A 57,671-nucleotide genomic window follows, 5' to 3' on the forward strand; every position below is an offset into this window, starting at 1 on the left:
AACTCAACACCCGTGACGCCCAGATCCTCTGGGAGCGGGACACCCCCGACACCCGGCTCACCGTGCTGGATGCCCCCGGCCTTCACGGCGCGCCGGGGATGAGTATCGCCTCAACCGCGGACGCCCCGCCCCAGGCGCGACTGTTTTTCGACGGCGACAATGGCACGCCCTTGCTGGACGTGGCGACACCGCCACCGCTGATGCAGTCGGTCATATCCAGTGCAGCCTTTCATCTGGCACCGCCACAGCCTACGGTGCTGCTGCATTCGCTTGGGGGTGGCTGGCAAGCCTGGGTCGCCGCATCCCATGACCCGGAACGCATCCAGGCCAGCGAGGAAAACGCCGCCCTGCGTCGTCTGCTCGCCGGTGACGCCGCCACGGGCCTGGCACGCCCCTACCTGCCCAGCGGGGTAGAGTTGGTGCCAATGACCGCGCGACGATTCCATGCCGCTCATCCAGGCCTATTCGATGTCGTCATGCTGACCCTCTCCGCGCCGGAAGCCGGGCTTGCGGCGGGTGCCGTCCGCTACGACACCACGGTGGAAGCGTTCCGGGAAGTACTGGCCAATGTGAGCGAGACCGGTGTCTATGCCATCGTGACCGACATCAAGGCCATGCCCCAACACAGCCTGCGGCTGGCCGCCACCGCAACACGCGCACTACGCCAGTCGGGCAAGACGCCCTCCGGGCACATCGCGGCGATTCGGGACTGGCGCAACCTCGTATTGCTTGTCACCCAGGCCCCCATTGACGACGACCGGCAACGGGCATTGCGCGCCTTCGCCGAGCGGTGGCGGTTCGACCTGGTGGCGCTGCCAGGGCTCCAGGAAGCGGACACCAATCGCTTTCATCACCGGCGAAACGGCGGTCTCTATGGTCCCTTCAAGGCATTCACTGAGGGCGAGGCAACGACCTTCCACGAGAGCTATGCCTTCGACGTCCAGCCCACCACCGACGACAGCCCCTTCTTCGACAAATTTTTCCGCCACCAGGGCCTGGCCACGTTACGCGACACCTTCGGGCCAACCTGGCGAGCGCACTTGAGTTGGGGCTACCTGCTGCACTGGGCCGCCCTGCTGGTCGGGGCCGTGCTGGCCCTGGTGGCCATTATTGCGCCCCTGGCATTCATCCGCCGGAACCGCGGTCCAGCGCGCGAAAACCGGGTACGGCAGCTCCCCACCGGCCTTTATTTCAGCGCCCTGGGCTTGGGTTTCATGTTCGTGGAAATCGGCCTGCTGCAAAAGAGCACTTTGTTGCTCGATGCCACCAGCAGCGCCTTCAGCATTGTGGTCGCCGCCATGCTGGTTGGTGCCGGTATGGGCAGTTATTGGTTGGGCCGGCGGCGGCTGACAAACCGTGCGTTGGTCGGCTGGCTCCTCCTGCCTGCTGGCCTCGCGCCCCTGTTCATGGGCCTGTTCGCCTATGGCTTCCAGTTTGCCGCGGACTGGTCGTTTGCGGCCCGCGCCGGCTTTATCTCCGCCACTGTCTTCGCCATTGCCTTTCCCATGGGCTGCGCCTTGCCCCAGGGTATGCTCCGCGTTCGCGCCGCCGGCGCGTCCACCATCGCCTGGGCCTGGGGCATCAACGGCTTTACGAGTGTTATCGGGTCACTGGCGGCGGTGTTGATCGCCATGCATTGGGGATTCACGGTGCTGATGGGGTGTGCAAGCATCTGCTATCTGGCAGCCGCCATTCTGGGGAGCCGGCTCGCAGGTTCACCCACTTGAGAGAACCGCCGCTATGGAATCTCTTCCGCTACGGCGACAGACTTTCGAGCCATTGCGCCATACCTTTCATATACACCGGACGGCTGAGGATAAAACCGGAATTGTGGTCGCCCCGAATCTGCAGGAACTGCTTTGGCTCCGGCGCCGCGTGGTAAACCGCTTCCCCATGGGGGAGGGGAATGAGCTCATCCTCTTTGCTGTGGATGACCAAGACGGGTGCCCTGACCTGCTTGACCCATTCGGCTGTGGGGTAGTAAATACGGGCCAGCAGCCGAATGGGAAAGATTGAGTAGAGTTCCGCTCCGCGATCCGGTACCGACGTGAAGGCGGATTCCAGGATCAGGCCGCCCACCGGTCGCTCAGCCGCCAGATGCGCGGCCACCGCCGCTCCCAGGGAACGGCCGAAAACAATCACCTGCTGCGGCGGGACCTTACGACTCTCCACCAGGTACTGCCAGGCCGCATCCGCATCACGATACAGCCCAGCCTCCGATGGCTTGCCCTCGCTACGACCATAACCGCGATAGTCAATAATCAGTGTTGCCAGGCCCAGCTCATGAAAGATCTCCAGACTTTCAAGACGATGGCTGATATTGCCGGCGTTGCCGTGGAGGAACAGCAAAGTACGATCGAAAGTACGGTGGATAGTACGGTGGCCGGCCTGCGGCGCCGGCAGGTACCAGCCATGCAGCTTGACGCCATCGGCGGCACTCAGCGTGACCTCCTCCCAATCCAGGCCGATTGCCGCCGGAGTGGCTTCCAACTCCCGCCCCTGCACGCCAGGGAGGTGGATGAGGCGTGACTGCATCAGGAAAAGCAGCAGCAATAGTGCCAGATAGACACCCACAGCTATCAGCACAAAGCTCGCCAGCATTTCCATGAATCCCCTCCGAGGTGCGTTTTGCCCCATCCTTTGTCCGCCCTGACGTCAGGTTTCTTTACAGATTTTGGCGACGGAATAGCATGACTTGTCGCTGGTTCGTTCTCTCGGAAGGGCTGGTCCATTAATTGCTATATTTAAAGTATGGAACTCAGCATCAATTCCTGCACCTTATAGTATGGAACTCAGCATCACATCGAGAGGGATTACCATGAAAGGGCTCATGCTGCTTGCGGCCCTGTTTCTATCCATGTCAGCCAATGCCACGCTGATTAGCTATTCATACGATAACACTATTGCAAATCCGCATGGTTCCCACAGCGCGGTTGGGATATTTACAGTAGACGACCAGATGCGCGGTCTGGTCTCGGCCACGTTTGAGAGTGAACCGGTATCCTTCGAGTGGGAAGGATTTGCGCCGCTGCTGCACGACCAACCCGTTTCGGACGAAGACGGCTTGTTTGAGAACGGCTTTGAGCCATTTGTTTCCGGTGACTTTGAGTTCTTCCTGTTTTTGGACCTCTTTTTCCTGGAAGCCGGCCAGGATATCTTCCACAACCTTGATAAAACAGCTCCTTTTGAGGGAGCCAGTGTCACAGTTCTAAGCACCGGTGAGACCTACTTTCTGACCGATGGCCTCACCAAGCTCCAAACGATAGGCATTCCCGAACCCTCAACCCTGGCCTTGCTGGGCCCTGTACTGATTGGCCTTGTGCTTTCAGGCCTTTTCAGCCGCTTGCGGAGGCTTTCTCCACGTAGACCAGGCAGTGACAGGCCACTAGTCTTTTAAAGAGTGATGTTCAACAGGATGAAGGAACATGGGGTATATCAAGTGCAGACATTGCGGCGCCGAAATTGAACCGGGGCTGCACAAGTGCCCCAGATGTGGCACAAACCCGGCTTCCAAAAGATCAATGACGCTGGGTGCAACGGCGGCTATTATTGGCGCGATTCTCATTGCTGTGGTTGCAGTTGTTGTCATCATAAAAGACGATCCCGCCATTCCGAGCGGAAGTACCACAACCGTGCAGCCGCCTGGTGTGGAGAACGAATAACGTCATCCCGAATCAGTGGGTAGCTGTGTTTTCATGGCCTCGACCACTGCTTCGCACACCTCATCCTGATCCCGCCCGACACCGGAAATTGTGATATCCGCGTGACGGCTATAAAGTTCATAACGTTCCTCAAACAGCTCTTCCAGCGACTGGTCCGGTCGACGTGAGATGCCGCGCAGGCTGAAATCTCCCAGGCGCTTGGTGACCAGATCCAGCGGAATATCCAGGAATACCACCACGCCATTGTTCTTGAGATGTTTCATCGCCTTCGAGCTATAGACGGCGCTGCCCCCCGTGGAAACCACGTGCCGCTCCACGTCCAGCCGGAGCAACACGTCTTCCTCAACCGCCCGCAACGCCTGATAGCCCTCGTTGTCCACTATGTCCTGCAGCGTGCAACCGGCGTGTTGCTGGATAAGCAGGTCGGTGTCCACGAAACCGAGTCCGAGGCGCTTGGCCAGCAGAACGCCTACGGTGCTTTTACCGCTACCCGGCATGCCGGTCATGATGATATTTGTGGCGGGTATTCTGTTACTCATTATCGTCCTCCTGAAACTTCCACACAGCCCCCGGGTCAATAGCGCTAGAGACACCCGAGGCAGCCTGACAAATGCTCAAACTCTGTAGGCCGCACCAGGCATTCAACTGCAACCGACTGACCCTGATACTTATAGCCTGGGTGCTTGGCGGCTGTGCCGGCCAACCAGCAACGCCACCGGTGATGTCCCTGACCAGCGAAGCCTGCACCACAGCCTGGCAGGATGTTGAGCGGCAACTGCAACAAGCCGGTATTCAGGATGCCCAGGGAAACCAGATCCCCGGCTATCCTTACCTGCGGGTCAATCGGACGCTGGCCGATTTTGATCTGGCTGCACTCACGCCCGCGGAACGCCATGACTGGTTATATCATGCACTATACAACGGGGAGCGGGCGTTGCGTGTCCGACTCACCCGGCTAAAAAAACGTCATATGCTCGACCCCGGCTGGCTGATGCACTGCGCCAAACAACAGGTGGCGGCGCTGGGGACCGATTCGCGCCAGTGGGCAGACCTTGTTTCCAATGTGGAGGTGCCGGATGCCTATCTGGACTGGCGCCGCACCATTGGCGCCTACCCTCTGATGCGGCCCATACTGGCTTATCAGGTCCGCGGACTCCAGGCATCACAGGTGAAACAGTTCGGCACTCAGACTGACAACGCCGTGGCCCGTCAGTTCGCGCCAGAGTTACCGATACCAGATCCGGCGCAAGTAGCATCCATTCTACGCCACGAGCCTTCCCGAGACCTTCTTGGGCTGCCAGTGTTTTCGCAGGAAGGGACCGAAACGCTGCTGGCGTATCACGCTCCCCATCTGATCATGGCAAGCGACAAATCCTATGACCGACCGGGAACACCCCGGTGGCAAGACAGCCAGTGGGTGGTCGGGCCACCCGCCCTGGCGTATACGCTGATCACTGAGGTTCGCTGGCAGAACCGGTGGCTGCCGCAACTGGTCTATGTGTTCTGGTTCGATGAACGACCCAAGCCCCACGCCCTGGATATCTACGGCGGTCGGCTGGACGGGCTTATCTGGCGCGTCACTCTGGATGAAAACGGGCAGGTCCTGATGTATGACAGCGTCCACCCCTGTGGCTGCTATCACCAATGGTATCCGCTGGCGGACCGCCTCCGGCTCAACCCCGGCGCCGTGGGGGACGAGATCATGACGGTATTGCCGCTCGAAGCGCCAGCCAACCACCGGACTATGTCCCGCCCCGTTGTACACCTGGCCAGCGGCACCCATTACGTCACCAATGTGAGCTTTGCGGCTCCACCGGAGTCAATAACAGAATCAACACCCTACCAACTGGTCCACTATGACCGGCTCAGGGCGTTACCGGACAATACGGGCATGCACCGCAGCCTGTTCCTGCCCAACGGCCTGGTGGCCGGCACAGAGCGCCTGGAGCGATTCCTGCTCTGGAGCACCGGAGTTCTTTCACCCGGAGCCATGCGCCAATGGGGCCACCACGCCACTGCGTTTATCGGCAAGCGCCATTTCGATGATCCGGACCTGCTCAACCGCTACTTCCAGCCGGCACTGGAATAAGTTGCCCACAGAATCTGTGGATAACTGTGTTAGCAACGTAAGGATAGGTACCCAAAAGCGTGCTGGAACGGGCGTTTCAGTAATATGACCGTAAATTGACCGCCCGCCACTTCTGGGCTTTCTAGCCACCCTCCGGAGCACCCTGAGCTTTTCGATAGAGCCAGGCCAATCCCAACAACGCAAGTCCCAATCCCATAAAGGCTGCCACCCGCCACAGGCCCTGCAGACCTGCCATGTCGATCAGGAAGATCTTGGCAATCACCAGCCCCAGCAGGGCCATGCCGGCCTTATACAGCACCGCATTATTGCGGCCAGTGGCATAGATGATTGCAGCGATGGCGTACAGCATCCCCACAACGGAGTAGCTGTATAGCTCGCCCTCGGTAATGCCGAAGGACAGCCCCATATCACTGCCCTGCCACAGCTGCCGGATTTCCAGGACTGTGAATAACATAAAGCTCCCAGCCGCCACGCACAGCGACCAGAATCTGGGCGCAAGCTCCGGGAACCGGCTGGCAACCAGCGCCAGCAGCACCGGCCCACCGTAGGCAGGCAGCAGGATATTGAAGATCGCTGTATCGCCAATGGCGCTGCCGCCCCACCAGGGATTGTGCACAGTGATCAGCGTGAGATAGCTCAAACCGGAAAGGCCGAGCAGAATCCATGAGAACAGCCGGTAGAGCCAGGCCAGGGATTCACTGGCTTTGGCGCGAACGGTATAGGTCAGGCTGAGCGCACCCCAGAGCAGCGTGTTGATCGTTGCCTCGGTGAAGCTGTACTCATGGGCAAAGATGTCGCCATCGTAAAGCCAGTAACGCATTTCCGAGCCCAGGAACAACACCAACAGGTGTAGTGTCGCCCCTTCCAGCCAGGGGCGGATACTGTGATTCCGGTTCGCTATCCAGGTGGCCACCGCCGCGCACAGTGTTGCGCCACCATAGGTCCACAGTGACCAATGCAGACCGGCATCGTAACTTTGCAGCCACGGATTGAAGGTCAGCCGCGCGACCACCAGTGCCAGCGCTATCTTGAGCAGCAGGTACAGCTCCGGCATCTCATAGCGGCGCGCCAGCCAGGTAAGACTGATGAACTGAACGGACAGGGCCAGTGTGAGTGAGGCTTCACGGAATACCATCACCGCCGCCAGGGAATAACTGACATGGGCCGCCAGGATGGCCCATACCACCCCGCTGCGATAGCGTTCACGGTTTTCCATCTGCCAGGCCAGAACACCGTACAAACCGCCAAGCAACAGCGTGACAACCGCCCAGACAGAGGACTTCCCGTAGCCATGCAGCAGCAACCAGCCCAGAACCAGCCACACCAGCGGTGACAACAGCGTGAGCGACGCCCACCGACGACGATCAGGATCACGTACCCAGTGCCACAAGCCGAGCCCCAGGGTCAGTATCGCGGCGACAATCAGGTAGGAGAGAAATCCGCCCTGATGCTCCACGGGCATCTGCTCCAGATACACTCGATCTGCCACCTCACGAACCATATAAGCCAGCCAACCGGCGGCGCTGACCGCAACCGCCGACCAGGGCAGATACCAGAATGTCCCCCGGCTCTGGGGTACCAAGGCGGCTGCCGGCAGGATAAGCAGCCAACTCCAGAACAATGGGCTGTCAGCGGGTTGATCAACGATCGACAAGCCCCAGATGGCCAACAGTGTGAGCAGCGTTTCCCACAGGCGCGGCACCCCTGCCTTCAGATGTCCCGGCATGACAGCAAAGATCACGAACAGTCCCGCGAGATACCAGGCGGTCGGCGCTCCGACCGGGGCGGAGGACAGGGTTACCAGCCACCACAACAGCGCACCGGCCAACGTGGCAAACCACAGCCAGTCACGAAAGACATAGCGCATTAGTAGCAGCGAACTGAGGGTGATCAGGAAACTGTAAGACAGCACAAAGGCCACACTGCCGTCCTCTCCCCCGATCAGCAGGGGCACCAGATAGGCACCGCTCAGCCCCATGATGGCCAGCAGCGGGCCATGAACCAGGGCCAGCACCATGGTGCCGAGGGAGACCGCCGCAAGCCCCACCAACCCGATCAACGGACTGATCAACTCATAATGGTGGACACCGGCAAGCAACGCGGCATACAGGGTGATACTGCCGCCCCCCGCCAATGCGGCAAATACCTGGTCCGCGCCGCGGTTGCGGCGACGCAGGAACTCCGCACCGGCATGCAGGGCAAGACCAGTGACCAGGGCGAGCAACAGTTGCTGCACCGGGCCGATAAGCCCGGCATTGATGGAATGACTGACCATGAAGATCCCGGCCAGCCCCACACTCAGGCCACCAAGCCAGACCATCCAGTTTTCTTTCAGGGCTGCGGTAATGCGGGAGGCACGATCCGGTTCCGGCCGTTCACTGCGCACCACCGGCTGTGCTTGCTCGGTCCAATCACTGGATGCGGAGTCGGATGCTGCGAAATCTTGCACCGGCGGAGCCTGTTCAGCGGGGACAGGCTCTTCCGGGGCATCCTGATGCGACGCGGGCACGTCATCCTCACGGGCCATCTGGCGCTTCAGATGGGCCACTTCCTCCCGCAACCCGGAGACCTCCCGCCCCAGGGATTCAATGCGGGCAGATTGCGAATTACGTTGTCGAAAGGCCAAAAATCCGAGAACTGAGCCGACAGGAACAAGCAAAACAATGCCGGCAACCAGAATGATGAATAATGCTTCCAAGCCTTTCTCCCTGTCTCTCAACCATAACCAATCCTCAGACCGCCACTATATCAGCCGTTTGTCCTCTCGCCTGACGCTGGCTTTCCTCAAGCCGATTCTCATCCAGGCGGCGGAATGCCTTGGGCAGTACCCGCCGGGCAACACTGTTCACCGGTCGCTCCAGCCAGCCGGGCAGGTTCATACCCAAAGGATTCGACTCAGCGATATCAGGATCCCCAATAATACGCGTTCCCATAATGTAGTCGAACCAGGGGCGGGTAACGCACCAATTGGCGTTCTGATTGGAATTCATGTGATGGTCGTAATGCCAGGGCAGGTTCTTCTTCGCCCATTCCGAATCCAGGTGCGCCTTACTGTGTTTGGACCAATACTGCCAGGCACTGTAATAGGCACCCAGGGTGAAAAACGGCGCTACGGGCAACACGGTGGTAGAGGCAACACACAAACCTATCAGTGCAACTTTCTCGTTGAACATCTCCTGATCCCGCCACATGGACTCGCGATAGCCCTCATCCTCAAACTGGTTCAGCCGTGCCCGTTTGTGGTGGCGAATATGGGTGAAAAACGGTGCATTACGGTGCTTTGATGGGTACTCGTGCAGCCAGACCTTGTGTGCGTACCACTCAAATGCGTTGGCGCCCAGAATCGCAATCGGAAAACCCAGCATGATCAATCCTCATTTGTTGCTTCGTTGGATCAATCGTGCCGCAGGTTGCCCCAATCTCTTTGATCCTGCGTAGCCTGCGACGCGTCACCTCGATCAAATGTCAGGATTCTGTTGCTGCTTGCGGCTGCGATAGGCCGTTGGGGTTTCGCCTGTCCAGCGTTTGAATGCCCGGGAAAACGCAGCGGGCTCAGAGAAACCGGTAAGGTAGATAATCTGATCGATGGGTTCCTGTGTTCTGGCCAGTAACCGCCGGGCAAGCTTCTCCCGGAATCCCGCCAGCACCTCCTTGTAACTGGTGCCCGCTTTGCTGAACTCCGAACGCAGGCGTCTGGAGGACATGCCCATCTGCTTCGCGAGGGTATCCAGGGACACCGTGCCCAGCTCCAGCAAGCCGCCAAGCTCATTCTCGATCCGGAAGAAAAAGTCCCGCCGGGAAAGATCCGCCATCTTGGCACTCGCCAGATCTTCATGGATCGCCAGAAGTTCCGGTTCGGCGGTCAGGGAGCTTCTGGACAGCACTTCAGGATCAAAGCGAATCACACCCTCTGGCATACCGAGCCGCACGGGGCATCGATAAACCTGCTCATAGACCTCTGCTACAGCGCCATCCTGGTGGGTGAACCAGATTTCCCGGGGCTGGAAATGCCCTTCTGAGACGTGCCGCAGGAAGCGCAGCATCACGCTGGTGGCGCATTCCAGGTAGTGACGCACCGGGTGTTCCAGGCCAGCGAGTATGGCGGTATCGTCCTCTAGCCGCAGACTGAACTGCAGGGCGTCTGTCAGCAAACGGTGATAGCGAATGCAGCGCTCAAGGCCATCGCCAAAGGTAGGGCTACTCAGGAACAGGTACTCAATCACCTGACCACGGAACGGCGGCATCAAATCGCCTATTCGCAGACCGATATCCGGGTCGCCACTGACCTTCTCGGCGGCGGACCAGAACTGATGCTGGGGCGAGTTCTTCCGTCGCAACTGCTGGTCAGGTGGCTCGTCGGGCATGCCGACACTGGCGAAAATAGCAGCACAATCCAGCCCGGCCCGGTTCATCGCCTGGTAGGTCATCAGGAGAAAAATGCCGTTATCGCTTTTCTCAGCCATTAAAAACTCGACAGCTCATCCTGTATGTCGCGCTTCAGTTCTTCCGGCTCCGTTATCCACAGGGTTCCGTCCAGGCCAGGAAACACCCCAACATCCAGGCCGTCTTTCGTTAAACCCGGCACCCATTTACGGAAGAAATCCGGCACGGAAATGCTTTTCGGAGCGAGATCCTCAGAACCTTTACCATACTCTGCCGCAAACGCCTCGCTGGGCCAGACGGGCAAGTGCTCCACCTCGCCATCTTCCGACACGATTTTCAGGAAGCGATTCTCCGCATTCACCAGAATCCAGATCTCACGTTCTTCGATCACCTGACTCAGGAAGTAGTCGTATCGCTCTTCACCGTCTAGTTCGAGAACACTCTTTAATTCATCGTTATTCATAGACTCACTCACTTGAATATTTATGCCTTTACAGGCCTTAGGTTTTACCACGCGCCCGCAAGGCGGCCTCATACGAACGACGGGCCCAGATGGCCGCCTGTTCCGGGTCTTCCAGGACGTCGTCCGGGGCAAGGTAGTAGGACATTTTGACCACCTTGCCGCCCTTGTCGTACTCGAAGGGCCCCAGGCCCTCGCGCTCGAAGTCGCCCACGTTCTCCCCATCGGCTTTCAGGTATAGGGCATCATCGGCCACCAAAGCGAACATCAGGCCCTCATGGTAGATGCCATAACCACCGAACATCTTGCGGATGGTGATGGGGCCGAAGTGCCGGAAGACTTCGTGGAGGTGATCGGTGTATTCGCTCATCAGTTTTTCCGGTTCTGCATCCTGATAATCCGGAACAGCGCATTCGGTGAGATCCGCTTGATCCAGAGCGCAGCCATTTCTTTGCCCTTGCCTACCGGAATCTCCCTTCTCTTCGCTTTAAGGCCCTTGAAGATCACATCGGCGCATTCGTTCACATCCATGCCGCCGGCGATATCGTCATCTTCCTGACCAAAGGCCTTGCCGTCGCCGGCCAGGGCATTACGGGAGATGTCCGTCCGGATGAAGCCCGGGGTGATGGTTGAAACGTGAATGCCCTGCTCTTCCACTTCCGCCCGCAAGGCGTCAAAGAAGCCCATGACGGCGTGTTTGGCGGCACAATACCCCGTGCGCTGAGGCACACCCACCTTGCCAGCCACGCTGGCCGTCACTGCCAGGTGGCCGCCACCACGCTCCAGCATGTGTGGCAATACCGCTTTGGTGAGAGCGATCTGGCCCATCACGTCCACATCCATCAGTTTCTGATAGACCGACATATCGGTATCTTTGCATAACGAACGCTGGGACACCCCGGCATTATTGACCAGCAGATCAATGCCACCAAAGGTATCGAGCACGCACTGAACCGCAGCCGGCAAGCCTTCCCAATCTGTCACATCCAGCGGCAACACCAGTACCTGGTCAGCGCCAAGCCCCGCTTCACGGCAACGCGCGGCAACCCGCTCCAGTTCACTTTCCCGACGGGCAGAGAGTACAAGGCGGGCACCGTCCCGGGCGAACCGGACTGCCAATGCCTCACCAATGCCCGAGGACGCTCCGGTGATCCAGATGGTTTGAGTCGGCATGACTAATCCTCTTTGATTGTTATTGCTACGGATCGATTAACCCGGACTGCGGCACCAGGCAACTCATCATGGTGATGGACACATCCCGAAACACCGTGTCAGAGGCGACGATGGCCGGAAACGCATCGTAGATCTCGCGTCGGCAGACAGAGGTTCGGGACTCGCCACGCTCAACACATTCCGAATACGCTTTGTTCCCTTTTTCTCCGTCAGATGCCTCTTCGCAAAGCGCGGGGATCTGGGTGACCACCCAGTCCACAACCTCACTGCGTTCCACCGGATCGGAAGCAAGGTTATCGAAACGACTGACATCGCCGGGGTCCGGCTTGTCCCGGGTTTGATCCCAGACGACAAATATCAGCGCCGCTGACACCAGTGTGATCGTAGCTATGGGGAATTTCATTAAGGACTTCCACTTTGAATACAACAGGCCACTATCATATATCATCAACGCCCTGATAGACTCCGAAGCCACCACAAAGACTTGCCGCACACCCTTCGAGCTGGCCATGACACAACCTTACTTCCTCGGCTGCCCGCAATGGCAACACCCTGCCTGGAGCTCGCAACTGCCACCCGGCCAAAGCCCGCTCGAGCGCTACAGCAAGGTGTTCAGCTGCGTCGAGGGCAACACCACCTTTTACGCCACCCCCAGCCAGGAACAATGCCGGCAATGGCGGGCTCAGGTGCCCGGAGACTTCCGCTTCCTGTTCAAGTTTCCACGTCGGATCACCCACGACCGGCTGCTCGCTGGGCCCGGCTCTGAGGTACGGGACTTTCTGGATATCCTCGCGCCACTCAACGACGTACTTGGCCCCTTTCTCGTTCAGCTTCCGGCATCGTTTGGTCCCGAACACCTGGACAATCTGTGGAGATTCACAGACGCCTTGCCCACGCCGCTCACCTGCACGGTTGAAGTTCGCCACCACGCCTTCTTCAGCAAGGGAGAAGCCGAGAAGACACTCAATCGCGGCCTGCGCGAGCGCAACATCGCCCGTGTAAATTTTGACAGCCGCGCGCTCTTTGCAGCGGCGCCGGACAATGAGGCTATCCGGGATGCCCAGCGGAAAAAGCCCAGAGTCCCGGTTCACCTTCTCCCTGTCGAGGCGCCCCCGGTAGTCCGCTATATAGGCCATCCGGACCTTCAGGCCAACCGCCCCTTCCTGGCGCCCTGGGTAGAGCGAGTGAGCACCTGGATTGAAGAAGGGAAGCAACCGTTTGTCTTTATGCACATGCCGGACAATGGCGATGCCCTGCCCCTGGCCCAGCTTTGGAATGAACTGTTAAGCAAACGGATGCCGGGGCTGGAGGCCCTGCGACTTGGCGAAGAGCTGCCGCAGCTGGGACTCTGGAGCACACCGCCCCACCCTTAGCGGCGCTACCGCCGGCAAGCCGAACTCAAAAGTTCTGACCCTGATCAGCAACGCCTGGGGCAGTCGTCAGCCGGTAAGCGTGAACTTCCAGATCTCCTGGTCCCCACGTCAGACCGCTTTCACTTAACCACGCATCAACCTCTGCCTGTAGCATGGCGGCGATGTTACTGCTGCCCGGCGCTCCATACACAATGGCCAGGGTTTTCACGCATGAGTAATCCGCCCAGTCGCCATACTCGCTGCGTTGGTAGCCAGACGGCGCGTCAGCGGAAAACCACTTCCAGTGTGCATTTTTGGCCACCGCATGGCTCCACTTTGCCTGCTCTGCCACTGTGAGAGTCTTCACCACCCCATCCAGGGTGGTGAGCTTTTCCTCCAGATCCGGTGTCCGGGCTGCCACTTCCTGTTCCTCGCAGCCGTAGGCCTGATCACCTCGGGTAACGGTGTAGAGGAAGTCCTCTCGTCCACGGAACTCATTGGCTTCAGAGTCCGAGGCATCAGCACTGTCCTCCTCGGAGCTCGCATCAACCACCTGCTCCAGACGCTGCCTCCATAGCCCCTGCACACTGAAGCTACGGTCCTCCCCGGGCTGTGCAAACAAGTCAGTCGCCAGCTGAGGCAGGGCGCTTGAACTCTCGTCCTCCCCGCTCTGCGGCAGGGTCACGAAGAACGATGTCGTGGCCAGGCCCGGGCCCACCAGTCCACCGTCAAGACCAGCCTGTTTTACTCGACGGACCAGGGCAATCCGCTCCGCGTCGTCGTATTCATCGCCGGTCATGTCCACCGGGAATCTCAGCGCTCTGCGGGACCCGCCGTGCATCTTTTGGATGTAGACTCCCTGTGACCACAGAGAATACACCTCAAGCCCGGCTTCCCCTTCCTCCAGGCGCTTGATCACCGTGCGGATGTCTTGATAGACCCCGGTGGTGAAAACCCCATGGGAGACCTCGCGATGCTCAGCCGGGGCCAGAGTCGCTTTCACCCATTGTTTGATACGTGGCTCGTTATCGGCATAGTAGGAACGCCGCTCATTATTCCATGCCAACAGCTGTCGGGTGAGCCAGCCGTCCAGCCTCTGCTGTACCCTCATTCGGCCCGTGGCGCCGTACTCGTCGCCCACAAACCGGTAATCCATGCCGTCGGACCAGCCAAGCCCCTGTTCACCGGCAACCACCAGGTTGCCATCGGCTCGTTCGTGAACCGCCAGAATGGTTCCGTGGGCCTGGGCTGTGTCAAGGTGGAATTGCTCCCCTGCCGGCGTCCGCTTCACCACAACGCCACTGCCGCCGCCCAGCACCACGCTTCCATCAGTCAGCACCCGACCGGCAAAATACGGCGCTTTACTGACCGACTCGACCTGCTGCCAGTTGGCCCCGGCATCGGCGCTCTCATAGATTTCTCCGCCCTCACCATAAACCAGCCATTTGTCGCCGCCAGAGAGCATCAGGATACCGTTCAAGGATCTGTAGCTGACCTGACCCAACGCCTCCCAATCATCTCCGTCATCGCCCTGCCGATAGACATTGCCTTCAGAGGACACCACCAGCGCCCGGCCTGCGGGTGTTACCGCCACTGCGTTCAGGTCCGACGGACGATAACGGTTGGGCAGATTCTGCCGGGACCAGGTCTCGCCTCCATCGCTGGTAACGATCAGAAAACCGTCCGCTCCCACAATGTAACCACGGCCTTCGGAACCAAATGCGATATCCAGCGCGACAAAATCCGGACTCTCCAGGCCTGCCGGAGGCCGTTGCTGCCAGCTGAGGCCGGCATCGTCACTGAACAGTACAGTACCGCGATGGCCCACTGCCCAGAGTTCTTTCTCCGAAGCAGAAGTGACCGCCGTCAGCAACCCGCTTATCCCGCTGTCAACGCTCTGCCAGCTGTCACCGGCATCCTTGGAACGCCATACCTGGCCAGCCTCGCCCACCGCTACCAGGGCGTCGCCAACATCGGCAATATCCAGAAAGATCTGTCGCTGGCCACTCTCTGCCGGCCATCCCGCTGCCTCATCCGTGATCACCGGGGCGGCATCACTCAGAAAGCCGTGCGCTTTTACCCACCACATGCCCGCCGCCAGCAGGAGGACGACAAGGGCTACAGTCAATATCCGAAAAACAGTCATTAAGTCCTTCCCTGAACGATAAATTAACGCAGGAACGAGGGCTGCTGTCCCCCGCCCGCTGATTCCAGACTGATGTTCGCTTCCTCTTCGCCGTGGCGGTAGGTCACCTTGCGGACAACCTGGCCGTCGTAGCCGGTTTCGATCCATTCCCCGTGACGCTCACCGGCCTGATAGGATTCCTTCGCAGTCATTCTGCCGTCTTTCGTGAAGCGATAGTGAAGGCCTTCGGGTTTGCCATTGATGTACTGGCCCCGGTGAAGTACCCGCCCATCGTCCGTGGTTTTGAGATAATCCCCGTGGGGTTCTCCATGACGGTACTCAGTGACTTCCCGATGGCCGAGGTAATCCCGTATGTTGGCGGGGCCATGGAGCTTGCCGTCCCGGTAGTTGGAGAACTCAATGCGCTCACCGGAGGCATCATAACTCTCCTGAAGACCATGCAACTCACCAGCCTTGTACCGCCGGGTAACGCGAGCCCCATCCGCAGCGGTTTCCTCCCAAAGGCCCGTTTTCAGACCGTTCTCGTAGGTGCCTTCCTTGCGAGCGCCATTGTCGGAGACTGTCAGGTGGGGGCCGTGTTTCTTGCCGTTCAGGTAATGCTCACGAATCGTACCGCTCCATCCGGATGTCAGCGCCAGGCCCTGCTTGCCGAACTCGTCAGTTTCCAAACGCTCGGTGAGCTCACCGTCAGCGTTGTAGACTTCCCGAAGCCGATAGTCGCCCCGCTTCTGTTCCCGGAAAGCGAGTTCCCCATTGTCATGAAAACGCTTTTCCGTACGCTCGGTTACCTTTCCGGAATCATCCAGAACCCGGTGGATATGACGTTTTTTGCCGCCATCTTCCCGGTAATACACATCGTCGCCCTCCGGTTTTCCCCGGTGATTACTGGCCACATAGGTACGTCGCACCTGACCATTGCTGTGGTAGTCAGTTTGCGGCCCGCGCTGGTATCCCTGGTCGTAGCGGTGATCGGTCAGTTGTACACCGTCCCGGAACGTACGCATGACTCCGTGTCGCTTTCCTTCCTCGTAGTGTTCCAGTCTCGTCAGCCGGCCCTGGGCATCAAACCAGCTCTGTTCCCCATGCCGCTGACCGTGCTTATAGTTGCGCAGGGACACTAGCTCACCGTCTTCGTACTCCGAAAAGGTGTCGTGATACTTGAAGTGATGAATGGTGAATTCCTTCACCAGGCGGCCTTCGGCATCGAAGTCCCGATAAGTGCCGTCGGCCAGCCCCCCGCCGATATACTCGCGCTGGCTTTTCAGTTGGCCGTTAGGGTGGTATTCCGTAAAGGTGCCGTGCTTGACCGGGTACAGGTTTCCGCAGTCACAGACTTCGTCACGCATGACGTAGTGGCCACTGGCTTTTTCCGACCCATCCTCGAACCACTCCCGGAAGTCGCCAAGCAGCTCCTGCTGGTACCACTCAGGGTGAGGAGTGGTACCCTCAAGCTTCATAGCGCCGGAGGCATAGTATATTTTGAGCCGGAAGCGCTCTCCGTCCGACTCCAGGGGCAGGTCGTAATACGCACTCTTCCGGTGTGAGAGGTTGTCCGGGTCGTAATAGGCGCCGTCACTGTTCAGCCATACCCGCAGGGCGGACTGGACCGAAGTGGCGACAAACAGAAGCAGAAATAGCAGTACAACGTGTTTCATGGTCTCATCCTGGACGTTCGGCCCGTATCCTTACGGCAGTGGCGGAAACTCGACATCAATCTGGCGGGACTCCTTCCCGGCCAGAACCGGAAAGGTCACTTCCTCAACTTCTCCCCAGAACCGGATCCGGCGGGAATCCGGCGCTGCCTCTTCCCCCTGGTACTGGTCCATCCGCGACAGGATCACCAGCGGTTGCTGGTCACCATTGCGGCCAATCAGCGGGTATTGTTCACCAAAGTACGAACCGGATCGCAACGCCTGTACCCGATCTATATCGTTGTACAGCTGCTCACTGATTTCGATGGTGAATGGATCCACTCTTTGCAGGAACTCGCTGTCATCTACCGGCTCGGTACGCACGTCAATCCGCGTCAGGCACTGGGCCTGCAGTGACACCTGCATGTCGTAGAAGAATCGGACGCCGTGTTCGGTAGCCAGAACCTGCTCGCTGTGGCCAAAACCTCCTGCGGATTTCAGGGAAAGGGGGCTGCCCTGGTGCTCAAGCGGCGAAAGCAACCTGACACTGCAGCGATTGCCCCCCTGGTCCGGCACCTGCACGCTCAGGCGGTTGTTCCCGGTGCCCTCGGCTGAAACGCTGCCCATGTCTATTTCGGCGAACTCGAAGGTAGGCACCTTGTATTCATCCAGCACCCGGGTACCCACTACCGGCCCGCCCTTCAGGGTCTTCCCCGCGCTTTGCACCGAGAACACCTCCCGGTGAGGCTCCATTGGCAGAACATGGATCATAAGAGAGCTGATCGGTTCGCGCGTTCTCACTTCAATAATGCGGTCGCTCCCCACCCACTCGTCGCCAAGCGGGTGCAGCTCAGGCCGAATAAAGCGGGTAAACGCCATGAAATCGGAATCACGGTCGGTTGCTTCAAGAAAATCGGAGCGCAACGGCTCCAGCACCGAGATGCTTCGGCGATAACCGAAATGGGTGATGGGCTCTCCATCGCTCCCCTGGGGCAATGCCGAGATTTGACTCCAGCGATCAAACGTTCCGTCGTCGGCGTGCGTCAGCTTTACCCTGGCCTGCTCGTTAGTCCAGTCCAGCACCTCCACCTGATATACGCCTGCATCACCAGCAATCACGCCCCCTGACCGATCGATCTCAAACGACACCAGTTCCCCGGGCACCGATAGGGCCAGATCGAGCTCAAGGCGATCGATAGCCTCCAGCTCCTGTGCGGACAACTGGCCCACCTGAAACGGATTCCGATCCCGGATCTCCTCCGTACCCAGCCCAGCCAGGGCCCCCGGGCGGAATCGCGGATTGACTTCGATGTCGGGTTTTATCGGGTTGTCGTCCTGATCCCACAAACTCACTCCGTGCAATGACCTAAGCTCCACAAAGCTGTCCATCATCACCTCATGAGCCAACTGCAGGCCGCTGTCCCGGCCGCCTGGACCCGGCGAAAACCAAAGCATGGTGTCTTGCAATCGCGCCAGTCGCTCATCCAGGGCATCAGTAACAAATGGCGGCACCATATAACGACGCATGTCGGGGTCATCCAGATTGACCGGAAGTCCATTCAGAGCATTGATGGCCCAGCCTTCCAGTACCTGATCAGTCACCTTCATCGGGTGGCCCTGCTGGTACATACTCAGATAGGAGGTAACCTCATAGGTTTGGTCTCCGTGGGACTGGCTCTGCCTGACCAATAGCCGGCCCTGCAAAGGCCAACCGGTGGCCCGCTCGAACACCAGGAAGCCGAGGCTACCGGGCTCGTCGTCGGCAACACCAGACTCCCTGAGGGTTACGGTTATCCGCTCCGGTGACAGCGCCACCACCTCATATTGCATGGCAGGCAGTTCTACAGCGCCACCTTCCAGCGGCTCTGACTGCCAGCTTAATCCCTTGCGCAAGGTTCCGGTCGGGAACTCCGGCTGGTACAGGCCCGCCAGCCCCATGGCTTTCCCCAGCTCACCGATGGCTTCGGGGGCGGAATCGGAGAGCTCCGAAAATGCGTCCATATCAGCGAACGAAAATTCCTGTAACTGGCCACGTTCGTCCACCACCTCATTGAGACCGGCACGCATCAATCGGGCGATCAGGTTCTCCCGTTCATCGTCGGGATTGATATCGTCGGTATCAAAAAGCACGCGTCGCCCATTGCCCATCAGCGCATGCACAACCGACGTGTTCAGAGACGCAGCACCATCATCCACTTTTTCTACGCGTGTATTAAGCACGTTTGAAATGGTCAGGGTCTCGGCACGGGCGTACCGGCCGCCTTTCTGGGGCTCAAGGTGAGTTTCGGAGGAAATAACGAAAGTGCGGGAGGTGCCCGGCTCCGGACTGAAGCTCAGGCGCTCCTGGGAGAGCCAGACCAATACCCCTGCAGACACTGCAGCAAAAACAATACAACCAAAGCCAATCGCAACCTTGCGAGACATGCTAATCGCCCCTCCGTGGACAAACTGCCAGATTCTTGAGAGCTGCATTGTAGCGTCTGCGCCCTGCTTTTCAATGACCCGACTGAATGTCACTGTGTTGTGAAAATGTAAAGAAGAGGATTCCGGCATGTCATGTTGGGTCCGCGTTCAATATCATACCGCGCTCCCAAAATACCGTAACCAGACAAGTGGAGTGGGTTCATGAAAGGAAAATTCGGGCTTGTAATGGCCCTGTTGATGATGGCCGGTTGTGCTACTGCCACCGAAGAACTGCGGATCTACACTGAACAGTATCCTCCTTACAACATGACCACCAACGGCCAGCCGTTTGCCCACTCGGAAAAAGACATTACCGGCCTCTGTACGGACGTGCTGAAGGCATTGGTGGAACAGGCCAACCTGGAATACAGCATCAAGCTCCGGGATCTCAGTTATGGTCTTAACCGCACCGAACGCCACCCGGACCACGGCATCTATTGCGTATCCAAAACAGAAGATCGTGAGCCGTCATTCAACTGGGTGGGGCCGCTGTCGTCCATCAAGTGGACGCTGTTCGCCAAGCCTGGATCGTCGATCGAGCTGAAAAATCTGGAAGACGCCCGGGAGTACCGGATCGGTGGCTATAAAGGCGATGTCATGACCGGCTACCTGGCTGACAAGGGCTTCAACGTGTCTGCCATCAGTAATAATGGCCTCAATGCCCGCCGCCTGGTTCAGGATCAGATTGATCTGTGGGTAGCGGACGGTCTGGCAGGCCCATACCTGGCCGCCGATTCTTCAGACGTGACCGATCTGGAACAAGTCCTGGTATTCCGTGAGACCCCCATGTACCTGGCGGTTCACAAAGATACGGACCCGGAGATTCTGCGTGCTTTGCAGGAAAGCTATCAGAAACTGGTTGAATCCGGGGAAAAGGATACTATTTCGCGGTCTTACGGTTTGTGACAGATGTGGGCGACGACAAATAGGCTGCATGCAGCTGATTGTCCTGCTCAGCCAATACGGTAGCCATGTTGATGATTGCCCGCGCCATGCCACGACCCAGATTTAACAGGATAACGCCGAAAGCTTCCGGGTCGCGCTGGTGCAGCTCTATGAACTGAGCGCAGCTGATCTCAAGCACGACCGAGTCCACATCCGCCGTCGTGCTGGCAGGGCGGTCCCTGAGGGCGATCATTGGCACGAAGCCCATGTCGTCGCCCGTTTCATGGCTGCGTGCGAGCGTCCACCCGCCATCACGCCTCGGCATGAAAGTATTCACCGTGCCGCTCAAGACAATATAGAAGGATTCGCTACGCTCACCGGCGCTATAAAGACGTTCTCCAGCGTCGAGCGCAATCACCCGCCCGCCTTGCATCAGACGCAGTATCACCTGGTCAGGAAGAGCGCCGAAGGTGGAGAGCTCACGAAAATAAGCGGGGCCCTGCGCCTGCCAGAACTCCAGGGCATCGATCTCGCGCATACGACTGCCACTCGGTTGGTTGGCCGCTCAATTCAGTATAGACCCACCCCGAGTGGGGCTCCAGCGCCGTGTAGCGGGTCAGCTCATCCGAAGTAATCCTGCATCCAGTCAAACAGGGTGTCTACATCCACATCGGACAATAGCATCTGTTTAAAGTCATTACCCACTTCATTATCCATCGTCACAAACTGGTAGAGCACCATCCCCGGTTGCCCATCATGCAGGATGAGCGTGATGCGGCGGCGGGTGCGCAGGCAGTCGATGGTCATGACATCGGCAGGGATACCGGAATCCCGCATGCCGCGGCGCACTTCCACCACCGGGTTAATATGCTGATGGACAGCCTGGATGCGGGCATGGGCATCACTGGCCATGTCGGACAGGGTTTTCAGTGGTTCTTCTGACATTGGCCGTGATTCTCCTCTCACTTGCAGGCTGGCAGCATGAAAGGCGTATTCTGCTAGAAGCGTGCCCTGCCCCGCAACAGTACCTGCATGTCATCAATGCTGTCATCCCCATCCAGCGGGAAAGCAAAATCCAGGTGCAGCATCCTATGGACCTCAATCCGGCTTGATGCCAGCCGCAGCCCAAAGCCCACGTCTTTCAGCACACCTTCATCCGGACCATTGTTCCGGCCATCATCGAACCAGGCTCGCCCCACGTCCGTGAACAGCACGCCGCCCAGGCGGAACAGCTTGAAGGGGTGCCAATCCGGGAAATAGCGCCGCTCGATTGTCCAGAGCGCCCGCCGGTTGCCCTGCTGATACTCGCTTGGGTAGCCGCGCAGGCCGTTATCACCGCCGATCAGGAGCTGCTGGTCCACGGTCAGGTTGTGGGCCGCTGTAAAAGACAGGTTGGTGTACCAACTGTTCCAGCGTACCGAACCGCCATGGAAGTACTCCACACTGAGCGTTCCCAACAGGTTCTCGACACGGCTCTCATCGAACCGCCAGGTGCCACTCTGGATGAACTCGTAGCTGGCGTAATTGTTTGCTGTGGCCAGCAGTGCGTCACGGAAATCCATGTTCAGCACAACGCGGTCCTCGGTGGCCCCGAGTCCGGGGGAGGAGTAGCCCAGCTCCGTGCGCCACACGAACCCGTCCCGAACGTCCTCCACCCGCTGCAGACGGGTCAGGTTTGTCATCTCCTGGAACCGGTTCTCGCGGTAGTCAAAGCCGATCCACGGGTAGCTCAGGGTCCGGTCTTCCGGTAGCACATCCAGTGCGGGCTCGTCCGGCAAGCGTTCAAAACCCAGGGCGTCATAGCGGTAACCGGCCAGCAGTCTCAGCTGTCGATTCTTGCGCTCCGCCAGCCGCCACCCCACATCAATACTGGCGTATTCACGGCTGCGACGGTAATCGGCGATGTCCTCCGCACCCACAAAACGGGACTCCTCGCGCACATCGTCCAAGCCGCTCAGCCCGACGCGCCAATCCGCCTGCTCGCTGTAGAACGGACGTTCCAGGTAGGCACTGCGACCCCGGCCATCGCTGCGCTTATCGTAGGCAAACCCACTCTGCCAGTGGGAGCCGAAAACATTCGGATCATCGAAATACACACTGGTTTCGGTGCGGTCGGTATCCCTCGTGTAGGACACCCCCACACTTTTTCCGGACCCCAGAAAATTCGGGTCCGACAGCCCCGTGTTGGTCGTGTTATCGCCGCCCGACCGCGAAGCCCCAACGGTGGGCAGCAGCGTCCAGGTATCCCGGACCAGAACACTCACTTCTACCTCATTGCCGCACACATGGGTCACACCGACCCAGGCGGCCGTCAGGTACTCCCGCTGACGGAGGAGACGTTCGGACTCGGCAATCAGGCCCGGTTGGTAGACATCACCCTCTTCAAATACCAACTGGGCGCGTAAAGCCGACTCCCACGTGGGCGTATTGAGCGCGTTCAGCATCCGGTAGAAAAAGTTGTCCTGTTCCGGATCACTGACATCGAAAATCGGTCGGCGAACAACACGAATCCGACCAATGCGGGCCCCCTCCGGAATCACCAGGTCACCCTGGCGCGCCAGCTGGTCCCGGGGCTGATCAAGATCAATCGCCTCCGGCTGAACTTCGCTGGCAATACAATTTTCTGTATGGGGCTGGGCCCAGGCTGACAGGCTGAGAAGAGATATCCAACAAACCAGCAGGGGGCGACACGTTCTATGCATCATCCAACTATAGCGCCTGTTCCTGCCTGCGTCAGTGAGAAGACATGTCTCGGGCCTATAGACATCGGCGTTATCAACCGTTCCGGGTATGTTAGGGTAAACGCTTTGATTTCTGGAACGTCCGGCCCATGCGCATCCGAATTACCCACCAAAGAATCACCATTGCATTGCAGCTGATTCTGCTGGCAGAGACAGTCTTCGCCATATGGGGTCAACGCTGGTTTACCGCGTTCCTGACCGCCATGATCATCGCGATCACTTTTTTCCCGGTGCTGTTTGAACGCAGGTTCCGCATTCACATCCCACCAGAACTGCAACTCGCGGCTATAGCGTTCGTGTTCGCATCCCTGTTCCTGGGCGAGATACGCGATTACTACACCCGATTCTGGTGGTGGGATATGGCATTACACACCCTGTCCGGCTTTTTGCTTGGCATTCTCGGCTTTCTGCTTGTACACATAATGAACGAGACTGAGAAAATTCAGGTCCACATGAAGCCGGGCTTTGTGGCCTTCTTCGCTTTCATGTTCGCTTTGGGCGTGGGTGCGCTGTGGGAAATAATCGAATTCACCATGGATTCCATGTTCGGCATGAACATGCAAAAGCCCATGCTGGGCGACCCATCCGGGCTGACGGATACCATGTGGGACCTGATCGTCGATGCCCTGGGCGCCCTGGTCATTTCGGTACTGGGCTGGCGCTATCTCAAGAATCCCGGTGCGCGATCATTCCTGGAACGCTGGATCGACGCCTTCATTGAGCGCAATCCCCGGTTTTTCAGGCCGTGAAGGCACAACGGCCCCGGTCAATAAAACAACAAGGAGCTATAGAAAATGACCACACTGATCGTAGGTTTGGTTCTGTTTCTCGGTCTGCACTCGCTGTCCATCGTCAACGAGCCGCTGCGTAATCGCCTGCAGGCCTCCCTGGGCGAGGCCGCGTTCAAGGGGCTCTTCTCGCTGGCCTCCCTGATCGGTCTGGTGCTGATCATCTGGGGCTATGGCGCCGCCCGCCTGGATCCAACCGTGATCTACACGCCGCCGGGCTGGCTCAGGCATCTCGCGATGCTGCTTCTGATTCCGGTCTTCCCGTTGCTGCTTGCCACCTACTTTCCCGGCAAGATCAAGGCAAAGCTGGGGCACCCGATGCTGGTAGCGGTCAAACTCTGGGCGCTGGCTCACCTGCTGACAAACGGCATGCTGCATGACGTGTTGCTGTTCGGCTCCTTCCTGGCGTGGGCGGTGGTCGACCGGATTTCCCTGAAACGCAGAGCCCAGCGGCCCATGGCCACGCTCCCGGCCAGCAAGGCGAATGATGCCGTTGCGGTTGTGGGTGGGCTTGCGGTGTATGTGTTGACGGTGTTCTGGGCTCACCAGTGGCTCTTTGGTGTGGCGCCGGTCTGATAAACACGTTCCTACATCCTGATCAGTGGCGTTGGGTTGAGGTGAGCAGTATTTAAAGACTGTCCGACAGCAACTCCAACGCATACTGGGCCGCCACCGAATTGCCGTTATCGTCGAGCGCCGGCGACCAGGCACAGACGGAGAAGCGGCCCGGTACTATCGCCACGATGCCGCCACCGACGCCACTCTTGGCCGGTAGACCGACACGGTAGGCAAACTCACCAGCAGCGTCGTACATACCGGAGGTAAACAGTAGAGAATTAATTCTGCGTGCCAGTTCCGGTGCCACGAACTGCTCGTCCGCCTGTCGCGAATATCCCTCCGCGGCCAGGTAGTTCAACGCCACCGCCAGATCGACGCAACTCATGTTTAGCGAACAGCAGGCGAAATAGGCGTGGAGCACATCATCAACCTCGTTATGGATGTTGCCGAACGCCTTCGTCAAATAGGCCACCGCGGCATTCCGCGAACGGTGTTCCCATTCAGAGGCCAAAACACTTCGATCGATCAGGATGGACGAATTGCCAGACAGACGCCGCGCCACATCCTGGATGACCTGCGCCGGCGTCGCGAAGGCGCTGACCAAAGAGTCGGCAACAACGATCGCACCGGCGTTAATGAATGGATTTCGCGGCTTGCCCCGCTCCGCCTCAAGCTGCGTCAGGGAGTTGAACGGCATGCCCGAAGGATTGAGCCCGACCCGCTCCCAGAGTGCGTTGCCGATGGCGCGTAGCGACAGAGTCAGCAAAAACACCTTCGATATACTCTGGACCGAGAATGACTCCCGGGCATCGCCAGCCGCGTAAACGCGGCCGTCGTTGGTGCAAATCGCAATACCGAAGCGATTTGCATCCTGCTTTGACAGCGCCGGAATATAGCTCGCAACCTGCCCTTGGCCGAGCCGGGTACGCGCCTGTTGGTGAATACCTTCCAGCCACTCCTGCATGTTTTCAGGTCCGTCAATCGTCGATGATTTGCCCAGGCGCGAAGCCATCCTCACGCCCGGGTATTGCGCCAACAGATTCACCGCGTAGTTGCAACGCTTTCAGCAACGAACGGGGCAGCCCTTTGTCGGTCTTCAGGTTCGATCTTCCAGGCTGCCGCGTCGATATCGAGATCGGCAAAGTTGGCGGCATCGAAAACCGGTTGCTTGATACCGGCTTCTACCTGGTCATCGAAATCACGCAGGATCCGCAGTCCTGGCTGCATCAGCATGATCAACGCAAGCAGGTTCGCCAGTGCCAGCAAGCCCATCGTCACGTCTGCAAACCCGAATACGGTTCCCAGATCGGTAGTTGCACCCCAGCCACACAGGCCGATAACCGCGATGCGGAAAACGTTGAACAGCGTGCGATTCTCTTCGCTAAAGAAGTTGAGGCTGTTCTCACCCAGGTAGTAGTTGTAAAGAATGGTGCTGAAACCGAAAAGCAACAACGCAATGCTGACGAATTCGCGGCCCCACTCACCCACATGACTGGCCAGCGACATCTGGGTAAGCGCCACCCCGCCGATATCACCGCCCTGGGTCGGGTCGTAGGCGGTGCCCATGAGAATGATTAACGCGGTACAGGTACACAATACAAGGGTATCAATGAACACCGATAGCGCCTGCACTCCACCCTGGTTTACCGGGTGCGGTACATAGGCCACGGCGGCGACGTTCGGCGCACTGCCAAGTCCCGCTTCGTTGGAGAACAGCCCCCGCTTCACACCCATCAGTATGGCGGCGCCAATACCACCACCGACTGCAGGCTCCAGGCCGAAGGCGCTCTTGACGATCAGCGCCAGCATCGTAGGCACCTGATCGAGATTCATTGCCAGTACGACCACCGCGATCGCCAGGTAACCAAATGCCATGACCGGCACCAGTACTTCAGCCGTCCGGGCAATTCGTTTGACGCCACCAAAAATGATCACCCCGACGGTGATCGCCATCGCGATGCCGGTGTAAAGCACGGGAACACCGAAGGCATCCTCGAATGACGTAGCGATGGAGTATGACTGCAGCGCAGTGAAGCCGAAGCCAAAGGTCACTAGCAGCAGGATTGAATAGACCACCGCCAGCCAGTTCCACTTCTGCCCCAGCCCGCGTGAGATGTAATAAGCCGGGCCGCCACGAAAGGTGCCATCAGGTTCGGCCTTCTTGTAGGCCTGCGAGAGAGTACACTCCAGGAAACTGGTCGCCATGCCCATCAGGCCGACGACCCACATCCAGAATATGGCACCGGGCCCACCGAGGGTGATGGCGACTGCAACGCCGGCGATATTGCCGCCGCCGACGCGACCGGCGACAGACAGCAGCAACGCCTGGAACGAGCTCAGGTGGCCTTGCTTGTCACGACTGAACACTTGGCCTGTGCCAAAAATTCGAAACATTCGGCCGAAGTAACGAAACTGTACGAAGCGCGATGCGACGGTAAAACCGATACCGACCGCGATCAGCATTGCGATAAGGACATAGCCCCATAGGATGTCGTTGAATAGTTCCAGCATCGGGAACCTCCACGTTTGTTGTTGTGAGTGTGCGGCACCCCTCTAACGACGGTGCCGCCACAGATAGAGCAAGCACTGCGCCAGGCTCGAAGAACTTCCTTAAGCCCTTGTTAAAAAAGAATAAAAAACGGAGATGAGCGGAAGTCGCTTACGTGGAAGGGGTATAACCTGAAGGGGCAAAAATCGACTCAAGCAAACATCAATCTTTAATTATCAATTAGTTACTAATGTTTCGCGAGGTTATAGCAGATCGAAAGGTTATAGGGGTTCAGCCTTCACCATGGCGATCAGGACTGCTGCTTTTTTATTCGTTTGCTCAACGCCGGCTGGGAGATGCCCAACAGCCGCGAGGCAATGGACTGGTTACCCTCGGCACGCCTCATCGCCTCCTGAACCAGCAAATCTGCCACATCACTCAGCGCCGGCAACGGCTCATCAGCGACGAAAACAGAGCGGCGCTCGACAGGCGCGCAAGCGGTTTCCGAATCATTAAAATCAATGGCTCGCTTGAAAACACTCATCGACAACATGCGGGAACGATGAACGCTCACGGCGTCATACACCATCGCCCGCAACTCCCGCACGTTGCCGGGAAAGGCGTAGTTGGACAGAAGCACCGGCAGTTCACCTGGAACGACCGGCTTGGTTTTCCCCATCTCCTCGGCAGCCTTGGCAAGAAAGTACTCCAGCAACAGCGGGATATCCTGCTTGCGATGCCTTAACGGAGGTATCTGCACATGGTGGGTACGCAGGCGGTAGTAGAGATCCTTGCGAAACTCGCCCGCGGCCTGCTTCTTTGCCAGGTCCTGATGGGTCGCGACCAGCACCCTGGCCCGCAGACGTTTCGGCCGGTCGCTACCAAGCGGGTAGTATTCCCCCTCCTGCAGCAACCGCAGCAGCTTGACCTGGGAGGCCATACTGAGATCGCCAATCTCGTCGAGGAACAGCGTCCCTTCCGCTGCCTGCTCGATCATCCCGGCACGCGCAGTGTCGGCACCGGTAAACGCACCACGCTGGTGGCCGAACAGGGTGTCCGCGAACATGTTGTCATCGAGCCCGGCGACATTGACACAGACCAGCGATCCCGGGCGCTCGCTCAGGGTATGTGTCGCGCGGGCGATCAGTTCCTTGCCGGTCCCGCTTTCGCCACAGACCAGGATCGGCTCGCGGCTCACCGCCACCGACTCCAGGTACTGGAACACCGACCGCATACCCTTATCACCAGTGATAATAGGCGCGAAAGCCTCGGGGTGATCCAGAGTGTCATTCAGGACATGTCGGCGCAGCGCCTGATTTTCCCGCCGCAACTCCTGCAGCCGGATAGCCCGCTTGATACCCTCGATCAACCGGTCCTGCTCGTCGGTTTTGACGAAATAATCGAAGGCGCCGAGCTTGATGCAATTGACAGCTGTTTCCACCTGGTTCAGCCCACTGATGACGATCACACCCACATCCGGGTGCTCCTCGACAATCTGGTGCAACAGCTTTTCGCCACCAATGTGCGGCATGGTTAGATCAAGCGTCACAAGGCCGATATTTTCCCGAGCCAGTATACCCATCACGTCGCGGCTGTCCTGACAGCGGTGAATATTGGTGATACCGCCGCTGCGCTCCAGCGCTATCCCGAGACTTCGCAAAAACGACGGCTCGTCATCCACCAACAACACACCAAACGTGGGGTAAAGGCTCTTCGTCATCGAACGTGGCTCCAGTCGCATCTGAGGATATTCACGGGGTTGTGTCGGAACTTTCAGGCTGCAGTGCCGGCAGAGACAGTCGAACGGTGGTTCCCTCTCCCGCTTTGGAATCGAAGGTCAGTCGCCCCTGATGTTCGTGCACAATACCGGCCGACACCGAAAGCCCGAGACCGGTGCCGCCACTCTCGCGTTTGGTGGTAAAAAACGGATCGGTCAGACGGTTCATGACGTCGGGGGCCATACCACAGCCCTGGTCACTGATCTCCAGCAATACCTGATGCAGTCCCATTTTATCAGTTTCGGTATAGGTTCTGAGAAATATACCCTGCTGCGGATGCTCCAGTGCCTGGCAGGCATTCACGACAAGGTTGATCACCACCTGCTCGATCCGCTGGGTATTGCCCCTCACTGCCGGAAGATCCGCACCGTAGTTAACCTCAAAATGACACGTCGCTTTACGGATTGAATTGTCCACCAGCCGGATTGCGGTCACAACGACGGCGTTGAAATCCGGGATCTCGGCCAGGTCAGTACTGCCGTGGCGGGAGAAGTCCTTCAGGTCGCCCACAATTCGTTTGATGCGTTGGCTGCCTTCCAGCATTTCATCAAGCATAAGGGGAATCTCATCCCGCATACGCGAGTACTCGAGCCCTCCGAGCATGAAGTCTCCATGCTCGCGATAATGAGCATCAAGTATGTCCAGGCAATCCGCATAGGCATCCTGTAGCACCGGCAGGTTCAGCAGCAGGAGGCTGCTTGGGTTGTTGATCTCATGAGCGACACCCGAGACCAGCACACCCAGTGACGTCATCTTGTCGGCCTGGATCAACTGCTGCTGATGCTCGCGCAGAGACCTGGAACGGCTGTCCACTTCCCGCTGCAACGTCCGGTTCCAGATCACAATGCTGCCCAGAACCAACAGCAGCGTGCCGGACACCGCCGCACCGACCTGACCGATCAGCTTCCATGGAATGCCGCCGTCCTCTTTAAGCGGTCCCAGCCATTCGTCGTAGATCTCCTGATAGCGGCCGGTATTCTTGAGAATCGCCACTCCCTCGGAAAACTGGGCAAGCAGATCGGACTGCCCCTTCCTGACAGCATATCCATACGACAACGAGAAGGGTCTCGCCACTGGCACGATGTTGGTCAGGCCCAACTGCTGTGTCAGGTAGAGCGCCGGCAGGTTGGCAACCAGCGCATAATCCCCCTTGCCCGAAGCCAGCAAGCGTAGTGCGTCGGCGTGGGTGTCGACGGGAAGCAACCTGGCGCCGACCTGATGCTCAATCAGGTAATCCTCCATGATGTCACCACGCTGAACGATGACCTCTTTTCCCTTAAGGCCGCTCACATCGACAACCGGATCGCCACGTCGGGCAAAGATTGATTGATGCACAATCGCGTGGGGTGGCGAGAATTCGAAGTTCTTCGCGCGTTCGTCGGAATGTGACATGCCCTGAAGCACATCGATCTCGCCGCCGACGAACTTTTTGCGCATCTCAGACCACTCGCCCAGCTCGAATTTGACGTTGATGCCCATGACCTCGGCAATCGCCCGGGTCAGCTCAACATTGTAGCCCGCAGGCTCGCCGTTCTCGTCGATAAACTCGTAGGGAGGATGATAGTGGTCTCCGCCCACAATGATCTGCTGCTTGCTGCGCTCAAGCGGGGCTGCCTCAATCGACAACGAAGTCACTACACACAACAGTAGTGACAACAGCTGAAGCCAACGAATGGCGGCCGGGTCCATTGAGAAAAACTGCACTCGTTTCATTGCCTGCGTCAGCCCAGTGGATGATAAAAGGCGCCAGGTGGGCAAGATTTCGTTTCAGCCTTGTCCGGTAATCATCGCCTGTATGCCTGCCTGCTTTATGGAGACAGACGGAGACGCAGACTAGCACCCGTCCGGGCTCTCGGAAAGTTACTGTACGCAATGGAAAGCGAAGGAGTCGGCAACGGTTGCCCCGGGAGCAGCACTCCCGGGGCCCTGTACACGGCTTACCGAACGATCATATTGGTTGCTGTCGCATGGGCATACAGCTTACCTGCTTCATCGCGGAGGTAGCCCTCAGAAATCACCAGCGAACGACCGGCGTTGATGACTTTTCCCTCAGCAATCATGTTGGTGTTGAACGGAATTGGTCGGCACATCTTGATATTCAGGTCGGTTGTGCCGTAGCCCTCCCCCGCCTGCAGCACCGTGTGGGTCGCACAACCGGTGACCGAGTCCAGTACCGTTGCGGCAAAACCGCCGTGTACCCCGCCCAACGGATTGGTGTGGCTGGCATCCGCCGTGGCAATAAATACGACACGGCCATGCTCCACCTCAGAAGGTTTCATCGGGATGGTCTTGGCGATTCCGGGCGTAGGAAACAAGCCCTCGGCAAATGCCTGCATGATTTCGAGGCCGGTCATTTCTTTTGGATCAATCATCTTTCGGTACTCCCTCATTCAATTACGTTCAATGGTCAGGCTCAGTGGGTCGCTTTAGCGGCCTCGCCGCCCAGACCAAGCATTTCCCTGGTTCGCGCAACCAGATCGGATTCATCCACATCGTTCGGGTGAAAATCGGTCCGGTAATACGCCAGAAACTGTGGGATGAAAATTTTGTAGTGCTGCTGGGCAAAAGCCGCGAACCTGCGCCAGGATCTAAAGTTGAATAGCTGCCGGTCACGCTTCATCAGCACAATGTGATACACCGTCGACATGGTCGTGATCAGTGCAAGGCTCAGCGTAAAAATGGCAACCCGCGGTAGGTAGGCAGCGAGCCCTTCGCCATAAAGGTACTGGTACAGATCGTAGGCGACCGCCTTGTGCTCAGTCTCCTCAATGCTGTGCCACAACCACAGGTTACGAATGGTCTCGTCGTTCATAAGGGTGTGGGTGCTTCTCATCATGGTGGTCACCAGCACGGCGGTGTAATGCTCCAGACCCACCGTTACCAGCAAGTTCCATTTTTCAGGAAACAGGGATTCTATCCCTTTCAGGATGATACCGGTGACTCGCTCCAGAGACTCCGGATCCAGGTCATACTGCTGAGCACTGACATGAAACGCATGATGCTCCTTGGAGTGCATCGCCTCCTGGCCGATAAAAGCACCAATATCCCGATCCAGTTGCTTGTTGGCTTTCGCCAGGGGCCGCAGTGTGCGCACTGAACGCACAAAGTAAGACTCCCCTTCGGGAAAGAGCGTGGATAGCCCGGTGAAATAGTGAGTAAGGGATGGCTCGTTATCGCACCAGTACTTCGGCATGTCGTCGAACTCATAATCCATGCGTCGCACCGGGAACGAAGTAGAAGCCTGGTTGTTGGCAGTAGGCATAACGGATGTCCTCTTTGCGTTCTAAAATGGAACTAACCGTCACAAACCTATCCTGTGGCACTATTCCAGTCCATTCCTTTTTAGAACGTGCATTACAGTTGTCCCAATCTGAACGACGCCATCACTGACGAGACTGTCCTGAGACAGCGAGGGGAAATCAGCATGAAATGGCATGCACTTGGAGAAAAAGGTCTTTAAGAAGGTTCTGTACTCTGATCTGGCGGATCATCGGTCACATCCGGATCACCACATCATCATAGTCAAACCGCACCTTCGGCAGCCCGGCGCTTTTGTCGTTGGGGCTTCGATAGCCCAAAGCCACAATGGCTGAAGCTTCAAGCCCCTGCTCTGTTAACCCCAGAACCTGGTCATAGGCCCCATGATCGAAGCCTGTCATGGGGCAGCTATCGATTTTCAGCACTGCCGCCGCGGTCAGCAATGTCCCCAGCGCAATATAGGCTTGCTGGTGCGCCCACTCCCGTTTCTGCACTGGCGACTTGGAGGCCAGAGCCTGCTTCATATGTTCGGCATAACCAGAGACATCGTCGTAGGGAGCGCCTCTGACTTCCATCAGCTGCTTTACGTAACGATCCACGGTTTGATTGCCTATATCCGTATGAGCCGCGAATACGATCAGATGGGAGCAATCCAACACCTTTTGTTGCCCAAACGAAAACGGCAACAGATCCTTCCGCACGGCCCGGGATTCAATCACGATCACTTTGTAGGGCTGTAAACCATAGGAAGAAGCGCTTTTCCGTGCCGCATCAACCAGTGTTTCAACAACCTGATCGCTCAGCTTATCGGACGAAAATTCACGGACGGCGTAACGCCAATCCAGAGCTGCATGTATATCCATTAGCCATCTCCTCAGTTTTTTGAAGGGGGTACAAAGATCTGTTGGAGTGGCCACTCTATGAAATTGCATAAGCCCATTAAACGGGCGCAATAGAACTACATAATTTCCAACCAGGAAACAATTAATGCATTTCTACTCCCAATACGGCCTGTCACCCAGATGCTGGTCGAGATGATCCAGCAACATCCTGACTTTCATCGGCTGTTTGCGCCCCGGTGGGAAAAGCGCGAACACGGTATACCCCTTTGGCGGGAAGTCCTGAAGCAGGGGAATCAGCGATTCGCTCTCGATATCCTGCTGCACCAGGAAGCGCGGCAGCAAACCCACCCCCATCCCCCGCAGCAGGCTTTGGCGGATCGCCAGGCTACTGTCGATTCGTAGATTACCGTTCACGGTGACTTCCTCACCACCCAGCTCCCAGATTCTGGGGCGGTCGTGAAGGGTAAACATCAGGCAGTTATGTCGGGCGAGATCGGCGGGCGACCGGATCTCTGGCGCCCGTTCCAGATACTGCGGCGAGGCACACACGATGTTCCTGGATTTCCTGAGCGGCCTGGCCAGCAGGCTCGAATCCGAGAGTGCACTGCGCACCCGAATCGCAATATCAACGCCCTGCTCTACCAGATCGACCATGCGATCACTCAGCTGCAAGTCAATGTCGATGTCCGGATAGCGGATCAGAAAGCTGTCGATGGCTTCGGTGATGTGGGTCAGACCAAACGACATGGGCACATTGATCCGGATCGTTCCCCGGGGCTCCGCCTGAAACCCCCTGGCCTCCAGTTCGGCATCCTCTAACTCGTCCAGCAGGGCCTGGGTTCGTTTCAGGAAGACCAGGCCGGCATCGGTGAGATTCATCCGGCGCGTGGTCCGGTTGATCAACCGGGTGTCGATGTCCTGTTCCAGGAAGGCAATATGCTTGCTGACCGTCGCAGCGGTCATGTCCAGATCATCCGCCGCCCTGGTGAAACTGCCCAGTTCCGCGACCCGTCGAAAAATCCTCATGGCAACGAGCTTGTCGGTGGCCACCTCAACCCCTTCATTTTTTCCAATTTGGAATGAGTATTGTTCGGATCGCTCCAATTATCAATCGAATCATTTCCTGCACACTAGCACTCAGGAATCACCCTCTCACAGCAGGAGCAGATCGATGATGATGGCATTGAAGCAACACCTGACGTTCCCTCCCCTCACTGTGGTCTGGGGCCTGTTGGTGGCCAATGGCTTTCTCATTGCGCTGATGCTGGCCCTGGCGAAAACGGCAACCGCGCAAGGCGTACCGGCCATCACCTATGCCTTCTGGCAAACGCTCATTGCCGGTTCTGTGCTTCTGTTGTGTTCCGCTAAGCCCAGAGCGATGTTCGAAAGACGGCTGACGACCTACTTCCTGATCAGCGGCCTGACCGGAATAGCGATACCCAACGCCACCGCCTTCTACCTGGTCACCAAGCTGGGTTCCGGCTTCACCGGCATCATGTATGCCCTGCCACCGATATTCACCTTCCTGATTGCCACAACCATGGGCCTGGAAAAACGCAACTGGGCAAAGCTCACCGGCTTGTCAGTTGCAGTCCTCGCCTGCACCTGGATTGTTCTGCAGCGCCATTCGGAGATGCCCCAGGCGGATGTTCTGTGGTTCGCCCTGGGCCTGCTCATCCCGGCCATGCTGTCGATCGGCAATGTCTATCGCTCCGTAGCCTGGCCCGGCGACACAAAACCGATGACACTGGCTGCCGGCACCCTGCTCGCCTCCGCAGCCTCACTTGGCCTGTTCGCCCAGGCAATCGGAACACCGCTGGTCTCGAACGACTTCGGCCATCAGTTCCTGGGGGTCATCATCTTGCAGGGGCTGTTAACCGCGCTGACCTACTTCTGCGCCTTCGAACTCCAGAAACGCTCCAACCCGGTTTTCTACAGCCAGCTCGGCGCCGTGGCGGCCGTGTTCGGATTAATCATCGGCGTGGTGTGGTTTAAGGAACAATACTCGTTGAGCATCTGGCTTGGCGCGTTGATAGTGATCGTTGGGCTGAAGATGAGCAATCGGGTATCGGGCGGATAATGGCAGTTTTAAGGAAGAGCCCCCTGGCAGACTCCGTATTCCTAGACAGGTTGCACCGGCAGACAATCAGACAGGTGCCGCAATTTGTCCGGATTACGCACGACATACACCGCCTGGATTCGACCATTCGCCACATCCAGCGTCAAAACCTGGGGCAGCCCATCCTTTTCGATGGTTAACCACCCAGGTAGCCCATTCACAATAACGGGGCTGGCCCAGCGCGGGTTAGGCGAGGTGGACTTGCGGGCCAGCCCTTCAAATAACCGGCTAATCTTATCGGCGCCGAAGATCACACGCCGTGCTGCAACTCTCTTACCACCGCCATCGGTATGCAGAGTGGCGTTCTCGCTCAGCAACGCCTTCAACGTTGTAACGTCACCACTGCGGGCTGCGTCAAAGAATCGGTCAGTCAGTTGGCCGTGCTCGCCAGGCGTCACCTGATAGCGAGGCCGCGCGGCCTGCACCCTTTTCCGCGCCCGACTGGCAAGCTGACGGCAGCTTGCTTCAGTGCGTTCCAGACTGACGGCGACCTGACCGAAATCCAGCCCGAATACATCGTGCAGCAGGAACGCAGCACGTTCCAATGGCGACAGGCGCTCCAGCGCCAGCATCAGGGCAAAGGACACATCACTGGCCAGGGCTTCAGCGTCCGCCGAAGTATCCGGAGCCTCCAGAAGAGGCTCCGGCAACCAGGGGCCAACATAGATTTCCCGTTGCCGGTGCGCGGCCCGGAGGCGATCAAGGCACAGCCGACTGGTGACAGTTGTCAGGTAAGCCCGCACGTCAGCGACTGACAGGTGGTCAGCATCGTGCCAGCGCAGGTATGCATCCTGCACGACATCCTCCGCCTCGGTCACCGAACCCAGCATGCGGTACGCAACGCCGGTCAGGTAACGGCGCCAGTGGTTAAACTGGCGTGCAGGCTGTTCCGTCATGGCCTTAGGCTCCTGGCAAAGTTAGTCATGAATCACAGTCGTTCGGATGGACCGCACGAAACCCCACACTGATCCGGTTCCAGACATTAATTGCGCCGATCAACAACGTCAGGTCGACGAACTCTTTCTCGGTAAAGTGCGCAATGCCCTGTTCGTAATCCTGGGTCGGGGCTCCGGTGTCAGGCAAGTTGGTCAACGCCTCGGTCCAGGCCAACGCAGCCCGTTCACGTGGCGTGAAGAGCCTGGACTCACGCCATGCAGACAACAGGTAGAGCCGTGCCTCACTCTCACCCGCCGCGCGGGCATCGCTGGTGTGCATGTGCAGGCAATAGGCGCAGCCATTGATCTGGGATGCCCGTGTTTTTACCAGGTGGATCAGGCTGTGTTCCAGCCCGCAATCACGAACGTACTCCTCCAGCCTGGTCATTGCCGCGATGGCGTCCGGGCCGGCCTTATAGGCGTTCAGGCGTGTTTCCATTATCTTACTCCTCTGCGGTAGGTGGAATGATATCCACGGATAGTTTCACAGAGGTAGACGAAACAGCCCCGGCGTTTGTGACATGCCGGGGCGTATTTTCTATGACAGGCAAGCGGTGGAGGCTTTAGGCAGGAACCGTACTTTCCGCTGACTCGTCACTTTGCGGTGGGGTCTCTGCCAGCAGAACATCCCGAAATGAGAAATAGTAGGCGCCACCAAGTACCGAGCCCCAGACCAGCGAGGTCAGTAGCGCCAATACCCCCATAACAATCGTGGAAACGCTGGAAACCCCGATAGCAAACACCGGGACAAGCACCAGATTCATGAACACAACGGCATTCACCGCAAAAAAGAACAATACAAAGAGGTTCTTGAAGCTCGCCCGAAAGCTGTTACCCATCGCTTCCAGCAGCCCCTGTCGTGAAACAACCACAAGAGGAATCACATAACAGAAAAGTGCCGCATACACTGCCAGCACGGCAAACCCGACAACAGCCGTGAAGATCATCATGATCACCGCACCCTGTGGGTTAAACCCACCATTCGTAAAGCCGCCCATACGGGCTGAACCAAACATCGAGCCTGAAAACCCGGTGACTTTCATGATCATGTAAACAACAAACCCCAGTACCAGGGTGGCCAGCGCCATCGCGATCATCATCAGAAAGAGTGAAAGAATGGTGTGGCCATTGAACCCTGAAAAAACGTCTGAAAACCGAGGGCGCTTCTCAGCCGCGCCATGGAACACGACCATAATCCCGGCGTTCAGAACAAGACTCACCAAAATGCCGACAACCGCAGCCAGCGCAATTGCCACAAAACCACCCCGGGAAACCAGCTCCATAGCACCGAACTGGATCAGAGTCGTTACCACCAGCACGAGAAAGTACGCCGACAGAATCACGGCCCAATTCTCGCGGAGTAAACGGATGGATCCCGAAATCCAGTTAAGGGGCGGGCCGGCCTTGACCTTGCGGGGGGCGACAGACGGCGGTTGGGAGGAATAGGATTCAGACTGCGCATTCGACATTGGAAGTCCTTGATTTGCTTTCCATGAATTGTGACCACCCAGGTGGTCGATACGAAGCTCGGGACCGTAACAAAACATGCCGCTGGTCATTGCCCGATATCACCCTCACCTCTTGTGAGACATTAACCATCCAATCCGGCCCGTTTTGCCGGAGGCCAGGTTCTGCCAGAATGTCCAGACGCCATCCCCGGTTGAGGGTGGAAGACAAGGAGCGACACATGAGCAAGACATCGCCTCCCGCCAGACTCGGATTCCTTTATCCAGGCCATGCGGCCGAGGATGACTATCCATTGATGGGCACCATGGTAGAGCCGCCCGCCCAGGTCACCCTGATCCACACCGAGTTTCTCGAAGACGCCCACACCGTTGAAGCGCTCAGTGAAATGGGCAGTATCGAACGCCTGTCAAAAGGCGCGGAAGCCCTAGCCGACTCACAGATTGAATCGGTTATGTGGACCTCCACCAGTGCCAGTTTCGTGCTTGGCCTGGATGGCATCAGCAAACAGATCGACGCCCTTGAGAAAATGCTCTGTGTACCCGCCTCTACAACAGCCATGGCGTTTGCCCGGGCGGTCAAAGCCATTGGCGCAGAAACGGTGGCCATTGCCGCCACCTATCCGGAAGACGTCGCACAGCGATTCCGCCAATTCCTCAATCACTTCGATATCAACGTGGTTCACCATGCGAGCAGAGGCATTGTGACCGCAGCCGAAGTTGGCACCCTGGGTAAAGAAGAAGTGATCAACTTCGCACTGGAGAACACCCGCCAGGACGCGGACGTACTGCTTATTCCTGACACCGCCCTCCACTCCGCCGCCTGGCTGACCGACCTGGAGCGGGCGACGGGGAAACCCGTGCTGACAGCGAATCAGGTCAGTTTCTGGGAAGCCCTGCGTTTATGCGGAAAACTGACACCCCAGTCCGGACTGGGCAGACTGTTCGAGGAAGTTCCCTGAACAAACGGGCCTTGCGCAATAGGCGGAAAGACGGCACTGAACGGCTAGCGGTCTGCCGAACCATTCACCGGCATTATGCCCAGCCATCACCATAATAAAGTTCAGCTCAAAAAAAACCTGCCCTACTATCCTGCTACACCATTCCAACAATAAAACCAGGCGAATTCCAAGCAAACCCCAGGGCCTGTTCAGCGAGTCTACCGCCATGATCGACGAAACACTCGTCACCTTTATCAACGTCACCGCTATTCCGTTATCCCTGTTCCTGATCATGCTCGGTATGGGCATGACTCTGACAATCAAGGATTTCAAACGGGTAGCTCTGTATCCGAAGGCCGTTGCCATTGGCCTGACCAATCAGCTCCTTGTGCTGCCCATTGTCGGCTTCGTCGTGGCCTCCACCATGCCCTTGTCGCCGGAACTGGCCGTGGGCCTGATGCTGGTTGTCGTTTGCCCAGGCGGCACCACTTCCAATCTGTTCACATACCTGGCCCGCGGTGACGTCGCCCTTTCAATCACGCTGACGGCTATTGCCAGTGTGATAACCATTTTTACCATTCCGTTTATTATCAACGCCGCCCTGGAGTTTTTCATGGGATCTGACACAACGCTGTCATTACCCGTGTTAACGACAATCCGCAATCTGGTTCTGATTACCTTGCTGCCGATATCGCTGGGTATGATCGCCAGACATGTCTGGCCTCAGTTCGCCACAACGGGGGCGCAACTGGCCACCCGGTTTGCCGTTGTCTTCATGGTCGCACTGATCTGCTATTCGGTTTACCAGCAAAGGGACATTCTCGCCAGCGCCCTGATGGCCGCCGGCCCGGCGGTTATATTACCGAACGTTTCCACCATGGCCATCGGCTATATCTCTGCCCGGGCCCTCAAACTACCTCGCCCTCAACAGGTTTCCGTCACTCTTGAAGTCGGTCTGCAAAACAGCGCATTGGCGATGATGATGGCCCTGGGTCTGCTGTCCAACTACCAGATGTCCCTGACGCCCGGCGTATATTCACTGGTGATGTTCTTCACTGCCGGTCTGGTGGTGCGCTTGACGCGGCACAGGCCACGCCCTCAAAGCAGTCCATCAACATCGACACCCGTTGTGCCATAATAGCGTGATCGGAAGCATGACAAGTCAGCACCAGAATGAATGTCAGCAAAATTGATCTCAATCTGTTCGTCGTATTCGACGCCGTTTACACGACTCGCAACCTGACCCGCGCCAGCGAGATCCTCTGTATTACCCAACCCGCCGTCAGTAATGCTCTGGCCCGGCTGCGGGAGATGTTCAATGATCCGCTGTTTGTCCGCACCGGCAATACCATGGCGCCCACGCCTGTGGCCAAGAGAGCCATTGGGCCGGCAAGGGAAGCGCTCCGGCTCTTGCAAACGAGTGTCAGTGCCAACCAAACCTTTGAGGCCGCCACCGCCGAGATTACCTTCTCCTTCAGCATGGGGGATATTTACGAGGCAGCCATCTTTCCCCGCCTCTATCCTTTATTGGCAGGCAGAGCGCCCAATGTGCGATTGAACAATTTCAAGGTGCCCCGTGAGGAGGTGGCATCAGCGCTGGCCAGTGGCCAACTGGATTTCAGTTTGGACGGGCCCGCCTTTCACAATGAGCCGGATATCTGCCGGTACCTGGTTGCTCAGGACCGCTATGTTCTGGCCGCTCGCAGAAACCACCCCGCCGTCCCGGATTCCATTGCGCTGGAGGAGTTCCTGGCCTTGCAGCACGTCGGCCTGCTGCAAGACAAAGAACAGCCTGATCAGGTCGAAATCGCCATGGAACGCCTCGGTCTGCGCCGCAACTCGATGATCCAATGCAACCACCTGATGACCATCCCGGTGTTATTGATGAAATCCGACCTGGTAGCCTGCGTGCCCTACCATTTCTGCAAGCATTTTGATCTCCATTGGTGCGAACTGCCTTTTGAGCCCCCCCGCCTTGAGTACACCCTCTACTGGCACCTGAGTGTCGATCAGGATCCCAGCCACTGCTGGATGCGTGAGCAACTCACCGAGGCCGTCCAGAACATGCGTGCAGCGGTTGATCTCGCCCGCTAGTCCAGCTTCCTGCCCCGACAAATCCCATTCATCAGAGTTATTACTGACTATCACGCGAATAAAGTTCTGCGACTGACACCTCCTTTCTACACTGCGATCTTGAGGTTTTCCGGTTCCCCCGGCGGATTCCGGACCTCATTACTCCGACAAAAATCACAATAGGAGATGTCATGACGACAAATCTACGGTTCCCGCGACGGCCGCTGGGCTGTGCCATTCTGGCCTGCTCCCTGGCTGCAATACCGCTGAGTTCCCAGGCCGCCCGCTTCCAGTTCGGCGAGTTACAGGGAAGCTTCGACTCCACGATCTCCGTCGGCGCCGGTTGGCGCGCCAGCGATGTTAACGAAGAGCATGTGGCCCCCGGCAACTTTCCAGGCGGCGAGGCCCAAGCCAGCACCAATGACGACGGCGACCTGAACTTCAAGCAGGACAAGACCTACTCAAAAATCATCAAGGGGGTTCACGACCTGAGTCTGAGCTACCAGAACGTCGGTGCCTTCACCCGCTTCAAGTACTGGTACGACAAAGAGCTGGCCGACGAATCCCGCTCCCATGGCCATGGCCCCAATCTCTATGAACCCGATGCTCGACTCGATGACGACGAATTCAGCGACAACGCCAAATTTTCCGGCTTTGAGGTTCTCGATGCGTTTGTCTACGGCGATTTTTACCTGGGCAACGTACCCACCAATATACGGCTGGGCAAACAGGTGGTCAGCTGGGGTGAAAGCGTCTTTATCAGGAATAGCATCAATGCCGTGAATCCCGTTGATGTTGCCGCTTTCCGGCGTCCCGGCGCGGAAATCAAGGAAGGCCTCCTGCCCGTCAACATGGTGTCTTTCAACACTGGACTCACCGAGAATCTGAGCCTGGAAGGTTTCTACCAGTTTGAATGGGAGAAAACGGAAATAGATGCCTGTGGTACCTATTTCTCCACCTCGGACGTCGCCGCTGAAGGCTGCAACTTCCTGACACTGTCACCCAATTTGCCCGACCGGGTACTGGTTGCCGCACCTGGTGGTGCACTGACCCGCTCCGGCAACGTGGAACCCAAGGATGATGGCCAGTTCGGCCTCGCCATGCGCTATTACGCGCAGGCTCTGAACGATACCGAGTTTGGCCTTTACTACATGAATTTCCACAGCCGCCTGCCCTTCGTTGGCGTCTCCACCGAGGGTGGTGTTCCCACTTACTTTGTGGAGTATCCAGAGGACATCCAACTGGTCGGCCTCAGCTTCAACACCAACGTGGGAGCCTTCGCCTGGTCAGGGGAAATCAGCCACCGTAAAGATTCACCTGTTCAGATCAATGGCAGCGAGGTCATTGGCGGCCTGTTCGGTGCTCTGGGGCTGGCACCCGCCAACACCTATTCATCAGACGTCCGGCTCGGCGAACGCACGCCCGGCTACGATCGGTTTGATATCACTCAGGTCCAATCCAGCCTGTTGCGCATCTACAACCAGGTGCTGGGTGCCTCCCGCCTGATCCTCATTGGCGAAGCGGGCTTTACCCACATTCACGACAGCCTTGATGATCACCCATACGGCCGTTCATCCAACTACGGGGCTGGGTCACCAGGTGACGACGGCTTTATCACCAATAATTCGGCCGGCTACCGTTTACGCGGGGCTTTGGAGTACAGCAACGCATTCGCCAGCATAAACCTGTCGCCCAACCTGTCCTGGTCCCATGACGTTTATGGATTCTCGCCCAGCGGTGGAGCCTTCAACGAAGGGGACAAAGCTATCAGCGTCGGGGTGGATGCGGATTACAACAACACCTACAAGGCCAGCCTTTCCTACACGAACTTCTTCGGCGGCGACTTCAACACGGTCGATGACCGCGACTTTATAGCGGCCAGCGCCAGCATCACGTTCTGACCGGCGGTTGCCAAAAAAAGGAGAACAGATCATGAAAATAACAAGCTCACTGGCTGCCCTCAGCCTTACCCTGCTCATCAGCGCCCCATTGGCCGCGGCAGTCTCCCCTGAAAGTGCCAGCAAACTGGGCGAAACCCTGACCCCCCTGGGGGCGGAGCGGTCGGGTAATGCCGACGGAACCATTCCACCGTGGGAAGGCGGAATTACCGAGCCACCGGCCAACTACAACGATGGTGAGCACATGGTGAGTCCTTTCCCTGAAGACAAGGTCATCGCTACCATCTCCATCGACAACCTCGAGCAATACAAAGACAAGCTAACACCCGGTCAACTGGCCATGTTCGAGAAGTATCCTGATAGCTACCGCATGCAGGTCTACCAAAGCCGCCGGACCTCGGCGCTTCCGGAAGGGGCGTATGACAAGATTCGCCAGAACGCTGTCAACGCAAGCCTGGACGATGGTGGTAATGGCGTGTCCGGGTTCCAGGAAGTGATCCCATTCCCCATTCCGCAGAACGGGCTGGAAGCAATCTGGAACCACCTGATCCGCTACCGCGGCCGCAGTCTGAACCGCGACATTGTTCAGGCAGTGGTTAAAGGGTCCGGGGACTATACTCTCATCCATTTTGCGGACGAAGCGATCTACCCGGTCAACATGAAAGGTCATGACCCCGAGGAAGACAGCAATATACTCGTGTATTTCAAACAGACAACTACTGCCCCGGCACGACTGACTGGCAATCGTATCCTGGTGCATGACACCATTAATCAGGTCACGGAACCACGCCGGGCATGGATCTACAATGCTGGCCAACGCCGTGTTCGGCGTGCCCCTCAGGTGGCCTACGACGGCCCCGGCACTTCCTCGGATGGGTTGCGCACGGTCGACAACTTTGACCTGTTCAGCGGTGCACCCGACAAGTACAACTGGGAACTCAAGGGCAAGCGGGAGATCTACATCCCCTACAACAATTACACCCTGGCCTCTGACACACTGAACTACGACGACATCATCCAACCCGGCCACATGAATCCGGATGTGCTCAGATATGAACTCCATCGGGTCTGGGAAGTGGAAGCCACACTGAAGGAGGGCGAGCGTAACGTCTATGGCCGCCGAACGTTCTACATTGACGAGGACAGCTGGCAGATTGCAGCAGCCGATTATTACGACAACCGAGGCGACCTTTGGCGCGTAGCCGAAGGGTTTCACGTCCAGTATTACTATGCGGACACACCGTATTACACGGCAGAGGCCGTCTACGATCTGCTGGCTTCCCGCTATCTCGTACTCGGGCTCTTCAACGAGTCGGATGGTCCCATCGAGTTCGGCTTCACCGCAAACAAGATGGATTACACTCCGGCAGCGCTAAGAAGGTCTGGCTTCCGTTAACCCTTTTGGCGGACGGGACACGCCATTCGTTCCGTCCGCCAAAGATCAGCCCCACGTCACCCTCAAAGGCGGTCACTTCCTGCAGGAAGATTCACCGATACCCTTTGCCCGGGCGATCAACAATCTGCTTGCTACGTTAGCCTGAAATCACGATCAATTTTCATCAACCAGCCGAGCCCTCAGGCGGGGCAACTGGGCTGGGTAGTGTTCCTGGATAAACGTGACTAACCCCTCGCGAACGGCACACCTTAATTCCCAGTTCCTGCTGGAGTTCGAGGCACTCATCAGGAACCGTACCTGCATGGCCTGGTCACTGGTATCAGTGACCTGCACCAAAGCCACCTGACCATCCCAAAGATCCGAGTTATCCAACAAACGGTTGAATTCCGCTCGAAGCGGCTCAACCGGCATTGTGTAATCCACCCAGACAAACACAGTGCCCAGTAATTCAGCGCTATGTCTGGACCAGTTCTGGAACGGATTCTCAATAAACCATTGCAACGGGACAACCAGCCGGCGCAGGTCCCAGACCCTCAACACGACATAGGTGGCGGTAACCTCCTCCACCCAGCACCATTCCTCTTGCACATACAGCACGTCGTCTATTCGAAAGGGCTGAGTGAGCGCAATCTGCATCCCCGCCAGCAGGTTGCTCAGGACAGGGCGGGCGGCGAACCCCAGAATAAGGCCGCCGACACCTGCGGAGGCGAGCAGGCTAGCCCCCATATGCTGAACCGACTCAAAGGTCATCAGGGCCGCGCCCAAACCAATAATCACAATGAGAATGTTCAGGGCCCGGACCAGGAATCGGGTTTGGGTTTCGACCTTGCGAGCCCGTTTCCACTGTCCCTCAAGCGCCGGGTTCAGCACGACTATGACGTCACCAATGGCGGAGGTCAGCCGGACCGCCGCCCATGTGAAAGCAAGAATGAGCAATAAGGTCGTGATTTGCTGAATCCCGGCCATCCATGGCAAGTCGTCTGGCGCTGCATTTAACGCCCCTGTCAGTGCCAACAGACAGACCACCACACCAAGGGCTCTGGCCGCAGCATCGAGAAACAATCTCGGCACCGCTCTCGACTCAGAGAAATGGCGAACCAGTGCCAGAGCCAGCCGGTAGATCATCAAAGTGACTATCACCGCGAGAATCACCGATAATCCGGGCCACAACCATGCTTTGAAACCGAGCTCAAATGCTTCCAATATCACGCCCCCTTGAGCCCATTATTTCCTAACTCGAGCGCAACTGCACGGATCGGTTTGGCCTGCCGTAAAGAAACCCCTGCATCTGGTCGCAGCGCAACAGGCGCAGCAGGCGGGCCTGCTCCTCGGTCTCCACGCCTTCGGCGATCACCATCAGGTTCATTGAGTGGGCCAGGGATATGATGCTGGTGACGATGGCCAGGTCATTCGGTCCCTTGGTCATGTTGAAGACAAAGGACTGGTCAATCTTCAGCGCGGTAACGGGCATTCGGCTCAGGTAACTCAGCGACGAGTACCCCGTACCAAAATCATCGATCGCCACCTGGGCGCCAAGCTCACGCAGGATACCGAGGGTCTTGATGCTGCCTTCGGTATCCTCCATGAGGACACTCTCGGTAATTTCCAGCTCCAGGTGACCTTCCCCAACCGCGTCCACAGCGTGACCGATACAGTCGACAAACCGTTTTTGCCGTAGTTGCCTGGGGGACACATTCACCGCCACCATCGGTATACGGATCCCCCTCTTCCGCCAGTCCCGATAATCGGCCACAGCCCTGCCGATAACCCAGTTTCCCACCTCAACAATCAACCCGGTTTCTTCCAGCAACGGAATGAACTCTCCGGGCGATATCAGCCCCCGCTCCGGATCGTCCCAGCGCAACAGGGCTTCCACCCCGGTCAGCTCCCCGGTTTTCGAGTCCACCTTGGGCTGGTAGAACAACACAAATTGATTCTTCTCCAGGGCAATGCGCAGCCGGTTTTCCAGGTTGAGCTTCCGGCTCATACGCCGGTGTATTTCCTGGGAATAGAACGAATAGTGTTCCTGGGAATCGCGGCACTTGATCAGAGCTGCTTCGGCGTTGTGCAGCAGGATTTCAGACTCCAGCCCATCCCCCGGGGCCACCGCGATCCCGACACGAACGGACAGCCGCAATTCCTTGCCATGCAGATCGAAGGGCTCCGACAGCGGGTCCATAAGGCAGGTCTCGATGGCGTGCACCAGCGCAGCACCCGCGATCTGTCCGGGAAACATCACCGCAAAGACACCGGCCCCGAAATGGGATAGCACTTTCTGCGTGCCCAGAGCGCTCTCCAGCCGCTGGGCTATCGACCGGCAGAGGTCATCAACCACGGACTGCCCAAAGGTCTCGATCATACTCGACGACTGATCGAACCCGACGACCGCCACTGCAGACGCCGACGTATGAATCGCCATCTGCATGGCCTGCTCCAGGCGTTCGCTGAACAGGCGCCGGTTTGGGAGTCCGGTAACGGGTTCGTAATAGGCCAGGTAGTCAAGCTGGCCGGCCTTATCGATGTAATCCAGGGCAAAGGCAAGGTCGGCGGCTACCTCCACCAGCATCGACAACTCCTCGCTGTCCAGTTCACGATCGGTACACAGACCCAGGACGCCAACCCACTGATCCGAGTGCTCCATCGGCAGTACCGCAACGGCGCGCCTCTCCACCCCGTCCAGATCGAAATCGTTGCGGAACACCGGCCGCCCCCGGTCCAGCGCCAGCGTTGCCATCTGCATCAGGGGCGGCGGCGGAGTGGAAACGGACGTTTCGTTATCCTCCGGGTCAATCCAGTACAGATCTGCCCCCGAGGGATCGCACAACCCGATCCACACCTGTTCGAACTCGCCACGGGTACGCACGATCTCACAGCCCTGAGCCAGCAGCTGGCTGCGGTCACGCACCCGGACAATCGTGGCATTGATACCGCTGAGCACGGCACGAATACGGTTCATCCGCAGAATGGCCTGCTCGGCCCGTTTTTTCTCCACCCGCTGCTGGTGCGCGTCGAGTGCCTGACCGACCGCCACCCCCAGGCGCGCCAGGCGATCTTTCAGAAGGTAATCGGCAGCCCCTTCCTTGATGAGCCGCACTGCCATCTCCTCCCCAATCGTGCCAGATACGATGACAACCGGCACGTCCAGATTCCGTTCCCGCACACGGCGCAGGGCCTCCAGGCCGTTAAATTGAGGCAGTTTGAAATCCGCGATGATCAGGTCCAGGTCCAGATCCAAGCGCTGGACGAACGCCTGTTCCGTGTCCACCCGCACCCAGTCCGGCTCAAAGCCGGCCCGTTCAAGCTCGTGAATCGTAAGCTCTGCGTCACTGGGGTTGTCTTCCAGCATCAATAACCGAATTGGGCGAGTCATAGGCCCCCTTTGCTCCTGCAAGGATTAATTCCCTTAAACGGGTTGATTCAGCAGCAACCAGTACATACCGAGTTGTTTGACGGTCTCGCAGAACTGCCCGAAATCCACTGGCTTGACGATGTAGCTGTTGACCCCCAAGCGGTAGGCCTGGTCAATGTCCGGTTCCTCGCTGGACGAGGTCAGTACCACCACCGGGACGGTCCGCGTACGCGCATCGCCCTTGATCCGCTCAAGCACCTCCAGCCCATCCACCTTGGGCAGCTTCAGATCCAGCAGGATCAACTGGGGCGGCTCAGGCGGCCCTGCCTGACCCTCCTTACCGAACAGCAACTCCAGGGCCTCGGCCCCGTCGCGGGCCACCATCACGGGATTACTGAGCTTGCTGGCGCTGAGGGCGTGCAGGGTCAGCTCCAGATCGTTCGGGTTGTCTTCCACCAGCAGGATACGTAAGGGTTGCGCGCTCATTGTGACCTCCCCAAGGTGAAGTAGAAGGTGGCTCCTTGTTCGGGCCTGGCCTCGGCCCAGATCCGGCCTCCGTGCCGTTCGACAATACGGTGGACAATGGCCAGCCCCACCCCGGTTCCGGGAAAATCCTCCGCGCGATGAAGCCGCTGGAATACCCCGAAAAGCTTGTGCGCATAGGCCATGTCAAAGCCCACGCCATTGTCCCTGACGCAGTAGACAACCTCATCACCCTGGGCCTCACAGCCAATGGTGATCATCGGGCGCTCACTCTTGCGGCTGTATTTGAGTGCGTTGCTGATCAGGTTGCTGAACACCTGCCTCAACAGGCTGGGATCGGCACGACACGCCTCCAACTCCTGATGCTGTATCTCACTGTTTCGATCCTCATCGGTGACGATCTCCTCAAGCACCTCGCTGACAATGGGGTTCGGGTCCACCGGCTGGATCCTCAGGCTATGGCGACCAAGACGGGAAAAGGCCAGCAAGTCATCCACCAGCTGCCCCATCTGGACGGCATTCTGACGTACCAGGCCAACATAGCGACGGGCCTTCTCGGGCAGGTTCTCATGGTATTCCTCGGCGAGGATCCGGGAGAAACCGTCCATGGCACGCAAAGGCGACCTCAGGTCATGGGACACTGAATAGGTGAATGACTCCAGTTCCTGATTGGCGGCATGCAACTTCTTCGCATAGTCGTTGACCGCCTCGTTTCTTCCCTCCAGTGAACGCTGGTACTGCATGAGGGTACGCAGCCAGAAATAACCCATGCCCCCCAGGATCAACAGGGCCAGCAGGGCAAAGCCGACGATATGCCACCCCAGCTCCCGGGCAGTGCCGAAGATCGCGTTCCATGGCTGGCTGACCACGACCGCCCAGCCATAGGGTTCCACTGGCCCATAACTGATCAGGCTTTTCTCTCCACTCTCCGGATCAACTCCGTGGCCGGTACCTGTACCGCCGGCCAACGCGAGGCGTACCAGCTCATGGTCTGCCCACAGGTCACCGGGAGCATCGGCCCGGATCTGCGCTGCGGTACCCTGTCGGTCAATCATCCGGATGACACCCGGTTCGGGGCTGTAACGGGCGATCCAGGCCGCCAGTCCCTGAACGGTCCGCTGGTAAACCAGATAGCCGAGCATGTCGCCGTCGCTGTGAATGGGGGTCGCCAGCGCCACCACATAGGGCGCATCCAGGGCGGCACGCTGATAGATCAATGACAGGTAGGGACGCTGGGCTTCAGACACCCCCAGGTACCAGTTCCGGTAGGAAAAATCCTGGCCCAGAACGCTGGCGTCCACCGGGTGGTCATACCGCAACACACCGCCGGCATCGGCGATGAACGCCCGGCTATTGTCGGGATGACTTGCCACCAGCGCCCGCAGATGCGTCCGCACCCGCTCCACGTCGCGCTGCTGGAGGGCATCAATCAGGTCCGGGCGCTGCGCCACCAGAACCGCCATGTCTGAAAACGAGGAAAAGTACTCGCTGACCACCTGCTGGACCAAGCCCACCATTGAGGCATTGCTCTTGGTCAGTTCCTGCTCGATGGACCGGTGGGCGAAGGTAATAATCAGGAAGATCAGCAGCGCGAACAACAGCGCGGCGAACACCATCACCCCCAGAGTGATCTTGCGTGCGAGATAGGACGGCTCCGCCGCAGCGGTGTCTCCATCCGTCGTCGAACCGGCAAAAAATAATCGGCGGGCGAGTACCAGAAATCGGGGTAAATCAGATGTCTGCGACTCCATGGCTGAGCAATCTCCCTTGCATGCCTAGGCCCTAGCGTAGACTGCTCAGGGAGATTCCGCCACTTTCGGCTGTTTCCCCAGTCGGGTGCGCGAAGCGCCCCCTCCTGTTCAAAGCCCTCCCAGACAGGCGTATTTCAGCTCCGTAAACTCGTCAAGGCCATGGTGGGAACCTTCTCGTCCCAGACCCGACTCCTTGATACCGCCAAACGGGGCCAATTCGGTCGAAATCAGCCCTTCATTGACGCCAACCATGCCATATTCAAGCGCTTCGAGCGTTCGGAAAACGCGACCATAGTCCCGGGTGTAAAAATAGGCAGCCAACCCGGACGGCGTGTTATTAGCCAGCTCAATGGCCTCAGCCTCCGTTTCGAAACGGAAGACGGCGGCCAGGGGACCAAAGGTTTCCTCCGAAGCCACGAGCATATCTGCCGTCACGTCTGCCATGACGGTCGGAGCAAAAAAGTTCCCACCCAATTCATGGGCATGACCACCAAATAAAAGCCGGGCCCCCTTGAGCAGACCATCATTGATGTGGCTCTTCACTTTCTCGACGGCTGCCGCGTTAATGAGCGGACCAATAGCGACACCATCATCCAGTCCACTGCCGACTGTCAGGCCACTCACCCGGTCAACAAGTCTCTCCAGAAAGGCGTCATAGACATCCGCCTGCACCAGGAACCGGTTAGTACAGACACAGGTCTGTCCGGCATTACGGAATTTGGAGGCTATGGCGCCATCCACGGCAGCGTCCAGGTCGGCATCGTTGAAAACGATAAATGGAGCGTTCCCACCCAGTTCCATGGCCGTTTTCTTGACCGTGCCGGCACACTGAGACAACAGATACTTGCCGACCTGGGTCGAGCCTGTAAACGATACCTTCCGTACACGGCTATCCGTCGTCAGAACATCGCCTACTTCGGCGGGACTGGAACAGGTAACCACATTTATCAAGCCTTCCGGTATACCCGCCTGCAGAGCCAGGCGGGCCAGAGCCAGCGCAGTCAGCGGGGTTGCCTCAGCTGGCTTGATCACAACGCTGCAGCCGGCAGCCAGGGCCGGCGCGCATTTGCGGGTAATCATGGCCAGCGGGAAATTCCAGGGCGTAATCGCTGCGACAACGCCAACCGGCTCTCGCGTCACCAATAGGCGCTTGCTGGTGTCAGGGGCCGGCAAAACTTCCCCTGCCATCCTTTTGCTTTCCTCGCCGAAGAACTCAATGAACGAAGCCCCATAGGCCACTTCACCACGTGCTTCTGCAAGGGGCTTACCCTGCTCGAGTGTCATAATCCGGGCGAGGGCCGTTGTTTCATCCATGACCAGATCGAACCAGCGCTTGAGCAGCCGGGCGCGCTCTTTCGCTGACACTTTGCGCCACGCTTTCCCCGCACGCTCGGCCGCAACTACGGCCTCGCGCGCGTCTTCCGCCCCCATATCCGCCACCTGGGCAACCGTTTCACCCGTGGCGGGATTGGTCACATCAAAATTCTTAGCGCTCAGGCGCCATTCACTGCCAATCAGCGCAGCAACTTTTCCGCCGCTAACGAGATCCAATAGATTCATGGTACGTCCTCATTGATCAACCGAAGTGCGGCATCACCTCTTTGATGAACAGCTCCAGTGACCGCTTCTTCTCCTCGAAAGGCAGCGTGTTATCGGTCCAGTAGCTGTATTCGGTAATGCCCAGCTTTTCGTAACCCTTGAGCCGTTCTACCAGCTCCGAGGGCGTACCAATCATCATGTTGCGGTGCAGGCTGTCGAGAGCGAACTCCGGGTTGTCGGCCACGGTTTCTTCCGATACCGGTTCAAAAAAGCCATCCACTGCCTGCTGGTCATTCTTGAACCACGCCATGAAGTAGCGGTAGAAGCGATTGAGAGCTTCAGCACCGGGCCGCCAGCCATTCGGATCACTCTCCTCATGCACGTAGGTGTGGCGCAGGAACATCAGTTCCGGGCGGTCCACTTCCGGGTGGTCGGCACAGGCGGTGTTGAACTTGCGAGCCAGATCGGCCACTTCCTCGTCGCCTTTCATCAGAGCCGTAACCATCACGTTGCAGCCGTTCTTGACCGCAAAATCATGGGAAGCCGGGTCCCGCGCGGCGATCCAGATTGGCGGCAGCGGTTGCTGCAGCGGTTTGGGTACGCTGGTGGTGGTCGGGAAGTTATAGACGTTGCCCTGATGAGCATAGTCGCCTTGCCACAGGCCGCGGATGGCCGGGACCATCTCGCGCAGAGCCTCGCCACCCTCAGAGGCCTGGAGGCCATCGGTCAGGCGATCGAATTCGAACTGATAGGCACCGCGGGCGATGCCGAACTCAAGCCGGCCGCCGCTGATGACATCCAGCAGTGCCGCCTCGCCCGCCAGGCGGATGGGATCCCAGAAGGGCGCGACAAATGTTCCCGCCCCCAAGCGGATTCGCTCGGTTTTGGCCGCCAGATAGGAAAGTTGGGCAATCGGACTGGGCGACGAGGTGAACTGCATGCCGTGATGCTCACCGATCCAGGCCGCCCGGAAACCGCCATCTTCGGCAATTTTCACCAGTTCACAGAGTTCCTCGAACAGCTGCTGATGGCTCTTGTCGCCCGGATAGCGCTCCATATGAAGGAATAAAGAAAACTGCATTGTAGGATCTCCTCGGTATTCGTCGTTAAGACGCTTCAGATTGTTCAACTGCAACCACACCACCAACCTGCTCACTGGCCAGCGCCTTGAACATGCAATAGCACATCACTAGCAGGACCACGGAGAAAGGCAAGGCGGCCGCAATCGCAGCGGTTTGCAGGGCCTGCAAACCACCGGCCAGCAACAGCACGGCAGACGTCGCGCCCAGGCCCAACCCCCAGATCACTCGGTACGCTTGGGGCGGATGCGGATTGCCCTGGGACAGGATGGTGCAGATAACCAGGGTTCCGGAATCAGCTGAGGTTACGAACCAGGTCACGATCATTAACGTGGCCATACCAACCATGAAACTGGAGGCCCAAGGCACATCGAGAGCTTCGATAGTCTGGAACAACACCTGCGTCACGTTGTCGTTGGCGACCGTCGCCAGGTCGACACCGCCGAACAGTTGAAGGTGAAGAGCAGTGCCGCCAAAGATCACAATCCAAGACATCGCACCCAGAGTGGCCGCCATCATCCCGCCGAACAGCACTTCGCGAATCGTGCGTCCTCGCGAAATACGCGCAACGAACATTCCCACGTACGGGCCCCAGGACAGCCACCAGCCCCAGTAGAACAGCGTCCACCAACCCTGCCACTGGCTTTCGGGATCGGGATTGGTCCAGAACCCCATTGGCAACAGATTGCCCAGATAGTCACCTACGCTGGTGGTGAAAATGGTTAACAGGAAAACGGTGGGACCCGCCAGGATAAAGAACGCAAACAGGATCATGCTGAGGTGAATGTTCCATTCACTAAGGAACCGGATGCCTTTCTTCAAACCGGACACGGCAGACAATGTAGCTGCCACAGTCACACCCATGACCAGTAACACCTGATTGGTGTTGGAAATCTCCATACCGAACAGATTGTTTAGCCCCGCGTTCATCTGTGAGACACCCAGACCCAGCGTGGTGGCCGTCCCGAACAGGGTGGCAAAGATCGCCAGCAGATCGATGGCATGGCCGATCGGGCCGTAGATGCGTTCACCGAGCAGCGGATAGAAGGCTGAGCGAATCGTCAGCGGCAGTCCACGCCGATAGGCGAAATACGCCAGGATGGTGCCAACCAGGATATAGATCGCCCAGCCGTGGAAACCCCAATGGAAGATCGTGACGCGAAGAGCCGTTTGTGCCGCATCCAGGGTATTGGGCGCAATCCCCTCCGTCGCCATGAACGGATTCCCCTGTAGGTGACTCAAGGGCTCAGCGATACTCCAGAACAGGAGCCCCGTGCCGACCGCCGCGCTGAACAGCATGGCAAACCAGGTGAAATTGGAGAATTCCGGGCGCTCGTCGTCTTTCCCGAGGCGCAGTTTGCCGTAGGGGCTGACAACGATCGCAATGGAAACAAAGAGCACCACATTCACCGTGAGAATGTAGTACCAGCCAAGCTCACTCTCGATGTACTGCTTGACCCCGGTGTAGATCGTGTTGGCCAGTTCCGGCTGCAACACTGTGAACAGCACGAAAGCCGCCACCATGGTGATGGAAGCGATGGCCATCGTCTTATTTACCCCGGCAAAGAGGCCTTGCCCGGGCATACTGGGTTGAGGATTGTGCATTCAGGCTCTCCTGAGTTCCGTCGTTGGCGTTCTTGTTGATTTTCAGCGGCCTGCCGAGCGCTAACGCTCGTTTTTCATACACAGACCATCTGAGGATCTCTCAAATATCTTGGTATACCATAATACCGAATGCAAATACTTTCTCAGACAAGAAACTTAAAAAATCAAGACAATAACCATAAATTACTGTTTTATATTGATTTAAAATTACTAATGCACACTCAATCGATAGCAGGAATCAGATCTTGACTGCTCAAGCATTGTCGAAACTCATTTTCTGTATTATGGTATACCAAAACCAAGGATCGCCCGACACACCGGCCAGGTCCGCGCCAAAAACCACGAGGAGAGCGCAAATGAGCTTCGAGATTCGCAAGATCGCCACCTTTCGAGAGACCACCTACATCGAAGGCGGTAAAAGGGGAGACAAGCCCGTAACCATGGTCGGTGTGGCGGCTGTGGTGACTAATCCGTGGGGTGGCCAGGGCTTTGTTGAAGACCTGTCGCCGGAAATCCGCAGTGGCTGTTCGGAGCTGGGCGAACTGATCGTCAAGCACATACTGAACGAAATTGGCAGCGAGCAGATCGAGGCTTACGGCAAAGCCGCCGTCGTTGGTGCTGAAGGGGAGATCGAACATGCATCTGCCATCATTCACACACTGCGCTTTGGCAATCACTACCGGGAAGCTGTTGGCGCGAAGAGCTACCTGAGCTTTACCAACAAACGCGGTGCGCCGGGCACGTCCATCCAGATCCCGATGATGCACAAGGACGATGAGGGCTTCCGCTCCCACTACATTACCCTGGAGATGCGTATCGAGGACGCTCCGCGCGCCAACGAGATTGTCGTAGCCCTGGGCGCCTCGGACGGCGGCCGCCTGCACCCACGCATCGGCAACCGCTACCAGGATCTGAAGGAACTGGCCGAAGAAGCGGAACAGGCCGGCAACCAGTGAGCTTCAAGGGAGGTCAGATGAAACTCACTGACGCACAAAAGAGCCGCTCCGGGACCCGCTACTGGCGAGTCGGCCGGGGCGCGCCGGTCGTCCTGATCCACGGCGTTGGGCTGGATGCCACCCTATGGCAGGCACAGGTGGAGGTGCTAGCCAAGCATTACGACGTGATCGCCTACGATATGCTGGGCCATGGCGAGAGCGCCCTGCCAACAGACGACGCCACACTGGACGACTATGCCGACCAGCTGCGGGCCCTGCTCGACGATCTGGACCTGCCCGCCGCGACCGTCGTGGGATTCTCGATGGGCGGACTGGTAGCGCGGGCTTTTGCCTTGCGCCATCCCAGCCGACTAAACGCGATGGTGGTGTTATCCAGCGTGTTTGAACGCAATGAGCGGCAACGCGCCGGAGCCCTCCGGCGGCTGGACGAGACCCGTAAACAGGGGCCGACAGCGAATGTAGATGGCGCCCTGGAACGCTGGTTCAGTCCGTCGTTTCGCGACGCTCACCCCGAGTGCATCGCTGCGGTTCGCGACCGGGTAACCAGCAACCACCCGGAAGGGTATTATCGGAGTTACGCACTGTTCGTGACCCAGGACAGTTTCGGACTGGATAAGCTCGCGTCGATCCGTGTGCCCGTGCTGATCGCCACCGGCGAGCTGGACCCGGGATCGACGCCCAAAATGGCGAGCGCACTGGCAGAACACCTGCCCAACGCCAGCGTGCACATTTTACACGGCCAGCGGCACATGGCCCCGGTGGAAGCAGCCAGTGAGGTCAACACCCTGCTGATCCGCTTTCTCGACAACGTCCACAACCATTCCCTGCAAGAGGAGACTCTCCAATGAACCTGGATTCGCTGACGATGTTCATTGATGGCGAGTGGCGGGGCGCCCGCTCCGGCGCCACCTTCGACAGTTACAACCCGGCCACCGGTGAGGTTTGGTGTCACGTGCCGAATGCTGACGAGACCGACGTCAACGACGCGGTCGAGGCAGCGAACCGCGCCTTCGAAAGTCCGGAATGGGCGGGCCTGACCGCCACCGCGCGGGGCAAGTTACTGTACCGTCTCGGCCAGTTGATTGCCGATCATGCCGAGACGCTGGCCCAACTGGAGAGCCGGGACAACGGCAAGCTCATTCGCGAGACCCGCGGCCAGGTCGGCTACCTGCCCGAGTTTTTCTATTACAACGCGGGCCTGGCAGACAAGGTGGTGGGCGAAACCCTGCCGCTGGACAAGCCGGACATGTTCGGTGCCACGGTGCGGGTACCCCTGGGCGTGGTGGCTGCCATCATCCCGTGGAACAGCCCGCTGTACCTGACCGCCATCAAGCTGGCCCCGGCCCTGGCGGCGGGCAACACCATCGTCATCAAACCCTCCGAGCACGCTTCCGCGAGCCTGATCGAACTGATGCGCCTGGTGGAAATGGCGGGCTTCCCCAAGGGCGTGGTCAATCTGGTCACCGGCTTTGGTCCGTCCACCGGTGCCGCACTGACGGCCCATCCGCTGGTGCGAAAGATCGCCTTCACCGGCGGTGCCACGGCTGCCCGCCACGTGGTGCGTAACAGTGCCGAGAACTTCGCCAAGCTGTCCCTCGAACTGGGCGGCAAGTCTCCCAACATCCTGTTCGAGGATGCGGACCTGGAAAGCGCCATCAACGGCGTGGTCGCCGGCGTCTTCGCGGCATCCGGTCAGAGCTGCGTAGCCGGCTCACGCCTGTTGGTACAACGCAGCATCTACGACGAGGTGGTCCAGAAACTGCGTGATCGTGCCGCTGGCATCCGCATCGGCGACCCGGCGGAGACCAACACCGAGATGGGCCCCATCGCCACCGAAGCACAGCTGGAAACCATCGACCGCATGGTCACCCAGGCCAAAGCCGATGGCGCCAAACTGGTCTATGGCGGCGAACGCATCACAGACAGAGCCGGCTGGTACTACTCGCCCACCATCCTGGCCTGTGATTCCCACCACATGCCCATCGTCCAGGAAGAAGTCTTCGGCCCGGTCGTGGCCGTCATACCCTTTGATGACGAAGCGGAAGCCCTGCGCCTCGCCAACGATACCGAATTTGGCCTGGCTGCCGGCATCTGGACACAAAACGTGGGCCGTGCCCACCGCCTGGCCCGCGACGTACGCTCCGGCATCCTCTGGGTGAACACCTACCGGGCGGTATCGGCGATGGCACCGATCGGTGGCTTCGGCGCCAGCGGTTACGGCCGCGAGTGCGGTATCGACGCGGTGCGCGACTACACCGACCTCAAGACCCTGTGGATCAACCTGTCCACAGATCCTATGCCCGACCCTTTCATTATGCGTTAATGCGGGAGAGAACCATGATCGAAACACAAGACTACAAGCAGGTCCTGGGTGCCTTTCCAAGCGGGGTTACCGTGGTCACTGCCATTGATGACGACGGTCGGCTGGTGGGATTTACCGCCAGCGCCTTTTCCGCGGTTTCCATGGAACCGCCGCTGGTATTGATCTGCCCGAGCCTGAATTCGGATTCCTATCCGGTCATCAAACGTATTGGCCGCTTTGCCATCCACATCCTGGGTCAGGACCAGCAGGCCATCGCCTACCGATTCGCCGGCAAGGGTCGCGACAAAGGCGAAGGCATCGACTGGCACCGTTCCGAACTGGAGAACGCACTGATCAACGGGTCGGCGGCCTGTCTTGAGTGTCGCATTTGGGAAGATTACCCGGGCGGCGATCACGCTATTCTGGTTGGCGAGGTACAGAAGCTGTGGTGCGGCGGCAGCGAGGTCGATCCTCTCCTGTACTGCCGTGGCAAGATGGACCAATTGCCAGAGAACCTGCGTGCCCTGGCGCGCGCTTCCTGATCCACCTGAACGAGGGCATTCTTATGTCAGAAGAACGTTTTGAACGCGGCCTGGCCAAACGCCGCCGGGTCCTGGGTGCAGAGTACGTTGACCAATCCATGCGCAACGCCGATGCTTTCAACCAGCCGCTCCAGGAACTGGTCACCGAGTACTGCTGGGGAAACGTGTGGCAACGGGAAGGCCTCAGCGACCGCGATCGCAGCATGATAAACTTGGCGATGATCACCGCTCTCAATCGCCCGCACGAGCTGCGCCTTCACGTACGGGGCGCGATCAATAACGGCATGAGCGTTGACGAAATCCGTGAGGTGCTGATGCAGACGGCGGTTTACTGCGGTGTTCCCGCCGCCATCGACGCCTTCCGTCAGGCCCGCGACGTGCTCAGCGAAATGGGCGAAATTTAGCCATTGCCTGTACCCAGGAGAAGAAATGCAACGGACCCCATTGGACGACAGCCTCAAAGTCACTCGCAATCAACCGACATTGCGGGAGATGGTGCTCGACAAACTGCGCCAGGCCATCATGAGCTTTCAGCTTCTGCCC

Annotated in this window: 52 protein-coding genes (2 of these 52 running past the window's edge); 19 read left to right on the plus strand and 33 right to left on the minus strand. The window is 58.2% G+C overall.

Annotated features, from left to right (window positions below):
• A protein-coding gene (locus tag ACJO5Y_RS10550; RefSeq protein WP_406987049.1) for a spermidine synthase family protein crosses the window boundary here: on the plus strand, positions 1-1,727 show its 3' portion. Its footprint begins 679 nt before the window's first position; 1,727 of the gene's 2,406 nt are visible here — the last part of the coding sequence; the start codon falls outside the window, past its left edge; it ends in the stop codon at positions 1,725-1,727.
• A 28-nt stretch (positions 1,728-1,755) separates the two neighbouring features.
• Here ACJO5Y_RS10550 and ACJO5Y_RS10555 read toward each other — a convergent pair whose 3' ends face one another.
• Positions 1,756-2,607, minus strand: a complete 852-nt coding sequence (locus ACJO5Y_RS10555) for an alpha/beta hydrolase (protein WP_406987051.1) — start codon at positions 2,605-2,607, stop codon at positions 1,756-1,758.
• 211 nt (positions 2,608-2,818) lie between these two features.
• Between ACJO5Y_RS10555 and ACJO5Y_RS10560 the strand changes: the two genes are divergently transcribed.
• Complete coding sequence (locus tag ACJO5Y_RS10560) at positions 2,819-3,397, plus strand: hypothetical protein (protein ID WP_406987053.1); 579 nt, start codon at positions 2,819-2,821, stop codon at positions 3,395-3,397.
• 267 nt (positions 3,398-3,664) lie between these two features.
• Here ACJO5Y_RS10560 and ACJO5Y_RS10565 read toward each other — a convergent pair whose 3' ends face one another.
• Positions 3,665-4,201 carry a shikimate kinase gene (locus ACJO5Y_RS10565; RefSeq protein ID WP_406987055.1) on the minus strand — a complete coding sequence of 179 codons (537 nt, stop codon included), beginning with the start codon at positions 4,199-4,201 and terminating at the stop codon, positions 3,665-3,667.
• Positions 4,202-4,272: 71 nt separating this feature from the next.
• On the opposite strand from ACJO5Y_RS10565, the gene ACJO5Y_RS10570 reads away from it, so the two are divergent.
• The gene (locus tag ACJO5Y_RS10570) at positions 4,273-5,751 is read left to right on the plus strand and encodes a hypothetical protein (RefSeq protein WP_406987057.1); all 1,479 of its coding nucleotides are present in this window, start codon (positions 4,273-4,275) and stop codon (positions 5,749-5,751) included.
• A 121-nt stretch (positions 5,752-5,872) separates the two neighbouring features.
• Here ACJO5Y_RS10570 and ACJO5Y_RS10575 read toward each other — a convergent pair whose 3' ends face one another.
• From ACJO5Y_RS10575 to ACJO5Y_RS10605, 7 genes are all read right to left on the minus strand, one after another.
• Complete coding sequence (locus ACJO5Y_RS10575) at positions 5,873-8,449, minus strand: DUF2339 domain-containing protein (protein WP_406987059.1); 2,577 nt, start codon at positions 8,447-8,449, stop codon at positions 5,873-5,875.
• Between the two features lie 34 nt (positions 8,450-8,483).
• Positions 8,484-9,116 (minus strand): sterol desaturase family protein, encoded by a 633-nt coding sequence (locus tag ACJO5Y_RS10580; protein WP_406987060.1) that lies wholly within the window; start codon positions 9,114-9,116, stop codon positions 8,484-8,486.
• Positions 9,117-9,209: 93 nt separating this feature from the next.
• Positions 9,210-10,214, minus strand: a complete 1,005-nt coding sequence (locus tag ACJO5Y_RS10585) for an AraC family transcriptional regulator (protein ID WP_406987062.1) — start codon at positions 10,212-10,214, stop codon at positions 9,210-9,212.
• On the minus strand, positions 10,214-10,597 hold the full coding sequence (locus tag ACJO5Y_RS10590; RefSeq protein ID WP_406987063.1) for a DUF2750 domain-containing protein: 384 nt from the start codon (positions 10,595-10,597) through the stop codon (positions 10,214-10,216). The genes ACJO5Y_RS10585 and ACJO5Y_RS10590 overlap by 1 nt, the downstream gene beginning before the upstream one ends.
• Before the next feature lie 37 nt (positions 10,598-10,634).
• Entirely contained in the window at positions 10,635-10,964 is a 330-nt protein-coding gene (locus ACJO5Y_RS10595; protein ID WP_406987064.1) for a TfoX/Sxy family protein, read from the minus strand.
• Positions 10,964-11,767 (minus strand): SDR family oxidoreductase, encoded by an 804-nt coding sequence (locus tag ACJO5Y_RS10600; protein WP_406987065.1) that lies wholly within the window; start codon positions 11,765-11,767, stop codon positions 10,964-10,966. Before ACJO5Y_RS10600 ends, ACJO5Y_RS10595 begins: the two co-directional genes overlap by 1 nt.
• A 25-nt stretch (positions 11,768-11,792) precedes the next feature.
• A complete protein-coding gene (locus ACJO5Y_RS10605) occupies positions 11,793-12,170 on the minus strand; it encodes a hypothetical protein (protein WP_406987067.1) in 378 nt (125 codons plus the stop codon).
• 106 nt (positions 12,171-12,276) lie between these two features.
• Between ACJO5Y_RS10605 and ACJO5Y_RS10610 the strand changes: the two genes are divergently transcribed.
• Positions 12,277-13,140, plus strand: a complete 864-nt coding sequence (locus ACJO5Y_RS10610; protein ID WP_406987069.1) for a DUF72 domain-containing protein — start codon at positions 12,277-12,279, stop codon at positions 13,138-13,140.
• A 25-nt stretch (positions 13,141-13,165) separates the two neighbouring features.
• Here the strand turns inward: ACJO5Y_RS10610 and ACJO5Y_RS10615 are convergent, their stop codons facing one another.
• From ACJO5Y_RS10615 to ACJO5Y_RS10625, 3 genes are read right to left on the minus strand one after another with little or no spacing between them, the layout of a single operon-like run.
• Positions 13,166-15,265: a WD40/YVTN/BNR-like repeat-containing protein gene (locus tag ACJO5Y_RS10615; RefSeq protein ID WP_406987071.1), complete on the minus strand. Its 2,100-nt coding sequence runs from the start codon at positions 15,263-15,265 to the stop codon at positions 13,166-13,168.
• Between the two features lie 23 nt (positions 15,266-15,288).
• Positions 15,289-16,920, minus strand: coding sequence for a toxin-antitoxin system YwqK family antitoxin (locus tag ACJO5Y_RS10620; RefSeq protein ID WP_406987072.1), 1,632 nt, complete (start codon positions 16,918-16,920; stop codon positions 15,289-15,291).
• A 30-nt stretch (positions 16,921-16,950) separates the two neighbouring features.
• The gene (locus ACJO5Y_RS10625) at positions 16,951-19,320 is read right to left on the minus strand and encodes a hypothetical protein (RefSeq protein WP_406987074.1); all 2,370 of its coding nucleotides are present in this window, start codon (positions 19,318-19,320) and stop codon (positions 16,951-16,953) included.
• 201 nt (positions 19,321-19,521) lie between these two features.
• Between ACJO5Y_RS10625 and ACJO5Y_RS10630 the strand changes: the two genes are divergently transcribed.
• Positions 19,522-20,265 carry a substrate-binding periplasmic protein gene (locus tag ACJO5Y_RS10630; protein ID WP_406987076.1) on the plus strand — a complete coding sequence of 248 codons (744 nt, stop codon included), beginning with the start codon at positions 19,522-19,524 and terminating at the stop codon, positions 20,263-20,265.
• Here the strand turns inward: ACJO5Y_RS10630 and ACJO5Y_RS10635 are convergent.
• The 3 genes from ACJO5Y_RS10635 to ACJO5Y_RS10645 all read right to left on the minus strand — a co-directional run bounded on the left by ACJO5Y_RS10635 (position 20,240) and on the right by ACJO5Y_RS10645 (position 22,949).
• Positions 20,240-20,782, minus strand: a complete 543-nt coding sequence (locus ACJO5Y_RS10635) for a Crp/Fnr family transcriptional regulator (RefSeq protein ID WP_406987077.1) — start codon at positions 20,780-20,782, stop codon at positions 20,240-20,242. The genes ACJO5Y_RS10630 and ACJO5Y_RS10635 overlap by 26 nt on opposite strands.
• An 83-nt stretch (positions 20,783-20,865) precedes the next feature.
• Positions 20,866-21,189 carry a hypothetical protein gene (locus ACJO5Y_RS10640; protein ID WP_406987079.1) on the minus strand — a complete coding sequence of 108 codons (324 nt, stop codon included), beginning with the start codon at positions 21,187-21,189 and terminating at the stop codon, positions 20,866-20,868.
• A 53-nt stretch (positions 21,190-21,242) separates the two neighbouring features.
• Positions 21,243-22,949: a BamA/TamA family outer membrane protein gene (locus ACJO5Y_RS10645; protein WP_406987081.1), complete on the minus strand. Its 1,707-nt coding sequence runs from the start codon at positions 22,947-22,949 to the stop codon at positions 21,243-21,245.
• A gap of 125 nt (positions 22,950-23,074) precedes the next feature.
• Between ACJO5Y_RS10645 and ACJO5Y_RS10650 the strand changes: the two genes are divergently transcribed.
• Together ACJO5Y_RS10650 and ACJO5Y_RS10655 are read left to right on the plus strand one after the other, a co-directional pair.
• Positions 23,075-23,734, plus strand: coding sequence for a DUF2238 domain-containing protein (locus ACJO5Y_RS10650; protein WP_406987083.1), 660 nt, complete (start codon positions 23,075-23,077; stop codon positions 23,732-23,734).
• Positions 23,735-23,779: 45 nt separating this feature from the next.
• Positions 23,780-24,349, plus strand: coding sequence for an NnrU family protein (locus ACJO5Y_RS10655; protein ID WP_406987084.1), 570 nt, complete (start codon positions 23,780-23,782; stop codon positions 24,347-24,349).
• Between the two features lie 52 nt (positions 24,350-24,401).
• On the opposite strand, the gene glsB is transcribed toward ACJO5Y_RS10655, so the two are convergent.
• The 8 genes from glsB to ACJO5Y_RS10695 all read right to left on the minus strand — a co-directional run bounded on the left by glsB (position 24,402) and on the right by ACJO5Y_RS10695 (position 33,747).
• Positions 24,402-25,295, minus strand: a complete 894-nt coding sequence (glsB, locus tag ACJO5Y_RS10660; RefSeq protein ID WP_406987311.1) for a glutaminase B — start codon at positions 25,293-25,295, stop codon at positions 24,402-24,404.
• A gap of 77 nt (positions 25,296-25,372) precedes the next feature.
• Positions 25,373-26,842 carry an alanine/glycine:cation symporter family protein gene (locus tag ACJO5Y_RS10665; protein ID WP_406987085.1) on the minus strand — a complete coding sequence of 490 codons (1,470 nt, stop codon included), beginning with the start codon at positions 26,840-26,842 and terminating at the stop codon, positions 25,373-25,375.
• A 287-nt stretch (positions 26,843-27,129) separates the two neighbouring features.
• Positions 27,130-28,539, minus strand: a complete 1,410-nt coding sequence (locus ACJO5Y_RS10670) for a sigma-54-dependent transcriptional regulator (protein WP_406987086.1) — start codon at positions 28,537-28,539, stop codon at positions 27,130-27,132.
• Between the two features lie 31 nt (positions 28,540-28,570).
• Entirely contained in the window at positions 28,571-30,310 is a 1,740-nt protein-coding gene (locus tag ACJO5Y_RS10675; protein ID WP_406987087.1) for a transporter substrate-binding domain-containing protein, read from the minus strand.
• A 224-nt stretch (positions 30,311-30,534) separates the two neighbouring features.
• Positions 30,535-30,969: a PaaI family thioesterase gene (locus tag ACJO5Y_RS10680; RefSeq protein ID WP_406987089.1), complete on the minus strand. Its 435-nt coding sequence runs from the start codon at positions 30,967-30,969 to the stop codon at positions 30,535-30,537.
• Between the two features lie 41 nt (positions 30,970-31,010).
• Complete coding sequence (locus tag ACJO5Y_RS10685; RefSeq protein ID WP_406987090.1) at positions 31,011-31,859, minus strand: metal-dependent hydrolase; 849 nt, start codon at positions 31,857-31,859, stop codon at positions 31,011-31,013.
• Positions 31,860-32,091: 232 nt separating this feature from the next.
• A complete protein-coding gene (locus ACJO5Y_RS10690) occupies positions 32,092-32,718 on the minus strand; it encodes an NAD(P)H-dependent oxidoreductase (RefSeq protein WP_406987091.1) in 627 nt (208 codons plus the stop codon).
• A 132-nt stretch (positions 32,719-32,850) separates the two neighbouring features.
• Complete coding sequence (locus ACJO5Y_RS10695) at positions 32,851-33,747, minus strand: LysR family transcriptional regulator (protein ID WP_406987093.1); 897 nt, start codon at positions 33,745-33,747, stop codon at positions 32,851-32,853.
• Positions 33,748-33,868: 121 nt separating this feature from the next.
• Between ACJO5Y_RS10695 and ACJO5Y_RS10700 the strand changes: the two genes are divergently transcribed.
• Complete coding sequence (locus tag ACJO5Y_RS10700; RefSeq protein WP_406987094.1) at positions 33,869-34,777, plus strand: DMT family transporter; 909 nt, start codon at positions 33,869-33,871, stop codon at positions 34,775-34,777.
• Positions 34,778-34,818: 41 nt separating this feature from the next.
• Here ACJO5Y_RS10700 and ACJO5Y_RS10705 read toward each other — a convergent pair whose 3' ends face one another.
• From ACJO5Y_RS10705 to ACJO5Y_RS10715, 3 genes are all read right to left on the minus strand, one after another.
• Entirely contained in the window at positions 34,819-35,712 is an 894-nt protein-coding gene (locus ACJO5Y_RS10705; protein ID WP_406987095.1) for a sigma-70 family RNA polymerase sigma factor, read from the minus strand.
• A gap of 25 nt (positions 35,713-35,737) precedes the next feature.
• Positions 35,738-36,190: a carboxymuconolactone decarboxylase family protein gene (locus tag ACJO5Y_RS10710; RefSeq protein WP_406987097.1), complete on the minus strand. Its 453-nt coding sequence runs from the start codon at positions 36,188-36,190 to the stop codon at positions 35,738-35,740.
• Between the two features lie 124 nt (positions 36,191-36,314).
• Positions 36,315-37,310: a hypothetical protein gene (locus ACJO5Y_RS10715; RefSeq protein ID WP_406987098.1), complete on the minus strand. Its 996-nt coding sequence runs from the start codon at positions 37,308-37,310 to the stop codon at positions 36,315-36,317.
• Between the two features lie 128 nt (positions 37,311-37,438).
• Here ACJO5Y_RS10715 and ACJO5Y_RS10720 point away from each other — a divergent pair, with 128 nt between their 5' ends.
• The 5 genes from ACJO5Y_RS10720 (at position 37,439) to ACJO5Y_RS10740 (ending at position 43,522) form a co-directional block, all read left to right on the plus strand.
• Positions 37,439-38,176 carry a maleate cis-trans isomerase family protein gene (locus tag ACJO5Y_RS10720; RefSeq protein WP_406987100.1) on the plus strand — a complete coding sequence of 246 codons (738 nt, stop codon included), beginning with the start codon at positions 37,439-37,441 and terminating at the stop codon, positions 38,174-38,176.
• 205 nt (positions 38,177-38,381) lie between these two features.
• A complete protein-coding gene (locus ACJO5Y_RS10725) occupies positions 38,382-39,293 on the plus strand; it encodes a bile acid:sodium symporter family protein (protein WP_406987102.1) in 912 nt (303 codons plus the stop codon).
• Positions 39,294-39,328: 35 nt separating this feature from the next.
• Positions 39,329-40,249 carry a LysR family transcriptional regulator gene (locus ACJO5Y_RS10730; protein ID WP_406987103.1) on the plus strand — a complete coding sequence of 307 codons (921 nt, stop codon included), beginning with the start codon at positions 39,329-39,331 and terminating at the stop codon, positions 40,247-40,249.
• 170 nt (positions 40,250-40,419) lie between these two features.
• A complete protein-coding gene (locus tag ACJO5Y_RS10735; RefSeq protein ID WP_406987104.1) occupies positions 40,420-42,129 on the plus strand; it encodes a DUF1302 domain-containing protein in 1,710 nt (569 codons plus the stop codon).
• A gap of 31 nt (positions 42,130-42,160) precedes the next feature.
• Entirely contained in the window at positions 42,161-43,522 is a 1,362-nt protein-coding gene (locus ACJO5Y_RS10740; protein ID WP_406987105.1) for a DUF1329 domain-containing protein, read from the plus strand.
• Positions 43,523-43,675: 153 nt separating this feature from the next.
• Here the strand turns inward: ACJO5Y_RS10740 and ACJO5Y_RS10745 are convergent, their stop codons facing one another.
• From ACJO5Y_RS10745 to ACJO5Y_RS10775, 7 genes are all read right to left on the minus strand, one after another.
• Complete coding sequence (locus tag ACJO5Y_RS10745; RefSeq protein ID WP_406987313.1) at positions 43,676-44,728, minus strand: mechanosensitive ion channel family protein; 1,053 nt, start codon at positions 44,726-44,728, stop codon at positions 43,676-43,678.
• Positions 44,729-44,753: 25 nt separating this feature from the next.
• Positions 44,754-46,892, minus strand: a complete 2,139-nt coding sequence (locus ACJO5Y_RS10750; RefSeq protein WP_406987107.1) for a putative bifunctional diguanylate cyclase/phosphodiesterase — start codon at positions 46,890-46,892, stop codon at positions 44,754-44,756.
• 33 nt (positions 46,893-46,925) lie between these two features.
• Positions 46,926-47,357 carry a response regulator gene (locus tag ACJO5Y_RS10755; protein WP_406987109.1) on the minus strand — a complete coding sequence of 144 codons (432 nt, stop codon included), beginning with the start codon at positions 47,355-47,357 and terminating at the stop codon, positions 46,926-46,928.
• Positions 47,354-49,105 carry a sensor histidine kinase gene (locus tag ACJO5Y_RS10760; protein WP_406987111.1) on the minus strand — a complete coding sequence of 584 codons (1,752 nt, stop codon included), beginning with the start codon at positions 49,103-49,105 and terminating at the stop codon, positions 47,354-47,356. The genes ACJO5Y_RS10755 and ACJO5Y_RS10760 overlap by 4 nt, the downstream gene beginning before the upstream one ends.
• A gap of 108 nt (positions 49,106-49,213) precedes the next feature.
• The gene (locus ACJO5Y_RS10765) at positions 49,214-50,665 is read right to left on the minus strand and encodes an NAD-dependent succinate-semialdehyde dehydrogenase (RefSeq protein WP_406987113.1); all 1,452 of its coding nucleotides are present in this window, start codon (positions 50,663-50,665) and stop codon (positions 49,214-49,216) included.
• A gap of 16 nt (positions 50,666-50,681) precedes the next feature.
• Positions 50,682-51,725 carry an LLM class flavin-dependent oxidoreductase gene (locus ACJO5Y_RS10770; RefSeq protein WP_406987115.1) on the minus strand — a complete coding sequence of 348 codons (1,044 nt, stop codon included), beginning with the start codon at positions 51,723-51,725 and terminating at the stop codon, positions 50,682-50,684.
• A 25-nt stretch (positions 51,726-51,750) separates the two neighbouring features.
• The gene (locus ACJO5Y_RS10775) at positions 51,751-53,328 is read right to left on the minus strand and encodes a BCCT family transporter (protein WP_406987117.1); all 1,578 of its coding nucleotides are present in this window, start codon (positions 53,326-53,328) and stop codon (positions 51,751-51,753) included.
• 356 nt (positions 53,329-53,684) lie between these two features.
• Here ACJO5Y_RS10775 and ACJO5Y_RS10780 point away from each other — a divergent pair, with 356 nt between their 5' ends.
• The 6 genes in view from ACJO5Y_RS10780 to ACJO5Y_RS10805 are tightly spaced (at most 25 nt apart) and all read left to right on the plus strand, a layout consistent with a single transcriptional unit that may run on beyond the window.
• On the plus strand, positions 53,685-54,284 hold the full coding sequence (locus ACJO5Y_RS10780) for an amino acid synthesis family protein (protein WP_406987118.1): 600 nt from the start codon (positions 53,685-53,687) through the stop codon (positions 54,282-54,284).
• A 17-nt stretch (positions 54,285-54,301) separates the two neighbouring features.
• Complete coding sequence (locus ACJO5Y_RS10785; protein ID WP_406987120.1) at positions 54,302-55,132, plus strand: alpha/beta fold hydrolase; 831 nt, start codon at positions 54,302-54,304, stop codon at positions 55,130-55,132.
• On the plus strand, positions 55,129-56,607 hold the full coding sequence (locus ACJO5Y_RS10790; protein ID WP_406987121.1) for an aldehyde dehydrogenase: 1,479 nt from the start codon (positions 55,129-55,131) through the stop codon (positions 56,605-56,607). The genes ACJO5Y_RS10785 and ACJO5Y_RS10790 overlap by 4 nt, the downstream gene beginning before the upstream one ends.
• Before the next feature lie 14 nt (positions 56,608-56,621).
• A complete protein-coding gene (locus ACJO5Y_RS10795; RefSeq protein WP_406987123.1) occupies positions 56,622-57,128 on the plus strand; it encodes a flavin reductase family protein in 507 nt (168 codons plus the stop codon).
• 23 nt (positions 57,129-57,151) lie between these two features.
• A complete protein-coding gene (gene pcaC / locus ACJO5Y_RS10800) occupies positions 57,152-57,532 on the plus strand; it encodes a 4-carboxymuconolactone decarboxylase (protein ID WP_406987125.1) in 381 nt (126 codons plus the stop codon).
• A gap of 25 nt (positions 57,533-57,557) precedes the next feature.
• On the plus strand, positions 57,558-57,671 hold the start of the coding sequence (locus tag ACJO5Y_RS10805; RefSeq protein WP_406987126.1) for a GntR family transcriptional regulator. It continues 627 nt past the right edge of the window; the window shows 114 of its 741 coding nt (coding positions 1-114); the start codon lies at positions 57,558-57,560; its stop codon lies beyond the right edge, outside the window.

This window comes from Marinobacter alkalisoli (assembly GCF_045449855.1).
Lineage (GTDB): Bacteria > Pseudomonadota > Gammaproteobacteria > Pseudomonadales > Oleiphilaceae > Marinobacter.

Coding starts and splice junctions, on each gene's coding strand:
- ACJO5Y_RS10560 (WP_406987053.1), top strand. CDS start 2,819: ATGAAAGGGCTCATGCTGCTTGCGGCCCTGTTTCTATCCATGTCAGCC.
- ACJO5Y_RS10630 (WP_406987076.1), top strand. CDS start 19,522: ATGAAAGGAAAATTCGGGCTTGTAATGGCCCTGTTGATGATGGCCGGT.
- ACJO5Y_RS10620 (WP_406987072.1), bottom strand. CDS start 16,920: ATGAAACACGTTGTACTGCTATTTCTGCTTCTGTTTGTCGCCACTTCG.
- ACJO5Y_RS10715 (WP_406987098.1), bottom strand. CDS start 37,310: ATGACCAGCGGCATGTTTTGTTACGGTCCCGAGCTTCGTATCGACCAC.
- ACJO5Y_RS10690 (WP_406987091.1), bottom strand. CDS start 32,718: ATGGATATACATGCAGCTCTGGATTGGCGTTACGCCGTCCGTGAATTT.
- ACJO5Y_RS10795 (WP_406987123.1), top strand. CDS start 56,622: ATGATCGAAACACAAGACTACAAGCAGGTCCTGGGTGCCTTTCCAAGC.
- ACJO5Y_RS10565 (WP_406987055.1), bottom strand. CDS start 4,201: ATGAGTAACAGAATACCCGCCACAAATATCATCATGACCGGCATGCCG.
- ACJO5Y_RS10590 (WP_406987063.1), bottom strand. CDS start 10,597: ATGAATAACGATGAATTAAAGAGTGTTCTCGAACTAGACGGTGAAGAG.
- ACJO5Y_RS10595 (WP_406987064.1), bottom strand. CDS start 10,964: ATGAGCGAATACACCGATCACCTCCACGAAGTCTTCCGGCACTTCGGC.
- ACJO5Y_RS10785 (WP_406987120.1), top strand. CDS start 54,302: ATGAAACTCACTGACGCACAAAAGAGCCGCTCCGGGACCCGCTACTGG.
- ACJO5Y_RS10775 (WP_406987117.1), bottom strand. CDS start 53,328: ATGCACAATCCTCAACCCAGTATGCCCGGGCAAGGCCTCTTTGCCGGG.
- ACJO5Y_RS10605 (WP_406987067.1), bottom strand. CDS start 12,170: ATGAAATTCCCCATAGCTACGATCACACTGGTGTCAGCGGCGCTGATA.
- ACJO5Y_RS10555 (WP_406987051.1), bottom strand. CDS start 2,607: ATGGAAATGCTGGCGAGCTTTGTGCTGATAGCTGTGGGTGTCTATCTG.
- ACJO5Y_RS10740 (WP_406987105.1), top strand. CDS start 42,161: ATGAAAATAACAAGCTCACTGGCTGCCCTCAGCCTTACCCTGCTCATC.
- ACJO5Y_RS10645 (WP_406987081.1), bottom strand. CDS start 22,949: ATGATGCATAGAACGTGTCGCCCCCTGCTGGTTTGTTGGATATCTCTT.
- ACJO5Y_RS10625 (WP_406987074.1), bottom strand. CDS start 19,320: ATGTCTCGCAAGGTTGCGATTGGCTTTGGTTGTATTGTTTTTGCTGCA.
- ACJO5Y_RS10650 (WP_406987083.1), top strand. CDS start 23,075: ATGCGCATCCGAATTACCCACCAAAGAATCACCATTGCATTGCAGCTG.
- ACJO5Y_RS10665 (WP_406987085.1), bottom strand. CDS start 26,842: ATGCTGGAACTATTCAACGACATCCTATGGGGCTATGTCCTTATCGCA.
- ACJO5Y_RS10700 (WP_406987094.1), top strand. CDS start 33,869: ATGATGATGGCATTGAAGCAACACCTGACGTTCCCTCCCCTCACTGTG.
- ACJO5Y_RS10705 (WP_406987095.1), bottom strand. CDS start 35,712: ATGACGGAACAGCCTGCACGCCAGTTTAACCACTGGCGCCGTTACCTG.
- ACJO5Y_RS10685 (WP_406987090.1), bottom strand. CDS start 31,859: ATGCCTACTGCCAACAACCAGGCTTCTACTTCGTTCCCGGTGCGACGC.
- pcaC (WP_406987125.1), top strand. CDS start 57,152: ATGTCAGAAGAACGTTTTGAACGCGGCCTGGCCAAACGCCGCCGGGTC.
- ACJO5Y_RS10790 (WP_406987121.1), top strand. CDS start 55,129: ATGAACCTGGATTCGCTGACGATGTTCATTGATGGCGAGTGGCGGGGC.
- glsB (WP_406987311.1), bottom strand. CDS start 25,295: ATGCAGGAGTGGCTGGAAGGTATTCACCAACAGGCGCGTACCCGGCTC.
- ACJO5Y_RS10755 (WP_406987109.1), bottom strand. CDS start 47,357: ATGAGCGCGCAACCCTTACGTATCCTGCTGGTGGAAGACAACCCGAAC.
- ACJO5Y_RS10765 (WP_406987113.1), bottom strand. CDS start 50,665: ATGAATCTATTGGATCTCGTTAGCGGCGGAAAAGTTGCTGCGCTGATT.
- ACJO5Y_RS10720 (WP_406987100.1), top strand. CDS start 37,439: ATGAGCAAGACATCGCCTCCCGCCAGACTCGGATTCCTTTATCCAGGC.
- ACJO5Y_RS10735 (WP_406987104.1), top strand. CDS start 40,420: ATGACGACAAATCTACGGTTCCCGCGACGGCCGCTGGGCTGTGCCATT.
- ACJO5Y_RS10655 (WP_406987084.1), top strand. CDS start 23,780: ATGACCACACTGATCGTAGGTTTGGTTCTGTTTCTCGGTCTGCACTCG.
- ACJO5Y_RS10780 (WP_406987118.1), top strand. CDS start 53,685: ATGAGCTTCGAGATTCGCAAGATCGCCACCTTTCGAGAGACCACCTAC.
- ACJO5Y_RS10725 (WP_406987102.1), top strand. CDS start 38,382: ATGATCGACGAAACACTCGTCACCTTTATCAACGTCACCGCTATTCCG.
- ACJO5Y_RS10730 (WP_406987103.1), top strand. CDS start 39,329: ATGAATGTCAGCAAAATTGATCTCAATCTGTTCGTCGTATTCGACGCC.
- ACJO5Y_RS10675 (WP_406987087.1), bottom strand. CDS start 30,310: ATGAAACGAGTGCAGTTTTTCTCAATGGACCCGGCCGCCATTCGTTGG.
- ACJO5Y_RS10670 (WP_406987086.1), bottom strand. CDS start 28,539: ATGACGAAGAGCCTTTACCCCACGTTTGGTGTGTTGTTGGTGGATGAC.
- ACJO5Y_RS10710 (WP_406987097.1), bottom strand. CDS start 36,190: ATGGAAACACGCCTGAACGCCTATAAGGCCGGCCCGGACGCCATCGCG.
- ACJO5Y_RS10770 (WP_406987115.1), bottom strand. CDS start 51,725: ATGCAGTTTTCTTTATTCCTTCATATGGAGCGCTATCCGGGCGACAAG.
- ACJO5Y_RS10600 (WP_406987065.1), bottom strand. CDS start 11,767: ATGCCGACTCAAACCATCTGGATCACCGGAGCGTCCTCGGGCATTGGT.
- ACJO5Y_RS10750 (WP_406987107.1), bottom strand. CDS start 46,892: ATGACTCGCCCAATTCGGTTATTGATGCTGGAAGACAACCCCAGTGAC.
- ACJO5Y_RS10580 (WP_406987060.1), bottom strand. CDS start 9,116: ATGCTGGGTTTTCCGATTGCGATTCTGGGCGCCAACGCATTTGAGTGG.
- ACJO5Y_RS10635 (WP_406987077.1), bottom strand. CDS start 20,782: ATGCGCGAGATCGATGCCCTGGAGTTCTGGCAGGCGCAGGGCCCCGCT.
- ACJO5Y_RS10640 (WP_406987079.1), bottom strand. CDS start 21,189: ATGTCAGAAGAACCACTGAAAACCCTGTCCGACATGGCCAGTGATGCC.
- ACJO5Y_RS10570 (WP_406987057.1), top strand. CDS start 4,273: ATGCTCAAACTCTGTAGGCCGCACCAGGCATTCAACTGCAACCGACTG.
- ACJO5Y_RS10615 (WP_406987071.1), bottom strand. CDS start 15,265: ATGACTGTTTTTCGGATATTGACTGTAGCCCTTGTCGTCCTCCTGCTG.
- ACJO5Y_RS10680 (WP_406987089.1), bottom strand. CDS start 30,969: ATGATTGATCCAAAAGAAATGACCGGCCTCGAAATCATGCAGGCATTT.
- ACJO5Y_RS10760 (WP_406987111.1), bottom strand. CDS start 49,105: ATGGAGTCGCAGACATCTGATTTACCCCGATTTCTGGTACTCGCCCGC.
- ACJO5Y_RS10585 (WP_406987062.1), bottom strand. CDS start 10,214: ATGGCTGAGAAAAGCGATAACGGCATTTTTCTCCTGATGACCTACCAG.
- ACJO5Y_RS10610 (WP_406987069.1), top strand. CDS start 12,277: ATGACACAACCTTACTTCCTCGGCTGCCCGCAATGGCAACACCCTGCC.